This window comes from uncultured Reyranella sp. (assembly GCF_945957355.1).
Lineage (GTDB): Bacteria > Pseudomonadota > Alphaproteobacteria > Reyranellales > Reyranellaceae > Reyranella.
In genome coordinates, this window is record NZ_CAMFKM010000019.1 from 1 (window position 1) to 54,433 (window position 54,433).

The following is a 54,433-nucleotide window of genomic DNA, read 5'->3' on the forward strand; positions in this document are numbered from 1 at the left end:
CCTACCGCCAGATGTCGCTGCTGCTGCGCCGCCCGCCGGGCCGCGAAGCCTATCCCGGCGACGTGTTCTATCTCCACTCGCGCCTGCTCGAGCGCGCGGCCAAGCTGAACGACAAGAACGGCGCGGGCTCTCTGACGGCGCTGCCGGTCATCGAGACGCAGGCCGGCGACGTGTCGGCCTACATTCCGACGAACGTCATCTCGATCACCGACGGCCAGATCTTCCTCGAGACCGAGCTCTTCTATCAGGGCATCCGTCCCGCCATTAACGTCGGCCTGTCGGTCAGCCGCGTCGGCTCGGCCGCGCAGATCAAGGCGATGAAGCAGGTCGCCGGCACCATCAAGCTGGAGCTGGCGCAGTATCGCGAGATGGCGGCCTTCGCCCAGTTCGCCTCGGACCTCGACGCCTCGACCCAGCGCCTGCTGGCGCGCGGCCAGCGCCTCACCGAGCTGCTGAAGCAGGGCCAGTTCTCGCCGATGCCGGTCGAGGAGCAGGTCGTGTCGCTGTACGCCGGCACCCGCGGCTTCCTCGACTCGCTGCCGGTGAACAAGGTGAACGACTTCGAGCATCAGCTGCTCGATGCCGTTCGCGCCGAGGGCTCGATCCTCGCCTCGATCCGCGAGAAGCGCGAGATCGTCAAGGAGACCGACGACAAGCTGAAGGCGTTCCTCGGCGATTTCGTCAAGAAGTTCGCCTAAGGCGCCCGCAGGTTTAGATGCCCAGTCTCAAGACCTACCGGCTGCGGATCCGAAGCGTCCAGTCGACGCAGAAGATCACGAAGGCCATGAAGATGGTGGCGGCCGCCAAGCTGCGGCGCGCCCAGGAGCAGGCCACGGCGGCCCGTCCCTATGCGGAAGCCATGGACAAGATCCTGGCTTCGCTGGGCGCGAGCTTCAAGGGCGCAACCGGCGGGCCGCGTCTGCTGGCGGGCACCGGCTCCGATCAGGTCCACCTGGTCATCGTCGCCACCGGCGACCGCGGCCTCTGCGGCGGCTTCAACAGCACCATCGTGCGCGAGGCGCGGCGACAGATCCGCGCCCTGCTGAACGAAGGCAAGACGGTCAAGATCTTCTGCGTCGGCCGCAAGGGTCGCGACCAGCTGCGGCGCGACTTCAGTTCGCTGATCGTCGAGACGATGACCGACCTGGGCCGTCCGCGCCTGTCCTTCGGCGACGCCCAGAAGGTCGCCGCGCGGGTCATGGAGATGTACGACGCGGGCGAATTCGACGTCGCCAAGGTGATCTTCAACCAGTTCAAGTCGGCGATGACGCAGGTCGTCACCGTCCAGCAGCTGATCCCGCCGCCGATGCCTGAAGCCTCGGCCGCGCCGGCCGCGGCCGGCGGCGCGATCTACGAGTTCGAGCCGGACGAGGGCGAGATCCTCGCCGACCTGCTGCCGCGCAACCTCACCGTCCAGATCTTCCGCGTCCTGCTGGAGAATGCGGCGAGCTTCTACGGCTCGCAGATGACGGCCATGGACAATGCCTCGCGCAACGCGGGCGACGTGATCAAGAAGCTGACGTTGCAGATGAACCGCTCGCGCCAGGCGTCGATCACCAAGGAACTCATCGAGATCATCTCGGGCGCCGAGGCCATCTAGGCCGGCTGCCAGGCAATCGAAGGAAAGGGATCCGTAATGGCTACCAACAACATCGGCACGATCACCCAGATCACGGGCGCGGTCGTCGACGTTCGCTTCGAAGGCGAACTGCCGAACATCCTGAACGCGCTGCACGTGAACGCCGACGGACGCCTGGTCGTGCTGGAAGTCGCCCAGCATCTCGGCGAATCCGAGGTCCGCACCATCGCGATGGACACGACCGACGGCCTGGTCCGCGGCGAGAAGGCGGTCGACACCGGCGCCCCGATCGCCATGCCGGTCGGCCCCGAGACGCTGGGCCGCATCCTGAACGTCATCGGCGAGCCGGTCGACGAGCGCGGTCCGGTCGGCAACAAGCAGACCCTGCCGATCCATCGCAGCGCGCCCGAGTTCGTCGAGCAGTCGACGGAAGCGCAGATCCTGGTCACGGGCATCAAGGTCATCGACCTGCTGGCGCCCTACGCCAAGGGCGGCAAGATCGGCCTGTTCGGCGGCGCCGGCGTCGGCAAGACCGTGACGATCATGGAGCTGATCAACAACGTCGCGAAGGCGCACGGCGGCGTGTCGGTGTTCGCCGGCGTCGGCGAGCGTACCCGTGAGGGCAACGACCTCTATCACGAGATGATCGAGGGCGGCGTCATCAAGCTCGACGGTCCGGGCTCGAAGGTGGCGCTGGTGTACGGCCAGATGAACGAGCCGCCGGGCGCCCGCGCCCGCGTGGCACTGTCGGGCCTCACCGTCGCCGAGTACTTCCGCGACGCCGAAGGCCAGGACGTGCTGTTCTTCGTCGACAACATCTTCCGCTTCACGCAGGCCGGTTCGGAAGTGTCGGCGCTGCTGGGCCGCATCCCCTCGGCGGTGGGTTATCAGCCGACCCTGTCGACCGACATGGGCGCCCTGCAGGAGCGCATCACCTCGACCAAGAAGGGTTCGATCACCTCGGTGCAGGCCATCTACGTGCCCGCCGACGACTTGACCGACCCGGCGCCGGCGACCTCGTTCGCCCACTTGGACGCCACGACCGTGCTCAGCCGCTCGATCGCCGAGCAGGCGATTTTCCCGGCCGTCGATCCGCTCGACTCGACCTCGCGCATGCTCGACCCGCGCGTCGTCGGCGAAGAGCATTACAACGTCGCCCGTTCGGTGCAGCGCGTGCTGCAGCAGTACAAGTCGCTGCAGGACATCATCGCCATTCTGGGCATGGACGAGCTGTCGGAAGAGGACAAGCTGGTCGTGAGCCGCGCCCGCAAGATCCAGCGCTTCCTCAGCCAGCCGTTCCATGTCGCCGAGGTGTTCACGGGCACCCCGGGCGTGTTCGTGAAGCTCGAGGACACGATCAAGGCCTTCAAGGCGATCGTCGCCGGCGAGTACGACGACCTGCCGGAGCCGGCTTTCTACATGGTCGGCACGATCGAGGAAGCCGTCACCAAGGCCAAGAAGCTCGCGGCCGAGGCGGCCTAAGCACATGGCCAAGGTCTCCTTCCGTCTGGTGATGCCCGAGCGCGAGCTGCTCGCGACCGAGGCCGACATGGTGGTCGTCCCGGGCAGCGAAGGCGACTTCGGTGTCCTCCCGGGTCACGCCCCGCTGGTCTCGACCGTTCGCCCCGGCGTTCTCGAGGTCTATCAGGGCAGCAAGGTCGAGCGCCGTTTCCTGGTGGCCGGCGGCTTCGCCGAAGTCACCCCGGAGCGGTGCACGGTCCTCGCCGATGAGGCTGTGCCCTTCGAACAGGTTACCGTCGCGCAGCTCGACGACCGCGAGCGCGCGGCGCGCAACGATATCACCGACGCCGCTACGCCCGCCGAGAAGGCCGCCGCCGAGAAGAACCTGGGGATCGCCCAGGATCTGAAGCGCGCGCAGGCCTTCTACGCCAGCCGCTGATTTCAGCGCTACTGCGCAATTTTCAGTCGAAAAGTAATCCGGTCTGCCATTGAAAGGCGGGCCGGAGGCGGCTTTATTACGCTGGTAAGACAATGCGCCGGGGGCTCGTTGATGGGTAACTGGACACTCGAGACGATCGCCTGGGATCGCTTCGATGCGTCGAAGGTGGATCCTGAGATCCTCCGCAACATCAAGGCGGCGGCCCTGGTGGAGCGGAACGGCGGCGACTACGGCATCTATCTCGGCCGGGTCTTTGCCGACGACCCCGAGTTCATGGCCGCCGTCGACAACTGGGTGACCGAAGAGGTCCAGCACGGCATGGCGCTCGGTCGCTGGGCACAGCTTGCCGATCCGTCCTGGGATTTCGATGCCGCCTTCGAGCGCTTCCGGACGGGCTACCAGGTGCCGCTCCATGTCAGCGAATCGGTGCGCGGTAGCCAGGCCGGCGAGATGATCGCCCGCTGCATCGTCGAGACCGGCACCAGCTCCTACTACAGCGCCCTCAAGGATGCGACCGAGGAGCCGGTCCTGAAGCAGGTATGCCAGAAGATCGCAGCTGACGAATTCCGTCACTACAAGCTCTTCTACGAACACCTCAATCGCTGCCTGGAACGCGATCGGCTGAACCGGTGGTCCCGCCTGCGTATCGGCTGGGGACGCCTGGCCGAGAGCGAGGACGACGAACTGGCCTATGCCTACTTCGCCGCCAACGGGCGGCCCGACGCTGTCTACGACCGCAAGCGCAACATGCAGGCCTATGCCAGGCGCGCCTATCCGCTCTATCGTCAGACCCATGTCCAGCGCGCCATGGCGATGGTGTTGAAGGCCGTAGGGCTGGAGCCGCAGGGCCGCCTCAACAACCTGATGACCCGCGCGGGCCTGTGGTTCCTTCGCCGCAACGCCGCCAAGCTGGCGTCGCAGGGGGCTTGAAGCGTCTCATTGGAGTGGCGCGCTCCGATGATCGGTCCTGCACTCAGGAAATCAGGTCGGCGAATTCCTGGAACACCGCGTCGTAGACAGCCTTCTTGAACGGCACGATCAGCCCCGACAGTTCGCTGGGCGCAATCCAGCGCCAGGCCGCGAATTCCTGGTCGTGCGCATCGATGTCGATATCGGCATCCGTGCCGGTGAAGGCCAGCGCAAACCACTTCTGCGACTGACCGCGCCAGCGACCCTTCCAGTAGGCGGGCCGCCGCTCCTCCGGCACCTCGTAGGAAATCCAGCCGGCGCTCTCGCGCAGCAGCAGCGCCTTGGTCGTGCCGACCTCCTCGTGCAGTTCGCGGCAGGCGGCCTCCACCGGCGTCTCACCCCTGTCGATGCCGCCCTGGGGCATCTGCCAGGCGTCGGGCTGGTTGGCGCGGCAGCCGACGAAGACACGGCGGTCCGGAGCGATCAGCATCAGGCCGACGTTCCGTCGATATTCTTGCGGGGTAATGGCGGTGGTCATGGACCTCGTCAGGGGCGGAGCTGCGCCGGTTGGGCCCGCAGGCGAGCCATGCAGGCGTCGCGGCACTCGAAATGCCCGATGATCGGCACGAAGGACAAGGTCGATTTTCCTTCCTGCCCCTTGTACCAGGCGGCGATGGCGGTGATGGCCTCGTCGTCCGGCTGCACGACGCCGAAGGCATGGCGTGGCGCGCGGTCGGCCGATGTCTCGCCAACCCAGGCGCCCAGCCGGTCGAGATTGCCGCCGACGCCGTCGCCCGCGAGCTTGTAGTCCAGCACATCGGTGCTGCGGGCATAGCCCACGCCCAGCTCCTCGGTCAGGCGCTGGATCGGCGATGTTCCGGGGGCCGGATTGACCTCGATCACCGCGAGGCCTCGCTCGGCGATCTCCATGACCAGCGGCCGCATCACCGTCTCAGACTGAGCTGCGCGGCCGGGTGGCGAGATCACCAGGCCGACATAGCCTTCGCCGCGCGCCAGGGTGGCGCGCAGGCGACGCAGGTTCTCCGGCCCATCGGCGGTGGCTTCGATCGGCCGCACGCCGCGCTCGGCGACGGCGGGATCGTCCATGGGCAGCATCAGGTAGCTCTCGTGGCCGAACGTACGGGCCTGCGCCAGCCAGCGCGGCAGGTCGGGCGTACCGGGCAGGAATGCCAGGCTGACCTCGGGTGGGAGGTCCTCGATGGCACGACGCATCGCGGCCTCGTTGACGCCGATATTGATCACGAGCAGGCCGAGGCGCGCCGGCGGGCCCGCCGGATCGAAGCGCCTCGCATTGGCGATCCATGGCATCCAGCCGGAGGGTGCTACGCGCGGCAGGCGAAGCCCGTCGGCGGTCGTCTCGGTCATCGCCGCGAGATCTTCGGCGGGCAGGCTGCGGAATCCCGACGGCTTCGGCGGGCGACGCGGCAGCGGCAGCGACAGTATTCCAGCCGCCGGTGGTGCCAGGGCGACGGGCTCCCCGGTTACGGGCGGCGGTACCGAGGCCGCCACGGCGCTATCGACGAGCTGCGGAGTCCTTTCACCGAAGTCGCCGAAGGCGACGCCGGCCGAGGCCGCGATCAGTCCGATCACCAGGAGATAGGCCGCGACCAGACCCCTGGGGTCTGGCCGTTTCTTTGCGATTATCGCGACGCGCCGGCCGGGACTGGCCATGGCGTCATCCTCGGAGTGCGGTCAGTTGGCCTTTCCGGTGTAGAGCGAGATGCCGCGGATCAGGTCGGCCGCGCGCAGAAGCTGGTAGTCGGCAGCCTGCTCCTTCGGCGGCTCGTCCGGGTCGCCGGCCGGCGCTGCCTGCGGCGCCGCCTGCGGGGCGGTCTGGCCGGCCGCCTTGTCGTCGGTCTTGTCGCCCGGCTTGCCGGCTTCGGGCTTCGCGGGCGCCGCCGGCTTCTCGTTCGGGTTGGTGATCGAGCGGCGCAGGTTCTCCTCGCGGAAGCTCGAGCGCTGCTGGATGTTCTCGATCTTCGCGGGCTCGACCTCGATGTCCGGCTTGATGCCTTCCTTCTGGATCGAACGGCCCGAGGGCGTGAAATAAAGCGCCGTGGTCAGTCGGATCGCACCGCCGCCGGTGACCTGCATGATGGTCTGGACCGAGCCCTTGCCGAACGAGCGCGTGCCGAGAACGATGGCGCGGCGGTGATCCTGCAGCGCACCGGCCACGATTTCGGAGGCCGAGGCCGAGCCGCCGTTCATCAGCACCACGATCGGCAGGCCGTTGGCGACGTCGCCGGGCTTGGCGTTCCAGCGCTGCACGTCGTCGTTCTTGCGCGCCTTGACCGAGACGATCTCGCCCTTGTCGAGGAAGGCGTCCGACATCGCGATGGCCTGGTCGAGCAGGCCGCCCGGGTTGTTGCGCAGGTCGATGATGTAGCCCTTGAGCTTGTTGCCGGCTTCCTTCTTGAGCTTCTCGACCGCGTCGAGCACGCCGGGCGTGGTCTGCTCGGTGAAGGAGGTGACGCGGATGTAGCCGATGTCGCCGCCCTCGAGGCGGAACTTGACCGGCTTCACCTTGATGGTCTCGCGGGTCAGCGAGACGTCGAACGGATCCTTGGTGCCGCGGCGGATCGAGACCTTGATCGGCGTGCCGACCTTGCCGCGCATCTTCTCGACGGCTTCCTGCAGGGTGAGGCCTTGCACCGGCTCGCCGTCCAGCGCGAAGATCAGGTCGCCGGGCAGGATGCCGGCCTTCGAGGCGGGCGTGTCGTCGATCGGAGACACGACCTTGATGACGCCATTGTCCATCGTGACCTCGATGCCGAGGCCGCCGAACTCACCCTTCGTCTGGACCTGCATGTCCTTGTAGGACTTGGGGTTCATGTAGCTCGAATGCGGATCGAGCGCGCTCAGCATGCCGTTGATGGCATTCTCGATGAGCTGCTTCTCCTCGACCGGCTCGACATAGTCGCGGCGGATTCGCTCCAGCACGTCACCGAACAGATTGAGCTGCTGGTAGAGTTCGCTCTTGTCGCCGCCGGCGGCCTTCGGATCGGGGGCTTTGGTCTGCGCGAGGGCGGGTGTGGCCAGGAAAGCCACGGCCGTGGCGAGGGAGGCGAAGCGCAGAAAGGTCATTTGGGTGCCTTCAGGAGGGAGTCGCCAGGGGCTTTGGGAGCCCGGCGATCCGGTGTTTCAGCGTGGGTTGGAAGATACAGGGGCGTCTTTGGCAGGATCAAGGCGCCGGGGCCCGGCGCCGCTTCACAAATCAGGCAGAGGCTGCGGCCGCTGGGCGCGGTACCGCCAGGACAGCAGGTCGAGAGGCGTTCGAGAGCATTGATCTACCGGTCATTTCCACGGGTTGCGGAACGCCCATCAGGGCCAGCATCGTGGGGGCCACGTCGGCCAGCTTGCCGTCGGTCAGCGAATGGACCGAGGCGGGGGCGTTGAACAGCAGCGCGGGCACCCGGTTCAACGTGTGCTGGGTGTGTTTCTGATGCGACTGCTCGTCGTACATCTGCTCGGCATTGCCATGGTCGGCGGTGACGAACATGACGCCGCCGGCCGCCTGGATCGCCTGCATCAGCCGTCCGAGGCAGCCATCGACCGCCTCGACCGCCCTGGTCGCCGCCGAGAGGTCGCCGGTATGGCCGACCATGTCGGTGTTGGCGTAGTTGACCACGATCAGGTCGAACTTGCCCGATCCGATGGCCTCGACGAGCTTTTCGGTGACTTCCGGCGCGCTCATCTCCGGCTTCATGTCGTAGGTCTTCACCTTGGGCGATGGTACGAGGATGCGCTCCTCGCCCTCGAACACGCGCTCCTCGCCGCCGTTGAAGAAGAAGGTGACGTGGGCATATTTCTCGGTCTCGGCGATGCGCAGCTGCTTCAGGCCCGCGCGCGACACCGTCTCGCCGAGACCCATCTTGATGATCTCGGGTGGGAACAGCGTCTTCAGGAAGGGATTGAGCGCGGCCGAATACTCGGCCATGCCGACGGCCGTACCGAAAGCCACGACGCGATTGCGGTTGAAACCGTCGAACCGCGGATCGAGCAGTGCCGTCAGAATTTCCCGCGCCCGGTCGGAGCGGTAGTTGAACATCAGCAGGCCATCGCCGTCCTTCATGCCGGCATAGCCGTCGATCACCGTCGGCAGGACGAACTCGTCGTCGAGCTTGGCCGCATAGGCCTTGTCGACGGCCTCCTTCGGCGCCATGGCCCTTTCACCGTTGGCATCGACCATGGCGTCGTACGCCAGGGTCACGCGCTCCCATCGCTTGTCGCGGTCCATGGCATAGAAGCGGCCGGTCACGGTGGCGAAGCGGATCGGCAGGCCGGGCTTCAGTCCGGCCTCGATATGGTCGAGGCATTCCAGCGCGCTGCGCGGCGGCATGTCCCGTCCGTCGAGGAATGCATGGATCCAGACCGGCACGCCCTGGCCCGCGACGAGGTTGGCGAGGAAGACCAGATGGTCCTGGTGGGCATGCACGCCGCCCGGCGAGGCGAGGCCCATCAGATGCAGCGCCGCACCGCTCTGCTTCAGCCGCTCGATCGTCCCGGCGAGGGTCGGGCTCCTGGCGAGCGAGCCGTCCTCGATCGCATTGTCGATGCGCGGCAGGTCCGGCACGGCGACCCGGCCGGCGCCGAGATTCATGTGGCCGACCTCGGAATTGCCCATCTGGCCCTTGGGCAGGCCGACGAAGGTCTCGGAGGCGTCGATCAGCCCCTGCGGGCAGGTCGCGACCAGCCGGTCGAAGTTCGGCGTGCGGGCGCCCAGGATCGCGTTGTTCGAGAGATCGGTGCGATGACCCCATCCGTCGAGGATGCAGAGCAGGACGGGACGCGGAGCAGGAGACGCCATTACGAAGCCTTCCGGATCTGGGGCTGGGCGCGTTCGACGGCATTGAACTTGTTGGGACAGCTCAACTCGCGCGGATCGGTGTTGGGATTCTGGTCCGGCACCTCGATGGCGCAGAACACGAACTCGCCGCGCGGTTCGCCGTCGATGCTGACATCGTAGGTGTAGGTGCCGGGCGGATCGCCAGGGATGATGCACCAGGAGCGCTGCAGCACGCCGTCCTGCACCGTCTCGAGCATGCGCGTCGTGGCCTTGGTCTTGTCGGCGCTGACCTCGGTCTCGGGGCCGGCGATCACCTGCTCTGCCGGTTGCGAGGTCGTGAGGACCTCCTTCAGCGAGACGACCCGGTTGGGGCCGCCGAGATACATGCGCCACCCGAAGCAGGCGCGGTGGAACAGGAGCGGGATGGCGTTGGTCTCGTAGTGGCGCTGCTTTCCGTCTTCGCCCGTGATCGAGACGTAGGGGATGCTGCGGACGGGCTTCGCGGCCGGCTTCTGGACGGGTGTCGTCGGGCTCGTCGACTGGGCCATTGCGGCGCTCGAAGCGGCTGCCAGGAGAAGGGCGGACGAAGTGGCCACGAGCCACCGGGAGAATGGGTGCATGGTGCCAATGTAGCCCCGGTTTTTCGTCAGAACAGAGGCAAAATCGCCTTTTCAGGCCCGATGATAGGGATGGCCGGCGAGGAGTTGCTGGGCGCGGTAGATCTGCTCGGCCAGCATCCCGCGTGCGAGGAGATGGGGCCAGGTCATGGCGCCAAATGACAGGACGAGCGTGGCTTTTTTCAGCATCGCTTCCGTGTGGCCATCGGCGCCGCCGATCAGGAAGGCTACATCGGAGACCGACGTGTCGCGCCAGCCACCCAGGCGGGCGGCGAAGGTTTCGCTGTCCAGCACCTTGCCGCGGCGGTCCAGCATCACCAGCGTCGCGCCGGCCGGGGCGGCTTCGAGCAGCAGCTCACCTTCGCGCTGCATGAGCTGGGGCGCCGGCAACTTCCGCTTCTCCTCGATCTCGCGCAACACGAGCGGCCAGCGGATGCGGCCGGCATAGTGGTCGTAAAGGTCCCGCTCCGGCCCGCGCGAGGCGCGGCCGATGGCGGCAATCGTGATCTTCAATCGAAGCTCACGCCGCCGGCATCACGAGGCGCGCTTGCGTCGGGCCGCGGGCTTGGCCGCCGCCTTCTTCACGGCCGTCTTGCGGACGGCGGTCTTCTTGACCGGCTTGGCGGCGGCCTCGTCCTCGAGCGCCCACATCTTTTCGAGCGCATAGAAGGCGCGCGCTTCGGGGCGGAAGACGTGCACGATCACGTCGCCGGCATCGACCAGCACCCAGTCGCCGGTCTGCTTGCCTTCCACGGGCGTGTAGCCGTGGCCGGTCTGCTTCAGCTTGTCGGCGAGATGCTCGGCGATGGCCACGACCTGGCGGGTCGAGCGGCCGGAGGCGATCACCATGTAATCGGCGAAGGCCGACTTGCCCTTGAGGTCGATGACGACGATGTCCTCGGCCTTGTTGTCGTCCAGCGACTGGCGCACCAGTTCGAGGAGCGCGTCGGAGGCTTTGCTTCGATCGGGAAGCGTGCGGGTCTGGGCGGGGATGGTCTTTCCTTTCGATCTGGTCCGTCGGGGCCGCCCGGCGCGGATGGCCGTCGCGGAATGTTCATCCAACCTGCTCGGGATAAAGCACCAGGCCGGCGGCTCGCAAGTGGCCAGCTGCCGGGCCTGGTCCGCTCCCAGGCGGAATCGCGCGAAGGTTCGCGGCGCCGGCGAGGCCAGCGCGGCAAGGCCCCAGCCCGGCCGCGCGAAGGCTGCGATGGCAACGGTTGCGAACAGCTCGCGCCAGTTCGCCCAGTCGACGAGCTGGGGCAGGATGTCGGCCCCCATCAGCCAGACGAACTTCGCGTCACGGTAGACGCGCTTCAGCGCCCGCACCGTGTCGAGCGTGTAGCGCGTGCCCAGCACCAGCTCGGGCGCGGCGACGCGGATGCGCGGATGGCGGGCGAGCTGGCGGGCGCGGGCCACACGGGTCGAGAGCGGCTCCATGCCGTCGCCGCTCTTCAGCGGGTTCTGCGGCGAGACCACCCACCAGACCTCGTCGAGGCCGAGCCGCTTCAGCGCCTCCAGGCTGATGTGCCGATGGCCGTCATGCGCCGGGTTGAACGAACCGCCCAGCAGGCCGATGCGCCGCGTCGTGGCCCGCGATACGCCCGGCATCGGGTGCAGGCTCATGACGCGATGTTCACGGGCGAAGCGTGCCCGTGCCGCGCACGATGTTCTTGTAGGTCGTGAGCTCGACCAGCCCGACCGGGCCGCGCGCATGCATGCGGTTGGTCGAGATGCCGATCTCCGCGCCCAGGCCGAACTCGCCGCCGTCGGCGAACTGCGTGCTGGCATTGTGCATCACGATGGCGCTGTCGACCTCGCTCAGGAAGCGCTGTGCCGTCGCGTCGTTGTCGGTGACGATCGATTCGGTGTGCTGGCTGCCGTAGCGCGCGATGTGCCGGATGGCGCCGTCGACGCCGTCGACCGTGGCGACCGAGATGATCGGTTCGAGATATTCCGTGCGCCAGTCCTTCTCGGTGGCGGCCAGCGCCTTGGGATCGCGCTTGCGGACCTCGTCGTCGCCGCGCACTTCGCAGCCCAGCTCGTGCAGCCTGTCGAGCACCGGCTTCAGGTGCGTGTCGAGCGCAGCGCGGTCGACCAACAGGGTCTCGGCGGCGCCGCAGACGCTGACCCGGCGCATCTTGGCGTTGGCCACGAGGTCGCGCGCCATGGCGACGTCGGCGTCACGATCGACATAGACGTGGCAGATGCCGTCATAGTGGCGCAGCACCGGCACGCGGCTTTCCTGCGTCACGCGGTCGATCAGCGAGCGCCCGCCGCGCGGCACGATGAGGTCGAGCCAGTCCATGGCGCGCAGCATCTCGCCCACGGCGGCGCGATCCGTCGTCGGCACCAGCGCCACGCAATCCTCCGGCAGGCCGGCACTGGCCAGCGCGCGGCGCAGCAGCTCGACGATGGTGCGCGAGGAATGGAAGCTGTCGGAGCCGCCGCGCAGGACCACGACATTGCCCGATTTGATGCACAGCGCACCGGCATCGGCGGTAACGTTGGGCCGCGCCTCGTAGATCACGCCGATGATGCCGATCGGCACCCTCACGCGGCTGAGGGCGAGACCGTTGGGCCGTTTCCACTCCTCGATGATCGCGCCGACCGGATCGGGCAGGGCGGCGATGTCGTCGAGGCCCTTGGCCATCGCCTCGATGCGCGCGTCGTTCAGCAGCAGCCGGTCCTGCAGGGCGCTGGTCATGCCGGCGGCCCTGGCCGCCTCGATGTCGCGCGCATTGGCGGTCAGGATCGCGCTCTTTTCCGCGCGGATCAGGCGGGCGGCTTCGAGGAGCGCCCTGTTCTTGGCGTCGGTCGGAGCGTTGCGCAGGAAGGCGGCGGCGGCTTTCGCGCGGCGGCCGAGCTCGGCCACGATGACCGTGGCGTCTTCGGCGGGCTTGGTCTGGACGTTCATGGACTGCTCCGTCTGTTCACTCGACCACGAGGTCGTCGCGATGGACGATCTCGTCGCGGCCGCGGAAGCCCAGCAGCCGCTCGATGTCGACGCTCTTGCGGCCGGCGATGCGGCGCGCATCCTCGGCGGCATAGGCGACCAGCCCGCGCGCGAGAACCCTGCCGCCGCGATCCTTCACGTCGACCACATCCCCGCGCCGGAATTCGCCGGCGACCGCGGTCACGCCGGCCGGCAGCAGGCTCTTGCCGGAGGACAGCGCGCGCACCGCACCATCGTCGACGACGAGCGTGCCGGCAGTCTTGAGCGAGCCCTTGATCCACTTCTTGCGCGCCGACAGGGGCGAGCCCTCGGGCAGGAACCAGCTGCAGCGCGCGGTGCCGTCGATCAGCGCGCCCAGCGCGCCCACCTTGCGGCCGTCGGCAATGGCCATGCGGCAGCCCGCGGCCATGGCGATACGGCCGGCCATCAGCTTGGTCACCATGCCGCCGTTGGACATCTCCGAGGCCGCAACACCTGCCATCGCCTCGATCTCGGGCGTGATCTCGCGGATCTCGGGAATGAACGTCGCCGAGGTATCGCTGCGCGGGTCGCCCGTATAGAGACCGTCGATGTCGGACAGCAGGACCAGCGTGTCGGCCGAGATCATCTCGGCGACGCGAGCGCCGAGGCGGTCGTTGTCGCCGAAGCGGATCTCGTCGGTGGCGACCGTGTCGTTCTCGTTGATCACCGGGATGGCGCCGAGGCCGAGCAGGGTGGCCATGGTCTGCCGCGCATTGAGGTAGCGGCGGCGCTCCTCCGAATCGTTCAGGGTCAGCAGGATCTGCGCCACGGTGATGCCGTGCCGTGCCAACGCCTCCTGGTAGGCCTGGGCGAGCCGGATCTGGCCGGTGGCCGCGGCGGCCTGGCTCTCCTCGAGGCGCAGCGGCCCCGACGCCAGCTTGAGATGGGTACGGCCCAGGCGAATGGCGCCGGACGAGACCAGCACGACCTCGCAGCCGCCTTTGTGCAGGCGCGCCACATCGTTGGTCAGGGCCTCGAGCCAGTCGCGCCGGACCTCGCCCTTCGTCTCGTCCACCAGGATCGAGGAGCCGATCTTGACGACCAGCCGCCTGGCGCGGGCGAGGGGAGTCATGCCGCGTCCTCGGCGGGTGCGCGCTGCTTGTCGACCAGCTTCATCAGCTCGTGCAGCAGCGGTTGGACGCCCTGGCCCGAGACGGCCGAAATCACATGCACGGTCTTGCGGCTCACCTTCGCGAGCTGCGCGCGCTTGGTTTCGATGTCTTCGGGCGTCATGGCATCGGTCTTGTTGAGGGCCAGGATTTCCTTCTTGCGCGCGAGGTTGCCGCCATAGGCCTTCAGCTCGCGACGCACCGTGCGATAGGCATCGGCCACGTCGTCCTGCGTGCCGTCGACCAGGTGCAGCAGCGCGCGGCAGCGCTCGACATGGCCGAGGAAGCGCGTGCCGAGGCCCGCACCTTCATGCGCGCCCTCGATGAGGCCCGGAATGTCGGCCATCACGAACTCGCGCTCGCCCACCTTCACCACACCGAGGCCGGGGTGCAGCGTCGTGAATGGATAGTCGGCGATCTTGGGCTTGGCGTTGGTGTTGGTGGAGAGGAACGTCGACTTGCCGGCATTGGGCAGGCCGACCAGGCCGATATCGGCGATCAGCTTGAGCCTGAGCCACAGCGCCATCTCCTCGCCGGGCCAGCCCTTGTCGGCGCGGCGCGGCGCGCGGTTGGTCGAGGTCTTGTAGTGCAGGTTGCCATAGCCGCCGTCGCCGCCCTTGGCGATGACGATCCTCTGGCCGATCTCGGTCATGTCGGCCAGCAGCGTCTCGTTGTCCTCGGCGAAGACCTGCGTGCCGCGCGGCAGGCGCAGCACGATGTCCTTGCCCTTGGCGCCGGTGCGCTGGCTGCCCATGCCGTGATGGCCGGTCTCGGCCTTGAAGTGCTGGGCGTAGCGGTAGTCGATCAGCGTGTTGAGGCCGTCGACGCATTCGAGGATGACGTCGCCGCCGCGGCCGCCGTCGCCGCCGTCCGGACCGCCGAACTCGATGAACTTCTCACGGCGAAAGCCCGCGCATCCCGCGCCGCCATTGCCGGAGCGGATGTAGATCTTGGCCTGGTCGAGGAACTTCATGGGTAGGGTCCAGAAACGAAAAGGGGGAACGGCGAGCCGCTCCCCCTTCACAAATCCAATGGGATGAACGGCTCTATTCGGCAGCCAGTGCCGGCGCCGGGAGCACGTTCACCTCGACCTTGCCACCCGACCGGGTGCGGAAGGACACGACGCCGTCCGCGACGGCGAAGAGGGTGTGGTCGCGGCCGACGCCGACATTCTCGCCGGCGCTCATCTTGGTGCCGCGCTGGCGGACCAGGATGTTGCCCGAGACGACCTTCTGGCCGCCGAAGCGCTTCACGCCCAGGCGCTTGCCGTCGGAATCGCGGCCGTTACGCGAGGAGCCGCCTGCTTTCTTATGTGCCATCGTACTACTCCGGTCGCTTCAGTTAGGCGACGATCTGTTCGATCTTGACCACCGTCAGGTCCTGACGGTGACCGTTCTTGCGCCGCGAGTTCTGGCGACGGCGCTTCTTGAAGACGATCAGGTGCTCGCCGCGGGCCTGCTTCACGATCGAGCCCACGACCTTGGCGCCGGCAACGGTCGGCGCGCCGACCTTGTCGCCGACCATCAGCACGTCGGTGAATTCGACCTTGGCGCCGGCCTCACCGTCGATCTTCTCGACCGTGAGCTGGTCGTCGGCGGCGACCGTGTATTGCTTTCCACCCGTGCGGATTACGGCGATCATGATGACACCTGGCTTGAGGTTCTCCGGCTCGAATTGCCGAAAAACACGAAAGAACGCGGCGGACCCGCAGGGCCCGCCGAAGAAGCGCGGAATATACGCATGCCGGTTCTTGAGTCAATGTCGGAGAAGCGCCGGGCGATGCCTCGTCGATGGGGCGGTTCGGGCCCGGAAAATCCAATGATTTCAGGGGGCGACGCGCGGGACAGCGCTCGCTGGAAACATCAAACGGCCTCCGGGTGTGCGATCTGGGGGTCCTTAAGAGCTTGAATTGATGCGCTTATTCGGATTTCCGCCTCCCTGTGCCGGAACCTGTTGCTCCCCCAAGGACGCCCGCCTATAAACCCGCGCTCGGAGAGGTGCCGGAGTGGTCGATCGGGACGGTCTCGAAAACCGTTGTGCGTGCAAGCGTACCGTGGGTTCGAATCCCACCCTCTCCGCCATTTGTCCGTGAACTGACAGTCTCTCCGTCCCCGCGACGGCCACAGAAAGCCCAATAGCCGCGGGCATTCCGATTTGGACCTGTTGACCGGCCTCGGCGCCGGAAGGGCCGAATGTCTCTCTCCCAGGCCCTTTCTCTCCAAAGCTGATGACTGCGGGATTTAGTACGCTTCTTGTAAGTCTCTGATCTAATTGACGAATTCGGGGCGTGGTTCTGCGTGTTTCGATGGTCCGGGCGGTCAGAGAGCGGAGCCGGGATCCGAAGTTCGGGTAGGCGCGGCCGCAATAGCTGGACCTTCGTCGTTATGCACTCGTATCAGCACGTGGCGGCGCTTGCGGTGGCGCCGCACCCTGATGGTAAGTCGCATCGAATACCGTGTCCGTTAGCCAGCGCTTGAAGCCGGGGTTGTCGCTGAACTGTTTGAACAGCTCGGTATGATCGGACAGCAGCTCTAGCACCACGCGATTGAGCGCTTTGTCATGCTCCAGCTTGGCGTTTTGCTTGTCGGAGTGCGCTTGTGCGTTCTGGTATGCCTTGTCCTGCGCCACCCGCGCGGGGATCTCCTCGGCGATAACCTTGCGGATCTTATCCTCGTCTTTCCACTCGATGTTCCCGAAAAGGTCATTAAAAGTTCTGACGATCGCTGAGAGCCTATCGATCTCTGCCTCGGCCCTGCCTCCACCACCTGCCGGCGGTACTGGCTCAACCGTGGCGTCCGCGTCGGCCATCACCATCTTCAAAGCAGCTTTGGCCTCCACTCGGTAGCTGTCCATGTCGATGGTCTCCAGCACCCCTCTTGAGAGGTCCTCTTCCTTGGGAGCGGGCAACTTGGGGATTAGGAAGTTCAGGAAGATCGACAGCTTTTCCCACGCCGGGTGGCCATAGCTCAGGATCGCGGCAAGGAAGCCGTAACTGCGCACGAAGGCTTTGGCTTTTCCCTTGAAGTTGACCTGATCGGCTTCGCCGAGCTTATCGTTGTATTCGGCCACGCAAGCATCGAGGACGGGGTCGAGTTTGTCCCGGTCTGCGCCGCTCAGGTACAGCGCCACCAAATCTTCCACCTGCGGCCAGCTATATACCTGCTGCCCGTCGAGTTCAGCCTTCAGGTCGTGCAGCTTGTTGGCGTCTGTCTCGCCGGTCTGGATGGTGGCGCGGTAGTAGTCCTGGAACGCAGACTTGACCGCCTCGGCGTTGTCGGCGAAGTCGAGCACAAAGGTGTCGTGCTTCTGCGGATGCGCGCGGTTCAAGCGCGATAGAGTCTGAACCGCCAGAACACCTGCTAACGGCTTGTCCACGTACATCGTGTGCAGCAGGGGTTCATCGAAGCCGGTGACGAACTTGTTGGCAACGACCAGGAACCGATACGGGTCTTGCTTGAGATTGGCCGGAATGTCCTTGCTCGGAAACCCGTTCAGATCGGCTTCGGTCTTCTTATGGCCCCCAATCGCAAAGTCACCTGAGTACGCCACGATGGCCTTATACGGGCTCTTGATCATCGTGAGGTAGTCCGACACCTCGCGCCAGTAGTCGATGGCCCTCGCAATGCCGTTGCACACAATCATCGCCCGCGCCTTGCCGCCGATTTTCTGCTTGCCCGCGACCTGTGCGATGAAGTGGTCGACCATGATCTCGGCCTTGCTGCGGATGGCCTTATCGTTTGATTCGACGTAGTGGCGGATCTTTTTGAGCGCTTTAACCTTGTCGAATTCCGGGTCGTCCGCCACCGTCTTGGCCACCTGGTAGAAGCTGTTGTAGGTGGTGTAGTTCTCTACTACGTCGAGGATAAACCTTTCCTGGATGGCCTGCTTGGTGGTGTAGGTGAGTTCCCCAGGTGAACGGAACTGGACCTCGTCGCCAACGAGGATCTTCTCGCCGAACAACTCTAGCGTCTTGTTCTTGGGGGTGGCGGTGAAGGCGAAGTAGCTGGCGTTGGCCAGCAGCTTGCGCGAGGCGATGCGCTTTTCGATTTCCGTGTTGACCGCATCCTGTGTGCTGTCTTCCTCGAACTCCTCCTCCGTAACCTTGCCACCGAGAGCTTCGTGCATCCGCGCCGTGGTCTTGCCGCCTTGGCTGGAATGCGCCTCGTCAATCAACAGCGCGAAGCTTTTGCTGGAGAGGTCACCCAGTTCATCAAGGATGAACGGAAATTTCTGCACCGTGGTGACGATGATTTTCTTACCGCGACGTAAGTACTCCCGTAATTCCTGCGCGTTATCGGAGTGGCCGAAGATCGCTGCCACGTGGTCGTAACCCTTAATGGTACGAGCGATCTGTGTATCCAGCGCGCGCCGGTCGGTGATGACGATGATGGAATCGAACTGCGCTGTCAGCGGGTCGTCCTTGCGACGAAGCTCCACCAACTGGTGCGCCAGCCAAGCAATGGTGTTGCTCTTGCCACTGCCTGCCGAATGTTGAACTAGGTAACGCCTGCCGACCCCATCGCCGTGTGCCCGACGCAGTAGGGCGCGAACCGTGCGCAACTGATGGAAGCGCGGAAAGACCTGCTTACGCTTCTTGCGCTTCTTGCTGCTGGCGCCCGCTTCTTCCTCTTCCACTACCTGCGCATAACTCTCGATGATGTTGGCCAGCGACTCGCGAGTCAAAACCTGCTTCCACAGGTAGTCGGTCTTCAGACCATCCGGGTTAGGCGGATTGCCTGCGCCGCTGTTCCAACCCTGGTTGAATGGCAAGAACCAAGACGCTTTGCCCTTCAATTCGGTGCAGAACGCGGCCTCCGCGTCATCGATCGCAAAGTGCGCAACGCATCGACCCAATTGAAACAGTAGCTCCTGGGGGTTGCGCGTGGTCTCATATTGGACAATGGCATCCGCTAACGTCTGCTTGGTCAGCGAGTTCTTCAATTCGAACGTTAGTATCGGCAGACCGTTGATGAAAATAACCAAATCCAGTTCGTTGCCGGAGTCGTTGCTGTAACGCACCTGCCTGGTAACGCTGAAGATGTTTCTGCCAAAGGCGTCCGCTGCGACGGCGTTGCCTGGCGTGGGCAGCAGTTTGTAGAGATCGACGTGTACCGGCCCATGGCTCACGCCCTTACGCAGCACATCCACCACGCCGCGCTTGGTAATCTCACCTTGCAGCCGGTGCAAGAACTGAGTGCGTTTGATACCGTCCGCCGATAGTTCCAGCGTATCTAACGCCTTGGGCTGGGTGGCTTGCAAAAAGGCTAGCAGTTGCACCACATCCAGCGCTACGTCGCGGTTGTAGTCGGTAGGTTTGCCCTGTTTGTAACCGTTGTGGGTTGCGGCGAAGTCGGTGGGAGCCAGGGCATGGCTGTACTCGGGCTGCGGCACGCCGGTCAGGCCGCGCACCACGCGCGCCTCGAACCAGCGCTCGCTGGTGTCAGTCTTAGCCATCGCCGTCCTCCGCGTCCGTCACATTCCCTTGGCCATCGCCGAGCGCGGCTAAGGCCGTGTCGTCCGCCATGTCCTCCGGGCCAGGCTGCCAGTCACGCACGTCGACTTGGCCTGTGACCGCGTCGGCAATCAGGCGGTCCCGGTATTCGCGGATCAGCTTGATTTCTTCTTCGGTGCGGGCGATGGCGTCATCAACTGGAGCCGTTTCAGCTTCAACGTGCCCCACGATCTGCATCTGCTCGATTTTGCCAGGAACGGGAAAACGAAGGCGCTTCACGTCACCGGACGAAAGGTGTTTCACCGTCGTCGATAGCGTAAGATCATTGACGAACTTGAGGGCTTTCGTGATGACTAGCGCCAAGTACTCCGTGGTGATCTGCTTACGCGGGCGTAAACAGCACATCCGCTGGTTTAGCAAGGCGCGCCCGCCACGCCAACGTGCTGCATTGAAGTCGCCATCCATTCCGACGATGAGATCGCCAGTGTTGATCACTGCTTCACGAACTTCCGGACCATTGAAGTGGACTTCCGTGTGGGTTCGATTTAGGTCGCGAATACGAACTAACGGATGCCCAATGGTCGCGTCAAAGAATCCACTGTCGAACGGATAGCCGTTGACGATCTGCACTGCGGAGCCGATGTGAACGACTTGCCAATGCTCCGGCACCTCGCCTAGCCATTCGATGCCGGACGGCTTGAGCGTGACCGCCGCGTCGAGACCACGTGTGACCGCTTGGTCGATGATGCGCAGCTTCTGCTCGGTGAGCAACTTGATGAGATCGCGCTTGGCCTTGATGAAGCGGGCGATGTGTACGTCCTGCGCGTGCAGGTAGGCGACGATCTGGTCTTGCTCAGGGCGCGGTGGCTGGATCAGCGTAATGTCGAGGAACTGGTTTGGATACAGTCGTAGGCGCGAGGATTGGATGCCAGTCGAGCGACCGATGTATTCAGCCACGTAAGCGCGGGTGCGCAACAGGTAGTCTAGGTAGGCCGGGTTGAAGCTGTCGGCGCGGTGCGGCCGGTACACTCCGTAGGCGGGACTGACGATGCCCACGTGTCTGCTCGCACCAAGCGCCGCCATCCATGCCCACAGCGTGTTGATGACGATGTCGCCTGGACGGCACAGCTTCGAGCCAACATAGCTCGCTGCCTTGAACATCGTGACATTCTTTTGGCTGCGCGGTGTGACGCCGGTTAGGTGCGATACCGACAGCAGTTCCTCCTGCCCGGTGCGCGAGCGTTCGTCTACCTCGCGGAAGAAGGTCTTGGCGCGTTGCTCGTTCCAGTGTTCTGGTACGGTAGGCAACCAACGCATCTTTGGCAGCCGGTAGCTTGGATATATGCTCCTTATCACTATCGCGCGCCCCCAACGATCTTGTGTAGCAGTCCTTCGCTCTGTTGCTCGAGCGCGAGGATGTCAGCGCGAATTTCCGCCAGCGTGCGGAGCGGTGCGGGTTTGTAGAAGTAGCGGGCGAACGAAATCTCGTAGCCGATCTGGGTCTTGTCTCTGGCAATCCACGCATCCGGCGCGTGCGGCAGTACCTCGCGGGCAAAGAAGGCGTCGATGCCGCCCGGTTCCTTCAACGGCACCTGCTCGGTATCGCGCAACTCGCTGTCAGGTTCGTACTCAACTGTGAAGCGATCCTTGCCTACAGCCTCCAGGTGCACGCCATCAAGTCCGGGCTCAAAGTTCTCGCCCGCTTTGAGCTTGCTTCGCTTGGTGACGACCGGTGGCGCGGTCTCGTCGCGCCAGCTCACTACCTTGTAGATGGCTTTCTTCTCGGGCGCTCCGAGCTTGTCGCCCTGCGCCTTGAGTGCGGCATCGAAGCGGGAGCGGAACTCGTTGTGGTCGTCGAACACGGCGCTACCCATCGCCCTTTGCGTTCGTAGTGCCACCTCCATTAGCGCCTTGTCGCGGTACCACGTAGAGGCGTCGAGGAGCTTCTTGCGGCGCTTGGCGGGCACGGCCTTACGGGCGGTGGAGCCTTCGCCGTCATCGCCAATGTCGCTGTCTTCACTATCGTCTTCTTCGTCCTCATTCTCGCCTTTCAACCACGCTTCGATGATCGGTTTGCGCTTGGCGAACTCAGTATAAAGCGCCTCGCCGTGCGTGGCGTAGATCTCGGCGCGCAGTGCCTCTTCGCCGGTGGCAAAACGCAGGGGCTCGATTCTTTCGTCGGAGAGTTGGCTTTTCAGCCGCAGCGGACGTTCGACAGTGATCTTCCAGTAGCCAAAGTCCTGTGTGTCGAACCACTTGGACTCAGCGGTTTCTCCTGCATTGCCGAGGTAAAGATCCAGGATGCGGGCTACATCGGCATCACTCAGTTCGCAATTCTTCTTACCAAGGTTGCGGCGCAGCGGCTGGAACCACCGAGATGCATCGATCAGCTGCACTTTGCCACGGCGCTCTTCGGTCTTCTTGTTGGCTAGCACCCAGACGTAGGTAGCGATTCCCGTATTGTAGAAGATGTTGAGCGGCAGGGCGATGATGGCTTCGAGCCAGTCGTTCTCCAGTACCCAGCGGCGGATGTTGCTTTCGCCCTGGCCCGCGTCGCCGGTGAACAGCGCCGAGCCGTTGTGCACGAGTGCGATGCGGCTCCCCAGCGGCGTGTTGTGCTTCATCTTTTGCAGCTTATTCACCTGGAACATGAGCTGCCCGTCGCTGGATCGGGTGAGGAGCTTGAATTCGGCGTTGCCCGCATGGCTGACGATGAAGCGTGGGTCGCTGAATTCCTTCTTGCCGCCCATGCGCTCGAGATCGGTCTTCCAGCTCTTGCCGTAGGGCGGATTGGAGATCATGAAGTCGAATTCGCGACTGCGGAATTGGTCGGCAGACAGAGTGGATTTGTCCGCGCCGCCAAAGATGTTCTCGGCCTCCGCGCCTTCGCCTTTCAAGAGCAGGTCGGCTTTGCAGATGGCGTAGGTTTCGTCGCTGATTTCCTGTCCGAACAGATGGATGGATACTTCCTTGCCGTGTTCGCCGGCCAGTTCGTGCAAGGCTTCTTCGGCAACGGTCAGCATCCCGCCAGTTCCGCAGGAACCGTCGTAGAGCGAATAAGTGCTAGATTCGATGCGGTCGGCCACCGGCAGAAACAGCAGCTTCGCCATGAGCTGCACCACGTCGCGCGGGGTGAAGTGCTCGCCGGCCTCTTCATTGTTTTCTTCGTTGAAGCGCCGGATAAGCTCCTCGAACACCGTGCCCATGCCGTGGTTGTCCAGCGCGGGCAGCTTGATGCGGCCGTCGACATCCCTAACCGGCAGCGGCGCGAGATTGATCTCGGGGTCGAGGAAGTCTTCGATTAGGTAGCCTAGGACGTGGGAATCCACGAGCTTCTGGATCTGGTTGCGGAAATTGAACTTGTTGAGAATTTCCTGCACGTTGGGCGAGAAGCCATCAAGATAGGCAATGAAATCGTCTCGAAGGCGCTGCCCTGACGCGCTGGCTTTCAGCTTGGTAAGGGTGAATTCTGACACGTTGTAGAAAGCTTGGCCTGCTGCCATACGCAGCGCGCCGTCTTGTTCGGCTACCTTGTGGGTATCGAGAAACCTCTTGCGCTCAAGCACCTCGTTCTTAGTGGCCTCAAGCACGGCGTCGAGCCGACGTAGCACAGTGAATGGAAGGATCACGTCGCGGTACTTGCCGCGCACATAGACGTCGCGCAGGCGATCGTCGGCGATGTTCCAGATGAAGTCGGAAATCCACTTTATCTGGCTTTTGTCTTGCTGTTGCTTCTTCTGCATCGCTATTTTCCCTAGCTCACCGCCGTGCCTGTCACGACGCTGAGATGCCAATGGTCTTCGAGGACACCCACAAGTCGTTTCTGACGCTCTGCCAGAAGCGCGGGAGTCCACTCGCTTTCTGCTCTGACTTCCTGCGTCAGCACAAAAGGTGAGGCCTTGCCTTTACCCTTGAAATATGTGTCCTTTTTCCTGGAAAACTCGTAGTTGCTGGCTGATGAGTTCTTGTGCTTATCCAGCGGAACCAGATTGGCTAAACGGTGCGTCCAGGCATTGCGCTCGCTTTCATCCGGGAACCACTTTATCCAGGCGGAATCGTCGGGCGGTGTTTGCGGCAGGACATGCTCGAGTGAAACAGCATCTTGAAGCTGCACACCAGGGGCGCGCACCAAGGATTCAAGACGCAAGACCAACGCCATCCTTGCCTTCGGCAGATCGACGTACACGTCTCCATCAAGCGCCGAGACGAACTTGCGCTTTTGGGCGTCTGTTAGGGCCAGCGTGGTGAGCTCGTCTAGATCCCCCTTGAAGGTATCCGGCTCGACTTCCTTGGTAAGTGCAGCATAGGTTTCGATGCGCTCGTTGATGCCCACCTTGGTGGCCAGCAGGAAATAGGTCAGGCGTTCCAGCGACTCGAAGAATTCCGCCAGCAGCTTGGGCTTTTGCCGGAAGCGCTTGAAATACACCAGCGCCGGAGGCACCCAGTCCTTGAAGTCTACGCGGTTGAGCCAAGATAGGTGCTCATTGATCGTCTCGGCGTGCTCGGTGGCCTCGAAGTCGGCGTCACGCACGAAGTCCCACACTTCGGCATAAGGCTTTACGACCTTGTCAACGAGATCGATGGGAGTTTTGTACTCAGTGACGTGCTCCTGGAATTCCTTGACCAGAGTGGCCCGTTGCTTCTGCTTGGCGTAGATGGTGCGGATGTGGCCGAATAAGTCGCCGAAGGCGTCTCGACCTAGCGCGCTTTCAATCCGGCTCCATTCTTTAGCGTAGGCGCGGCTCTTGACTTCGCCTGCCGTGGTTCGGATTAGTCCCAGAACCTGTGCCTTGATGATGTCGATAGGCGCAAGGTCGAGCCCGCGGTTGTTGAGCACGGAGAAGATTCGGTAAGCGGCCTCAAGATCGGGTGTGGAGATGACGACCAGCGAGCAGTCGTTGGCCAAGAACTGCCAAAGCGCACTCAGGTCAGCAGGCGGTAGTGCCTTGGCTTTGGTAAGCAGTAGCGTGGCGTTTTCGCGGTAGCGCAAGCGGCTGTCTTCAAGTTTGTCGGTATTTGTGACCAATTGTGCGATGCCGCCCGGCTCTTGAATGTTGGTGCGGAAGAAGTCGGCATCTTCCTCGCGGGCGGTTAGGCGGTATTCGTTCTTTTCGCCAAGGCTGACCTTGCCCCTCTTGTATAGGAAGTCGGTGATATCGTCTGCTGCGTACGGCATGGCTTCGCGCAGCACCGCGAACAGCATCGTCAGCGTGGACAGGCGCTGCTGACCATCCACCACCGACGATTTCGGCTCGCGGTCGTTTTTGATGAGAACGATGCTGCCGAGGAAGTATTGGCTGGTCACGCCGGAGACGCGCGCGTCCTGCATGGCGGAGATAAGATCATCGAACAACTCGCCTGCTTGTTCGGTCGTCCAGGCGTAGGGGCGCTGGTAGTCTGGAATCTCGAACTGGTAACTGCCCTCGAAAATCTCCCGAATCAGCTTGTCGTGCGCTTCAAGTGTCTTGGCCATTGTTGGCTGTATTCTCCGTGAATGTCCGTCTACGGCGGGTGGCAAGACTAGCAGTTTTTTAGTCTCGCACTCATACGAACGAGTGTCGGCTGGTGCGGAAGTCGGCGCAGCGGGCTCGCTTGCGCACGGCGAGTGGGGGCTTGATGGAGGCGACGGCCGGGGCATGCCTAGACATGAGGAAGTCGCTCATCCAGGATCGCCTCCACCGTCGCCGGCGCGCGAGCAACGTCAGGCGGAGCACGCGTGAGACGTAGGACGGATTGATATTCTGGGCCTTAGCGATCTCGCTGATGGTCGTGTAGCGACCCGTCTCCAGCATCTTCTCTCGCCGCAAGCCGGAGACGGTTGAGGCGCGCTAAGACCTGACTGACTGCAACAACACAGCGTTCCTGTGGAAGTCGAGAAACTGCTTTTGGCCGCTGGTAAACCCACCCACATTGACGGCGGCGGTCGTGTCGATGCCCATTCGCTGCAGGGAGGGCCGGTGAGCGACCGGCGAGATTATAAGCCTGCCGTTGTCCTCGAAGCCAATGAAGCCCCGATCGAAGAGATGATCGATGCTCGGGGTTAGGAGGAGTCCATTCTCGCCGTTGAGCCGTTCCTCGTTGGTCGCATCGCGCCACGGCTTGCAGTGACTGGCGATCAGGTGGACGGAATTCTCGACGCCGGTGACACGACAGCGGGTTTCGATTTTGGCCACCCGTTCCTTAAATAGGCCTTGTCCAATCCGGGCACGAATGATCGCCTGCCGTTCAGTATCTGGAACTGTGGCATCCTCGGCGAGTTGCCGCTCGAGCCTCCGCTCCCAGAGATCGAGATCGTCGGCTGCGATAGGTTTCACGGCGCTTGCCGCTGCCACGAGGGGCACGACCTCATGCCCGATCAGGCCAACGAGCACCTCCGCCAGCCCGATGGGCACTTCAGTGAGGTAGACCGATTGAAGACCATTCCCGTTGGGTTGCAGTGGCGAATATTTTTCCGGGAGAAGGGGGCGAAGGATCTCTATGTAGTCCTTGGGGCGCACCTTGTTGGCAAGCTCGGTGAAGCTGACCTTTACCTTCCAACCTATATTCTCCCAGTTTTGGCCAGCTGTGCCGAACTCCAGCGGCTTCGGGCTTTCCCAGCAATATGACTGTGCAATCCCAACCGCGAGGATACGGGTGTCCATGAATGAGAAGATCAAGTCGCCCGGCGCGACCTCGCGCATTGACTCATAGAAAGGGTTTCTCGCGCCGTTGGCGTTGCGTTTGGGCGACCAGAGGTAACCACCCTGAACTTCGTGGTGGTAGGTCTGGTTCTGATTGACCCACCAATAGCGCATCTGCCTGCCGCTGGCTTTCTCAGCTACGCACTGATCGCGGACCCGCGGATCAGCCACGGAACGAAACAATGATAGTGGATCGTTGGACTTCGGAACAGCGACAGCATGGTCTTCGGCGTTGACCTGCTAAGGACGGCGGAATCCTGCGTTGATCTGCTCATGCCACTCCACCGGAAACACCCCCATCGCCTCCGCGAGCGTCGGCGCTTGTTCAGCGCGTCCACCCAGAATCGCCTCCACCGTCGCCGGCGCGAGCAGCGTTAGCCGGAGCACGCGGGATACGTAGGACGGGTTGATCTTCTCCGCCTTGGCGATCTCCCTGATGGTCGCGTACCGACCCGTCTCCAGCATCTTTTGCCATCGGAACGCCCGGGCGATGGCCTTCACGAGCGTGCTGTCGTTTTGGGGCGCGGCAGGGGGCACCGGCGCGCCGTCTGGCGCCAGGACCAGCTTCCGGCCACCCCGCTTGCGCACGGCAAAGGGCACCTTGATGGTCACGACGGCGGGTTCTTGCCGCGGCATCAGGCAGCCCTCCGGAGATCGCCCAGTTGCTGGACCACGTGGCCGAGCCCCTGTGTCCGGAGCTGGAGCTCGAGCCCATCTGCCTTGAGGTCGATGCGCTGGACCAGCAGCTGGATGATGCGAGTCTGCTCAGCGGGGAAGAGCTCCTCCCAGAGCGGATCGAGACGCTCCAGGGCCTCCCGCACCAGTCCTTCCGACAGTCCGTCGCCTTGGGGCCCGGCAGCCCGCCATGTCGCCACCACGACTTCAGGGGACCTCAGCAGGGTGCGCAGCTGGTCGATGACCGCAGCCTCGATGGCAGCCGCCGAGACCCGTCGGATGGGTGACGGCTCTGTCTCGCCTTTCAGGGCTGCCTGACACACGTAGTAGCGATAGAGCTTGCCATGCTTGCGGGTGTGCGTTGGGCTCATGGCGCGGCCTGTAGGGCCAAACAGCAGCCCCTTGAGCAGCGCGGGAGTAGCGGCCCGAGCCCGGCACCCCCGGACCCGGGGACTCTGCTGCAGGATCGACTGCACCTTGTCCCAAAGGGCCTGGCTGATGATCGCGGCGTGCTCGCCGGGATAGGCCGCGCCCTTGTGCACTGCGAGCCCGACATACACCCGGTTCCGGAGGATCCGGTACAGGGCTCCCTTGTCGACGACCCGACCTCGATGGCTGCGGACATCCTCGGCCCGAAGCTGGCGTGCCAGAAGCGTCGCCGAGCCGACCTTCAGGAAGCGCTCGAAGATCCGGCGGATGATAGCAGCCTCGGGCTCGTGGACGACCAGCTTCCGGTTCTCGACCCGGTATCCCATGGGCACGAACCCGCCCATCCACATGCCGCGCCGGCGCGAGGCAGCGACCTTGTCGCGGATGCGCTCGCCAATCACTTCGCGCTCGAACTGGGCGAATGAGAGCAGCACGTTCAGGGTCAACCTGCCCATGCTGGTGGTCGTATTGAAGGACTGGGTGACGGAGACAAAGGTGACGCCGCACCGGTCGAACACCTCGACCAGCCGGGCGAAGTCCATCAGCGCGCGGCTGAGGCGATCGATCTTGTAGACGACCACCACATCGACACGGCCCGCCTCGATATCGGCCATCAACCGCTGCAGCGCCGGCCGCTCCAGCGTACCGCCCGAGAAGCCGCCGTCATCGTACGGATCGGCCAGTTCGACCCAGCCCTCCGAGCGCTGGCTCGCAATGTACGCGCTACAAGCCTCGCGCTGGGCATCGAGGCTGTTGAACTCCATGTCGAGCCCTTCCTCGGTCGACTTCCGGGTGTAGATGGCGCATCGGAGCTTGCGGACGACCGGCTTCTTCATGCCGCCCTCCGCCGATTCTTGAGCCCGAAGAAGAGCAGCCCGTTCCACCGAGTGCCGGTGATGGCCCGGGCGATGGCCGAAAGCGACTTGTATGGGCGGCCCTGCCACTCGTAGCCGTCAGTCATCACCGTTACGGTGTGCTCGACACCTTGGTACTCCCGGATCAGCCGAGTGCCGGCGATGGGGATGTCGCTGCCTCGCACCCGGCGCACGGCGATGTTGCCGCCGTCGAGCTGCTCGCCGAGCTGTTCCAGCCGGCGCACCGTCTCGGGCTTCAGGCCGCCGAAGGCCAGCTCCTGGATCCGGTAAGCCAACCGGCTCTCCAGGAAGCGTCGGTTATAGGGCGGTGGCGGAGTGTTGAAGAGCGCCGTCCACTGCTCCTTCAGCTTCGTGGTTGGCGTCGTCTTCAAGGCCGCGATGCGGGCCAATACACTGTCGTTTTGCTTCATGCCGTTCTCCGTTTGGGGGCGGCAGCATGACCGCTTCGGTCGAGCGGGAAGTCGACCGAACTGTCTCCGCGGTCGGCAGATAGTGGACTGGACTTCCGGGCATGGAGGCGCATCAGGCCGGCGGCCAGGATCTGGCCGAGTTCGGCCAGGCGTTCGGTGGGTTTCAATCGATCAGCGTGAAGGGGGCTCGGGTGGTCCATGCTCGGTACCAACCAAAAGCCATTCTGGGACAGGCAGTGGGACAGGCTGATCTGCCCTATGCCGCCCGTAGGTTGTGAACAAGTTGTCCCGAGCCGGGCTGGTTGCGGGACGCCCACGAGCCGTGATTATCATGGCGTACGCGGCAGCCTGTGCAGGTGAGAACGTGCGACGCAAAAATTCTGTCGGCCCATCTACTTTGAGTGTCATCGACGACGCGCGCGTGGACCTGGCGCTTGCTGTACTCTCCCTCCGGGAGGGCGACACTGAACCTAATATCGCGTTGCCTGAGCTTCTGGCCGAGCTAGATGAGCAGGACAGGATAACCGCATTTCGACGGTCGTTGACGGAAGCGTTATTGCCTTTCGGTCATGACGAGCTTCAGCCACTCGAACACCGTTGTCGCAGGGTTCGCCGTTTGGCGGACGGCAAGGGGCCATCTTCGCTTGAGATGATTGCTGGCCGGCAGTTTGATGATGGTCGGCGCCAGGAGTTCATGAGCCAACCGGATCGGCTGTGCCGGAGCATTTGGGCTTTTTTGAACGAGCGCGACGCGTTTGAGGACGCCGAAAGCTTCTATTTTGCGAGGCAGTTTCGGGACTACGGGAGGCTGTATGACGCGTTCGAAGTAGACCTAGGGAGCCCGCAAATACTCGATGCAGCGTCGATCGATGCTGCCGCATTGGCCGCCAAGATCACCAAGAATCTTGATCTCAAGACTGCTTGCACGGTGAAGGCGATTGATCTGCCTGAAACGTCCACGCATCCCGCTTCGGTCATGCTTATCGTGCGCCATGGTGGGCCGCTATCCAGCGTGCATGATCACAGAGACGATGGGCACAGAAGGACGATCTACTATCGGCCGCCCAACGAGGCGACGCTCATCTACACGCCGTCATTGCTTCAAATCGAGGTTTGCGCAGACAGTCCGGTAGTTCGCCAGGTGGCGAGTGAAGCATTTGCGGAGGTCGTGCTCGGCCATGATGTCTCACAGAAGCCGCTTACCTGGAAGCAGTATAATCTTTCGCGCTTTCGCTCGTCCCTGCGCCTGGAGTCTCCCAGGGTCGACGGATACGAGATCGAGTTCGCCCGCGTGCTGGAGGCGGAGGTTCGGCTTGGAGTGTGGCGGCGGAAGCTTCTTCTGAAGGTTACGATCGACGACGATATCGAGGAAGTGGCCGATAGGTATCTTGGACCCGGCAACGTTATGCGGCGCGCCGATGCCTTCAGCCGCATTGGCATCGCGGTCGCCTACAATCGAGTAGGCGACGCGACCAAGCGTACGCTCAACATCACCATCTCCGGTGCGAAGAGCAATCTGCAGAGCAACAAGGATCCGGAGGAGCGCAGCCTTGGCTTTGCTCTGCTCCAGCAATGGGGAATCTTGAGCGCATTCAGGCAGATCGATCCCGCCGACGTGCACGCGATGTTTGGCCAGCTGCTCCGTCTACACGACAGAGGCGAGGAGGAGGTGAGCGGGGGCCACCTCCGTGAACTCGGTTTGGACCCCGATTGCCTCGTTCAAGGCGGCCTGCTCGAGCGTCGCCATCGGCAGGCTGTCGTGCTGATTGAAGATGGCGATATCGATGGCGAGGCCGACGTTGCCCCGTCGGCCAAGAAGGGGATGGTGCGAGAAGTCGGCCCGTTTGGTGAGGTGGCAGGAGAGCGGCCGGCGCTACATCTCGAAATGTATGGGATCAATGCTCAGTGGCTGCATGAAACGCTTCTGAAGCAAATGCAGCCGCTACTTGGAAAGCGTGCATCGCAAGTACTGGACCCAGACCTGACGTTGCTCGGCGAGATGAAGATCGGCGATACTAGGGTACCGGTGTATTTCGCGAGACGACTGGATCACATGCAGACCCTTCGGCGGCTGGATCTGCTGTTGCGTGCGAGGAGCAGTACGGGCGCCGGCATCGTGCTGGCGGCCAGTGCGGAGATGCCGGGGTGTCTTGGGCCGAACGTGGTCGTGCCGCTGCTTTCGAACATGTCATCGAAGGACGAGGAGTTCGTCCTGTCGCGAGACGGTCTCGAACTCGCCTACCGGAACAGCTTCTTGCTCGCGAGCGGAGGCTCGACGCCCCAAGTGGTCCGGTCGGGCAAGCAATCCGGCACCCTGTACGTTCCAGGCAAAGACCCGCTGCACTTGGGGGGCAATGACCAGCTTACGATATTCGAGCGCCTCGTAGCGGCGCGCAGGAAAGGCAGTCCAGACGTTCAGGTCAAGGACCTTATGGAAGGCTTCGCCTCAGGAAGCCCCCAGCAGATATTCGAGAAGGTGGTGTGGAAAAGCATCCTGGACGTCTACATCAGTAAGGGGGCCAAGCGCGGCTACTGGCGTCTGGTCGTCGCCAGGTCATCAACGGTAGCCCCCATCTAATGACGATCTAATATGTCGTAGGGGACGATCTAACATAGTGCTGATTATTGGAAGGACTCCAGAGCAGAGGAGCCTTCCATGCCGACTCCCATACAGTCCAGCCAGCCCGGCCCGTTGAGCCGGAGCAGCGCCGAGAAAACCAAGTCCACGGCCACCGCGAACAGGGAATGGCGCTGTACGCGCTGTCAAAAGTTGCTGGGGGTCCGCCAGGACACCGGCATGCACCTGCGGTTTGCGCGGGCGCACGAATACTTCGTGGGCTTTCCGGTCGTGGCGACCTGCCGCGGTTGCGGAACGTTGAACCAGGCGGCCAGCACGGCGCGCTGACGCGCGCATCTACGCCACTCCCTCCAAAATCGCAGAGACGCACGACGTCCTGACCCGGCCAAGACAAGGCGCTGGACGCCTGGCCGCAAGGCAGGCGTCCGATGTCCTCCGCGTGGCACGAGATCCGCGACCACCTCATCAGATCCGCTTCGACCCTTGGCTTCCAGCGCAGCTTCGACACGATCCGGAGCACGCAGGGCCTCCTCGCGCAGTTCCGGGATCCGGCGGCCCTGCTCGACGGGCTGCATCGCTGTTCCGACGCTCCGGAGCGGAAGAATCTCATCCTGTCGGCGTTGGTCGTGACGGCGCAGGGCAAGGGACGCGTGTCGGACTGCGCCCTGACACTACTGTTGTTGGCGCTATGGCCTGGGCTCGACGCGGTCCGGCGCCGCTTGGCGTGGCGCAGGATCGGCACTGCCGACGAGATCACCTCCGACATCCTCGCTCGGACGACCGAGGCTGTTCGTGCGCTCGAGCTGCGGCGGGTCAACTGGATCGCTGCAACCGTCCTCAGGAACGTCGAACGTGACGCGCTGCGTGCGCATCGGCGTGAAGCGGATCGGCAGGGCGTCGTCGTCGAAGCCGACCCCGATGAGGTCGTGGGAGACTGTGCCACGCCTGCGACAGAGCACAGTCATGCCCGGCTGCATCGCGACATCCGCCGGCTGATCGGGGCCGATGCGACGCTTGTGATGCGGGCCGCCGTCGAGGGCTTCTCGCATGCCGAAGTCGCCGCCGAACTCGGCTTGTCCGAAGGCGCCGCTCGCAAGCGCTACCAGCGCGCTACTCGCAAGTTACGCGAAGCCCTCCACGAAATCGTCTGAGCGGCTGTCCCGAACCCAGGGCGGATACGGCTTTTCATTGGTGATCGGCCACCCCGGCCAACTGCATGAGCAAGACCAAGCATGTTCAAGAATCGCCCAGTTCTGGAAGCCGAGATGGTCAAGATCCCAGGTCTGTTCCGACGCTGGGAGCTTCCTCAGGTCCTGACCAACCATCTCGCATTCCGAATCGAAGATGCCGGCGCGCACGAGGACGGCACGCCCTTGCTGGCGATCTACACCGCTGGTGATCGCGATCGGGAAAGTGAAATCGGCAACGTGTCGCTCGGCAACTTCCTCAGCGAGAGCAAGAGATCCTGCAGACGCGTGCCGTCGCAGTTCTCGGCGCTTCCTTCTTCACCGCACGCACACGCAGCGCTGCGTCGAGCGTAGTTGTGCGTAGCTCTGCGTAGTCGTGCGGAGCTGTTTTTCCCGCAATGGCTGTTATCAACGTTGGTGAGACGGATCGCGAAAGCGATGAGTAGGAGCAAGGTGTGAGCAGGCAATTCTCCAATCCATCGCTGGTCCGTCAACTCTCCGACGCCGCCTTCTGTGCGTGGATTGCACAGGCCCAACCGGGTGCCCGGATCGAGTACCACCGTGGTGTGCTTGCGCTGGATGCCAGCGTTGACAGCAATGAATCCGCAACCAGTCAGCGCCGCCAGCTGAACCGTGTCGCTCATCGTGCCCGTTGGGCAGCCCAGCAGGGGCTGGTTCACCTGCTCCAGCGCCGTCTGGGTCCCGACAGCTTCAGCTACCTCGCGGTCATACGACCGCGCAGCAGCGAAGCGGTCGTCTCCATGTCGAAGCTCCTGCTGAAGGAGGCCGCATGACCAACGTGCCCGCCATCTCAACCGCCATCAACCACTTGCCGACGCTGGTCGCCGACGCGGCGGCGACGCTTGTGAAGGCGCGGGACGCTGCAGAGGTGCTGGAAGCTCGTGATCTGGCAACCTTGGCCTACGACGCGGCCAAGCGGGCCGCGCGGCTGGCAAAGGCCAAGCAGGCGCACGACGAGTTGATCGTCGCGGCCCATCGTGCCCAGGCGCACGCGCTGCAGATCGAGGCGCAGGCGAAGATCCGGCTGGCCGACGAATACGACGCAGCCCAGGAGCGGGGCGAGGTGTCTGGCGGTGGCCGGCCCGCAAAAACCGTTCCGGAGCAGAACGGTTTTTCGACGCCCACAGCTGCCGACCTTGGCCTCTCCCGAAAGGACGTGCACGAGGCGCGCCTGGTGCGCGATGCGGAGCAGGCTGAGCCCGGCATCATCCACCGTACACTCGAGCAACAGATGGAACGTGGCGACGAGCCGACCAAGGCGGCGCTGCGCAAGATGGTCGTGGACGCCGCGATGCGGGGCCTGCGAGGCGGCCGCTCGAAGAAGCGAGCCCGCAACCCCCTCTACGAGCCCAATCCCGCCTTCGACGCCAGCGCCGGCATCGACGGCTGCTGCACCCGCATCGCCGATTACCTCGATGCGCACGGCGCTGAGTTCATTCTGTCGGGTTGCCTCGACGCCCCCATGCTCGAACGCAGCGTCGCGAAGATGACGCGCGGTCGAGACGCCCTCAACACCATCCTGGAGACTGCACGTGCACAATCGAACACCTGACTTTGCGCATCATGTCTGGGAGGCCGTCGACCACGTGGGCCGCAGCGCGCCGCGCATCGTCGATCACATCCTGAAGTCGCTCTTCCCCAACACCACCGATGCTGCCGAGTCAGAGGGCGCGTCGCGGATGCTGCGCAACGGCTGCATCTCGGAGGTGAAGCGTGTCCTGCACAAGCGCGGCAACGCTGATGACCAGGTCGACTTCCGCGAGATCAACTCGACATTCCTTCCGCTCGTCCGGTCGCTGCAGCGGCCTTCGTACTTCGTGCCCGAACGCGACGAAGAAGTGCCCGTCAGGGAGCTGATTGCTGATCCCGCTCAGCTCGATGCCGCGCGCCGCTTCATGCGGCTTAAAGGCATGGAGTGCCTGGACGAGGCCGACCGGCTCGACCGCCTGTACGAGGCCGTGATGGGCGAGGGCGACGCCGCTGTAGTTCTGCCAGTTGGCGTAGTCAGCTACGCGGAACAAGGGGAGCTGCCGCGATGATCTCCCCCACCGCCTTCCGCATCATCACCGCCGACCAGCGCCTGGCCGAGCAGCGCGGCATCAAGGGCGTGCTGACCGGCATCTCGGGCATCGGCAAGACCTCGCAGCTGTGGACGCTGGACGCGCCCCGCACGCTGTTCCTGAACCTGGAGGCGGGCGAGCTGGCCGTGCAGGGCTGGCCCGGCGACGAGGTTCGCATCCGCGACTGGGAGCTGGCACGCGACCTGGCCTGCTGGGTGGGCGGCCCGAACCCGGCGATGCGCGCCGACCAGACCTACAGCAGCTCGCACCACGAGCGGGTCTGCGCCGCGTTCGGCGATCCGTCGGTTCTGGCGAGGTACGACACGTTGTTCGTCGACTCGATCACGGTCGCCTCGCGGCTCTGCCTGCAGTGGTGCAAGGGCCAGCCGCAGGCGACCTCGGACCGCAGCGGCAAGCCCGACATGCGCGGCGCCTACGGCCTGCTCGGCCAGGAGATGATCGCCTGGTTGACCCACCTGCAGCACACGCCGGGCAAGAACGTCTGGCTGGTCGGCATCCTCGACAAGCGGCTCGACGACTTCAGCCGGCCGTACTTCTCGCTGCAGGTCGAGGGCGCCAAGACCGGTCTGGAACTGCCCGGCATCGTCGACGAGGTCGTGACGATGGCGGAACTGAAGACCGAGGACGGCCAGCCGTACCGCGCCTTCGTCTGCACGACGCTGAACCCATTCGGGTACCCGGCGAAGGACCGCAGCGGCCGCCTCGACACGATCGAGGAGCCACACCTCGGCCGGCTGATGGAGAAGATCCGCCGCCCCGCGGGCGCGCCGCCGCCGCAGCTCGACTACAGCCGCCCGGCCGACGCCACCACGCCCAACACCGACACCGCCAAGGGAGCCTGATCATGTCCATGGGCAACTCGTTCGACTTCAACGGCGCGGAGACCCAGTCCTCGGCCTTTGCGCTCATCCCGGCCAACACGCTGGTGAAGGTGCGGCTCTCCATTCGTCCCGGCGGTGCCGGTCCGGAGGGTTGGATGACGCAGAGCAAGTCCTCAGAGGCGATGTACCTCAATACCGAGGCCGTGATCCTCGACGGGCCCTACGCCCGGCGGCGGCTGTTCACCCGCATCGGCATCAAGGGCCGGTCAGCCAACGAGCGCGGCGAGGATGTCTACGCCAATCGGGGCCGGTCGCTGATCCGCGGCATCCTTGAGTCGGCACGCGCGGTGCGATCGGAGGACACGTCCGAGACCGCACGGGCGGCGCGCACCATCCGCACGCTGGGCGATCTGAATGGTCTGGAGTTCGTGGCAAAGGTCGGCATCGACCGCGACCGCAAGAACCCCGAGGACGACGGGCGGAACGTCATCGCGGCGGCGATCACGGCCGAGCACGCCGACTACATGAAGCTGATGGGCGGGATGCCTGCCACCGTGGTGGGGGCTCCCGCAGGGACTTCCGCGGCTCCGTCGAGCCCGACGCCGTCCTGGGCGGGCAACCAGCCCGGCAGTGCGCCGCCCGCGGCCACAGCGCCGTTCTGGGCACGCTGAGGTTCTGCCCATGATCCCCCGGGACTACCAGCAGGCGGCCGTCGCGGCCGCCCGAACCAAGACCGCCGAGCACGGCAACACGATCCTCGTGTTGCCAACCGGAGCGGGGAAGACAGCCATCGCCGGCTTCTACATCGGCGAGGAAGCGGCCGAGGCGCCGGGCAGCCGGTTTCTCATGCTGCAGCACACCGACGAGCTGATCGAGCAGAACCGGGCCACCGTCAGCGCCGTCGCCGGCGTGGCCGGAAGCGTCGTAAAGGCCGAGCAGGACGACTGGTCGGGCCGGGTGGTGTTCGGCAGCGTGCAGACGCTGGCGCGGACCAACCGGCGCACCCGGATGCCGGCAGTGTCGCATCTGGTGATCGACGAGTGCCATCGGGCAGCATCTGATAGCTACCAGAGCATCGTCGCCCACGTCCGATCGCTCAATCCGCAGATCAAGCTGCTCGGGCTGTCGGCGACTCCGGGGCGTGGTGACGGCCGCAGCCTGCGCAAGACCTTCAGCAACGTCGGCTACCAGCTGCCGATCGGCACCCTGATCGAGCAGGGCATCCTGGTTCCGCCCAGGACCTTCACCATCGACCTGGGCGTGGACGCGGAGCTGTCCGGCGTGGAAGCGACCGCCGGCGACTTCGACATGGGCCAGGCGGCCCAGGTGCTGAACCACTCGGTGTTGAACGAGGCGGTGGTGGCTCACTGGAAGGAGAAGGCGGGCGGTCGCCGGACCATCGCCTTCTGCGCCACCGTCGAGCACGCCCAGTCGGTGGCCGCAGCGTTCCGGTCAGCGGGTATCACCGCTGAGACTGTAACGGGTGAGATGAAGGCCCGCGACCGCGTCGACGCCCTTGCCCGGTTCGACCGCGGGGAGGTGCAGGTGCTCACCAACTGCATGGTGCTGACCGAGGGCTTCGACAGCCAGCCGGTGGGGTGCATCACGATCCTGCGGCCGATGCTGCACAAGGGCACGTTCATCCAGGCGGTCGGGCGGGGGCTGCGCAAGGTCGATCCCGAGCGCTACCCCGGCATCGTGAAGACCGACTGCATCGTGCTCGACTTCGCGGGGGCGGCCCAGCGGCACGGTTCGATCGAGCAGGAAGTGCAGCTCGACGGCGAGGAAGCAACGGGCGAGGCACCGTACAAGACGTGCCCGGACTGCGCGGCGGAGTTGCCGCTCGGCACGACCACCTGTCCGTTCTGCGGCCACGTCTGGCTCAGGCAGTCGGGCGAGAAGCGGGTCATCGAACAGTTCGCTCTGACCGAGATCGACCTGCTGGCCCGTTCGCCGTTTCGCTGGTGCGACCTGTTCGGCGACGACCAGGCGCTGATCGCCAGTGGCTTCGACGCCTGGGGCGGCGCGTTCTTCGACGGCACCCACTGGCACGCCGTCGGCCAGCCGCGTCGAGGGCGGTTGCGGCATCTCGCGGTCGGCGAGCGATCGCAGGTGCTCGCGGCGGCCGACGACTTCCTCCGACAGGTCGAGACCACCGATGCGGCCAGCAAAAGCAGGGGTTGGCTGTCGCAGCCGGCGAGCCTCAAGCAGCAGGACCTGCTGCGCCGTGCGGGGTACGCCAATGCCAGCCTCGACTTCGGTCTCTCGAAGTATGCCGCCAACTGCCACCTGAACTTCCTGTGGAACCGGCCAGCGATCCGGGCGGCGGTGCTCGCGTCGGCGCCGAGGAGGGCCGCGTGACCGATGCCTTCCGCGTTCTCCTTGCGACTGCGGTGCTGGCACCCGCGCGGCGTGCTCTGCGCGGTCTGCCGTCGACCGGCCAGTGGCTTTGGCTGGTTCGACCCGGTGCGCTCGAAGCGGCCGCGGCCATCGGTCTGGTTCTGCTCGATGGCATGCCAAGGGTTCTGGTCGCGCTTGGCTGGGAGGTCCTTCGCCGTGGTTGACCTCACCGAGCAGGAGAAGGCGGCCATCGCCGCCGCCCTGAAGCCGGTCGCCGAGATCATGGCCGAGATCGGCTGGCCGACGCGGCTCAACGAGCTTTCCGAGCAGCAGGTGCTGACCCTGATCGAGGCCGCCGTCGGTGGTTTCCAGGACGCCATGCACACCACCGCCCGCAACGACATCCCGGAGATCCCCTTCTGATGGACACCCTCGACTTCAACCACCGGCCCAGGGAGCCGAACTTTGCCGACGGGCTGAACGCGCTGATCGATCGTGCCCTGGAGGCCGAGAACGAGACCCGGCCCGGCCGGGACTATCTCGGCGGCTCGCGGCTCGGTGACTCCTGCGTTCGGCGCCTGCAATTCGAGTACCTGAACGTGCCGCGCGATCCCGGGGCCGGCTTCCCCGGACGGACGCTCCGGACCTTTGCCCTGGGACACAGTCTGGAGGATCTCGCCGTCGAGTGGCTGCGCAAGGCCGGGCTGGACCTGCGCACGCGCAATCGAAGCGGCGAGCAGTTCGGGTTCTCGGTCGCCGGCGGTCGCGTGAAGGGGCACATCGACGGTGTGATCGTGGCGGCCGAGGGGTTCGCCGTGCCGGCGCTCTGGGAGTGCAAGACGGCCAACGCGAAGAACTGGCGCGACATGGCCCGGCGCGGCGTCACCGTGGCCAAGCCGGTCTACGCCGCGCAGATCGCCCTTTATCAGGCCTACATGGGCCTGACCGAGGCGCCGGCGCTGTTCACGGCGATCAACAAGGACACGAGCGAGCTCTGGCATGAGCTGGTGCCCTTCGATGGCGGTCTCGCACAGTCGGTCAGCGACAAGGCCGTTCGCATCCTGCAGACCTGCGACGCCGGCGAGTGGCTGCCGAGGGTCGCCTCCGAGCCCGGCTTCTTCGAGTGCACGACCTGTGCCTTCAAGCAGCGGTGCTGGGCATGATGGTGGCCAGCACCGATCCCGTGCCGGTTGCGCCGGACGCCGTCGCCATCGCCACCTTCGCTGAGATCGTGTTCGGCTACTGCGAAGGCTTCGTGCCGGTGCGCGCCCTGGCCGAGAAGGGCGCCGCCGACCGACCGCCGCACACGCCGTTCCTGGTGGCGGATGCCGACCTCGCGTCCCGGCTCGCGATCCAGGCGGATTGGGCCACCGAGACCGGCATGGCGCTCTACGTAGTGCCGGGCACGGTGGCATCGCCCGGCGAGGCGCGCGCCGAACACATCGTACAGACGCAGGTCGTGCTGGTGGACCTCGACCACGGCGACATCGCCACCAAGCGCGACCACCTGGTCCAGCATCTGGGGGCGCCGACGCTCGACATCGCCTCGGGTGGCGTGACGCCCGAGGGGCAGCGCAAGCGGCATCTCTACTGGCAGCTGACCGAGCCGGCTATTGGCGAGGACATCGCGAAGGTCTGCCGGCTGCGGCACGCCATCGCCGCCAAGGTCGGCGGCGATCCGGCCTTCCGGTCCGCCCACCAGCCGATCCGGGTGGCAGGCTCCGTGCACGCCAAGGGTGGGGTGCGGCGCCCTGTCGAGATCCTGCAGCGCAATGCAGTCGAGTTCGACTTGCGTGAGTTCGCCGAGGCCGTGCTCGCCATGCCGCCGCTGGACGGCGAGGCGCCTTCCGACCTCGACTTCAACGACGCCACCGCGATCCGGGGAACCGTTACCGAGCTATTCGGCCAGCAGGTCCGCGAAGGTGGTGTCGACGGCACGACCCGGTTCGACGCGCTGTCCCGGGTGATCGGCTACTGGATCCGCCGCTGCCGCGAGGGCCATGTCGAGGCGAGCCAGGCCTGGGCCGAGATCGTGGCTTACAACGAGGCTCGCATCGACCCACCCTGGCCGCTCGATCGGCTGCAGCACGAGGCCGAGCGCCTGTGGCGGCGGGATTCCGACCGGAACAGCGATCATAGCGGCGGGCCTGGCCAGCCGCCGCATGATGGCGGGCCCGAGGACGAGGCGCCGCCGCCGCAATACACCGAGGATGCGTTGGCGCTCGAGTTCACGCGCCGCAACGGTGACGACTGGCGCTTCGTGGCTGCGTGGGGGCAATGGCTGGTCTGGACCGGCAGCCAGTGGCAGCACGAGACGACGCTCAGGGGCCTCCACCTGTCGCGCCTGGTCTGTCGCGAGGCTGCGGCGCAGTGCGGCCGGGCCAAGCTCGCGGCGAGGCTGGCCAGCGCCTCCACGGTGTCGGCGGTGGAGCGTCTGGCCCGCGCGGACCGGCGGCACGCTGCAACGGTCGAGGAATGGGACCGCGATCCGTGGGCGCTCAACACGCCCGGCGGGGTCGTGAACCTCAAAACCGGCAACCGGCGCGCCCATGATCGTGCCGACCGCATGACGCGTCTCGCCGGCGCCACGCCGCAGGGCGACTGCCCGACGTGGAAGACGTTCCTCGCCACTATCACCGACAACGACGCCGAGCTGCAGGCCTACCTGCAGCGCATGGTGGGCTACAGCCTGACCGGCCTGACCAGCGAGCACGCGCTCTTCTTCCTCTACGGCACGGGTGCCAACGGCAAGTCGGTGTTCTGCAACGTCGTGGCCGCCATTCTCGGCGACTACGCCACCACCGCGCCGATGGACATGTTCATGGCCACGACCGGCGATCGGCATCCGACTGATCTCGCCGGTCTGCGCGGGGCGCGCTTCGTGTCGGCGGCCGAGACCGAGCAGGGCCGCCGGTGGGCCGAGAGCAAGCTCAAGCTCATGACCGGCAGCGACCCGATCAAGGCCCGCTTCATGCGCCAGGACTTCTTCGAGTTCCTGCCGCAGTTCAAGCTGGTGATCGCCGGCAACCACAAGCCCGCGATCCGCAACATCGACGAGGCCATGCGGCGGCGCTTCCACATGGTGCCGTTCACGGTGACCATCCCCAAGCCGCGGCGCGACAAGACCCTCGCCGACCGCCTGCTCTCCGAGCGCGATGGCATCCTCGCCTGGGCCGTCCAGGGATGCCTGGACTGGCAGCGACAGGGTCTGATGCCGCCCACCGCTGTGCAGGCCGCGACCCAGGAATACTTCGACGACGAGGATGCTCTAGGCCGCTGGATGGCCGAGGTGTGCGACGTCGGGCCCGCCCGGACCGAGCTCACCGCGACCCTGTACGGCGCCTGGAAGATCTGGACCGAAGCCGCCGGCGAGTACGCCGGCTCGATCCGTCGGTTCTCCGAGAGCCTTGCCGCCCGGGGCTTCGAGAAGTGGCGCGAACCCACGAGCACCCGGATGGGGTTCCGCGGGATCGCACTCAAGCCCGCAACCATGTCCACCGCCCCTCTGGAGTTCTGAACGTCATGCACCTCGAAAAACCCCGTAAAATGGGCATCCTGAAGGTTCTGAAGGATCAAACCGTTAACGGCCCCACGCGCGCGCGTGCGCGCGTAGAGGGAGTAACCGATGGAACCTTCAGAAGCTTCAGAACCCGACCGAAACAGTCGGTTATTCTGGCCCTCGACCTCGGCACCACGACCGGCTGGGCCATGGCGCTGCCCGACGGCGGTATCGTGAGCGGCACGGTGTCGTTCCGCCCGAGCCGCTACGACGGCGGTGGCATGCGGTACCTGCGGTTCCGCGCCTGGCTGGAGGGCATCGCCCAGGACACGCCCGGCATTGCGGCCATCCACTTCGAGGAGGTTCGCCGGCATCTCAGCACGGATGCCGCGCACGTTCACGGCGGTCTGCTGGCCATGCTGACGGCGTGGTGCGAGGAGCAGGCCGTCGCCTACCAGGGCGTGCCGGTCGGCACGATCAAGCGGTTCATCGCGGGGCGTGGCAACGCCGACAAGGCGGCGGTCATGAACGCCGTCCGCGAGCGCGGCTACAGCCCGGCCGACGACAACGAGGCCGATGCCATCGCCATCCTGCTGTGGGCCCTGCAGACCCAGGGAGGCGTTCGATGAGCGCGGAAACGATCCTCGCGCGCGCGGCCGACGTCTTGGCCGACCGCAGCAAGACCTACGGCGAGCCGCGCCAAAACATGGCCGCCATTGCCGCCCGCTGGTCTGTCACGCTTGGTCACCCCGTGACCCCGGCGCAGGTCGTGCTGTGCATGCTGGACCTCAAGCTGGCCCGGCTGCGGCGCGATCCCGGCCACCAGGACAGCATGGTCGACGTCATCGGCTACGCCGCGCTGCTGAACGAGGTGACGCGATGAGGTGGGCACCACGAGGCTTCGGCGGCGAGCGCCAGCCGCCCGAGGACATCAAGCGACAGGGTTGGCAGGCGCAGCGCGTGCTGGTCGTCGATGCCGACGACGAACGTCTGACCTGGCCCGAGCGCGAGCTGATCCGCCAGCTCGGCGAGAAGCTCTACGGCAACAGGCCGAAGCGACAGGAGACGCGGCATGGCTGACTGGACGCCGGAGATGGTCGAGGAGCGGTTGATCGAGGCGGCTGCAGTCCTGCGGCGGCTGCCGGCACCCCGCAAGCAGGGCTACTTCAGCACCTGGCCGAAGATGATGGTCGAGTTTTCGGACCTGGTCGGGCAGACGCCCGAGCCGATGCGGCTGCCACCCCCGACCGCGGCCGCCATCAGCCGGATGGAGGAAGCACTGGTGTGGTGGGCCTGGCTGGAGCCGATAGACTCGAAGATCGCCTGGCTTAGGGCCAGCGGCATGCGGTGGAAGTCGATCTGCTGGTCGGTCGGACTGGCCCGCGCTGCGGCCCACGAGCACTGGATCTACGCGCTGTGCGTCATCGCGTGGCGGCTGAATGGCAATCAACTGCAGCGGCATGTTAGCAAACGTAACCTGATTGCCCGATGTCGGGCTTCACACGATCATTGTTCAGGCGCTAGCCTTGTCCGGTTTCCTCGTGCTGAGCCTGGGTGAGCGCGGGGTTGTCAGATGGCGGCTTGGAGCTTCTGTTTGTGCCAGGTCAGGCGTCCCACGACGGAGGCTTCCGTGGACGATCGAAAAGATCATTGGGAGACGGTCTATACGACCAAGTCGGCCACTGCCGTCAGCTGGTACCAGGCGGACCCCGGACGATCATTGGAGTTGATCCGTGGTGCGTCCCCGGATCGTCGTGCGTCAGTCATCGATGTTGGCGGAGGAGCGTCCGTTCTGGTCGACAGATTATTGGCTGATGGTTTCCAGGATCTCTCCGTCCTCGACATTTCAGGGGCGGCGCTGGAGAGCGCCAGTCATCGCCTGGGCGGAGATGCCGCGAGGGTTTCGTGGATCGTCACGGACATCACGCAGTGGACGCCCACCAGAACCTGGAACATCTGGCATGACCGCGCGGTGTTTCATTTCCTGACCGACCCTGAGCAACAGAAGAAATACATTGCCGCGCTCGAAGCGGCGATCCCATCGGGTGGCACGGTGATCATGGCCACCTTCGCTCTTGATGGACCCGAGAAATGCAGTGGACTGCCGGTTCAACGATACAGCCCAGCTTCATTGGCGCAGCGGCTTGGCCCGAACTTTTCCCTGATTGACGAAAGCAGTGAGTCGCATGTCACGCCATGGGGATCGGAGCAGAAGTTTTCCTACGCGGTCTTGAGCAAGGTTTCATAGGGGTGGCTAGGGGGGGCCTGGAGAAGTCGTCCTTGCAGACACTTTTCGCTCAGACAGATTCAGCCAGATAGGCTAGATTTCTTGTCATGCTCGCGGGACGCGTGCGTGGCGGGCATCACCAGCACCATGAACGACAAACCGGCGACCGCGCCGTGACGCAGCCGCCGGTTCGGTGATCGCTCGGTTTACCCGGCTATCCGGTAGACGCGGCCTCGGCCATCTACCTTCTGGGATTCGATCGTAAACCCGAGCTTCTTCTTCAGCGCGCCGGACATTGAGCCTCTCACCGTGTGAGCCTGCCAGTCGAGGGTCTTCACGATCTCGTCGATGGTGACGCCCTCTGGCTGGCGTAGCATCTCGATCAGCCGGGCCTGTTTGCTGGCGGGTTGTATAGCCTTGGCTTCGGCGGGCGCGGCCTTCGTTGTGGTGCGCTTGGCGGTCTTGGTGGTGGTCTGTTTGCGCTTGGTCTCGGACATGGCGGTTGCTCCTGATAGCGAGCCGCGACCGTCGCGGCTCCTACTGACCAGAGCCCCGCCAGCTTGAGCCGGTCGGGGCTGGGGAGCGTGGTCCGCTGCTATTCGGCGTGCTCGCCTTCCCTGAAGGCGCTGTCGGTGATGCGCTTCAGTAGCTCGGCGTAGTGGGCGAGGGTGCCGACGTGGCCCCAGTTGATCTCGTCGGGGGCGGTGTTGAAGTGGTCCTCGCTCAGTGCCGTGAGACGCGCGAGCATCGTGTCGATCTCGCTTTTCTTGGCGATGTAGGCGTCGAGAGCGGTGCGGCGCATGTCGGTCTCCGTTGTTGGTGACCGCATAAGCGCTTCGTTCGCGGCGCGAGCCAAGCGAACAACCCGATCATCGAATTGCTTTCTGCGGAGCATCACGATCATGGGATTACAGGTGCTGCGACAGCGCGTGCCGACGCTCAGCCTGCAGACGGCGGCGTTACCGCCGAAGGTCGCGGACCCGTTCTACTCGTCTGCCGCGTGGATCGCGCTGCGTGATCGTGTGCGCCGTGAGGCACGAGGGCGATGCCAGGTGCAGGGCTGCACGCAACGCGGCGCCATCGTCGACCACATCGTGGAGCTGAAGGATGGCGGCGCGCCGCTGGAGCGGAGCAACACGATGTTGATGTGCACGTCACATCATGCAGCAAAGACTGCCGTCGAGCGCGCGAAGCGAACGGCCTGGAGGCCGGGGGGCCTCTGATCCTTGGGACCTTTGGGGCCGTCTGCCGGCGTGGGGCTCACGCGGAGAATTTTTCCCGCCCGCCAATACCGCCAGGAATTCGCCCGTACAGGGCCTCGACCTGAAAGGGGATAATGACCGCCAAGAGGGCGACAAGCCGCCGTGCCGGCAAAGAAACCGGCGCGGTCACCGCGACGGAGGCCAGGTGGCCAGCCGACGCGGTCGAACGCCGGCCGGTGGCGACACTGGTGCCGTTTGCGCGGAACGCCAGGACTCATTCCGACGAGCAGGTCGCCCAGATCGCGGCGTCGATCCGGGAATGGGGGTGGACGGTACCGGTCCTGATCGACGAGGCGGGCACTATCATCGCCGGCCATGGCCGGGTGCTGGCGGCCCAGCGGTTGGGCTTCACCGAGATCCCGGTGATGGTTGCGGCTGGGTGGTCTGAGACCAAGCGCCGGGCGTATGTCATCGCCGACAACAAGCTGGCGCTGAATGCCGGTTGGGACGAGGAGTTGCTGCGGCTCGAACTGGGTGAGCTGAAGGGTCTGGGCGTCGACCTCGGTTTGACCGGCTTCGGCGAACTCGAGCTGGAGAAGTTGCTGCTCGGCACCGACGACGACGACGGCGACCCGGACGAGGCGCCAGCGCCGCCGGCCGAGCCAATCAGCCGTCCGGGCGATCTCTGGATCTGCGGTGAGCACCGAGTGCTGTGCGGCGATGCGACGGTCCGTGCCGATGTCGAGAAGCTGCTGGACGGCGAACTGGCCGACATGGCCTTCACCGATCCGCCCTACAACGTGAACTACGCCAACTCGGCCAAGGACAAGCTGCGTGGCAAGAACCGGGCGATCCTGAATGACGCCTTGGGCTCGGAGTTCGGGACGTTCCTCCAGGCCGCAAGCGCCAACATGCTCGCCGTTACCAAGGGGGCGATCTACATCTGCATGTCGTCGTCAGAGCTGGACACGCTGCAAAAGGCATTCCGCGAGGCCGGCGGCAAGTGGTCGACCTTCGTGATCTGGGCAAAGAACACGTTCACCCTCGGCCGCGCCGACTACCAGCGGCAATACGAGCCGATCCTGTACGGCTGGAAGCACGGCGCCGACCACTACTGGTGCGGTGCGCGCGATCAGGGCGACGTCTGGTTCTTCGACAAGCCGGTGAAGAACGACCTGCATCCGACGATGAAGCCCGTGGCGCTGGTTGAGCGTGCCATCAGGAACTCATCGAAGAGCCGGGACATTGTGCTCGACCCGTTCGGCGGGTCAGGCACGACGATGATTGCGGCGGAGCGCACGAGCAGGCGGGCACGGTTGCTGGAACTCGATCCGAGGTACGTCGATGTGATCGTGCACCGGTGGCAAGGGACGACTGGTGGTCGTGCCCGTCACGCCCTGACGGGTGACCAATTTCCAATGACTTAAGCAGCCTTCCGCTTGCGTTCCACGGTCTTCCTGGCCCGCCTAGCTGGTGGTTGGACGGCAAGGGAGAAGCCAAGCGACCGGATGACGCCCAGCAGCGTCGTCAGCTTGGGATCGCCGGTCGGGCTCAAGGTCTTGTAAAGAGCCTCGCGCGTTACGCCCGCGCCCCGGGCGACCTCCGCCATACCCCGCGCTCTTGCGATGACGCCAAGTGCATTGGCGATGTATCCGGCGTCGCCCGACTCCAGAGCGTCAGTCAAGAGTTCGGCCTGAGCCTCGGCGGAGTCAATGTAGCGTGCCGCATCGAAGGGAACCGTCTTCGTAGCCATCTTCAATCCTCCAGGTCGGCCGCTAGGGCTCTTGCCTTCCCGATGTCGCGGGCTTGCGTACGCTTGTCGCCGCCGCACAAGAGAACAATCAGGATCTTGCCTCGTTGCACGAAGTACACGCGATAGCCGGGCCCGTAGTCGACTCGCAACTCGGAGATACCTTCACCGACTGGCTTGACGTCTCCGAAAAGACCCGACTGCAATCGCACGATGCGCTGCGCAATGCGGGCAGCCGCACGCTGGTCGGCGAGCCCCTCCAGCCAACGGCTGAACACAACAGTCTGCCGTACTTCAAGCACATGTAACCTGTAGGTTACAAAGCTCGGACCGTCAACTGCAGATTACAAGTGCAACGGTTCGCCGCATGGCGCCCCAACCATAGGAATCAAAAAGTGACCCGCCCTGGCCGTGGCCGGCCTCCACACGTGCCGACCGACGAAACCCGCAACCTGGTCGAATCCCTTTCTGGCTTCGGCATCCCCCAAGACGAGATCGCCCGGCTGGTGGGCATCGACCCGAAGACGCTCAGATTCCACTACGCCGACCAGATCGAGCTGGGGACCATCAAGGCCACGGCCAAGGTCGCACAGAACTTGTTCACCATGGCCTGCAAGCCCACGCGCGAGGGGCTGTCGGCGGCGATCTTCTGGCTGAAGGTGCGGGCTGGGTGGTCGGAGTACGCGCCGAAGCGCGTGGAGGAGCCTCTGGGCAAGAAGGAGGCTGCCGAGCGCGATGCGCTGACGGCGGGTGCCGACAGCGAGTGGGGCCGCCTGGTCAACTGAGATGCAGCCGTGGTCGCTTGCCGTACCGGACTGGCGGGAACGTATCCGGACGGGGCGATCTCTATTACCCGATATGCCACACCTCAATCGCGGCCAGGCTAACCGGGCGATAGCGATCTTCAACAAGCTGCGGCTGCCAGATGTGATCGGCACGCCGGCCCTGGCCGAAGCGGGGGCGGACTGGTTCCGCGAGATTGTGGGTGCCCTGCATGGCTCGTTCGATCCGGTAGCCCGGGAGCGGATGATCCGCGAGATCTTCCTGCTGGCGCCGAAGAAGAGTTCGAAGACGTCATACGCCGCGGCGCTGATGGTGACCACGCTGCTGATGAACGAGCGTCCGCGGGCGGAGTTCCTGCTGGTCGCGCCCACGGTGTCGCTGGCCCACATCGCCTTCAGCCAGGCGCTAGGGATGGTCGACAAAGATCCGGACGAGTTTCTCAGGAAGCGCCTGCACGTGCAGGAGCACCTGCGCAAGATCACCGACCGGCGGACCAAGGCGACGCTGGAGATCAAGGCGTTTGATACCACGGTGCTGACCGGGGTGAAGCCGACCGGCGTGCTACTGGACGAGCTGCACGAGATCGCCAAGGTGGCGGCGGCCGAGCGCATCATCGGTCAGCTGCGGGGCGGGCTGCTGCCCAACCCCGAGGGATTCCTGGTGTTCATCACGACGCAGTCGGACGAGCCGCCGCGAGGGGCATTCCGGGCCGAGCTGATGGTGGCGCGCGCCATTCGGGACGGTAAAGCCCAGGGAGCCATGCTGCCGGTGCTGTACGAGTTCCCCGAGGACATCGCCAACGATCCGGCCGATCCGCCGGCGTGGCAGGATCCCAGTAAGTGGTGGATGGTGACGCCGAACCGGGACCGGTCGGTCACGATCAAGCGGCTGGAGGACGACTGGGCGCAGGCGAAGGCAAAAGGCCAGGGCGAGATCATCCGCTGGGCGTCCCAGCACCTGAACATCGAGATCGGGTTGGCCCTGCGGTCCGATCGATGGGTCGGCGCCGACCTCTGGCAACGCGCCGCTGACAAGACCTTGACCCTGGACGCTCTGCTCGAGCGGAGCGAGGTGGTGGTGATCGGCATCGACGGCGGCGGCCTGGACGATCTGCTGGGTCTCGCGGTGCTGGGACGGGACAGGATCACCCGGCACTGGCTGCTCTGGTCAAAGGTATGGGCCCATGGCTCCGTTCTGGAACGGCGCAAGAGCGAGGCCTCGGTGCTGCGCGACTTCGAAACCGCCGGCGACCTGCGGATCGTTGCCAACCTGGGCGACGACATCGCCGAGATTGCGGCGCTGGCCGAGAGGATCGACGAGAGCGGCAAGCTGGGCTCGGTCGGCCTCGATCCATTCGGCGTCGGTGCCATCGTTGACGCCCTGGCTGAGGTCGGGATCGCGGGCAACGACCGAGTGGTTGGTGTCACACAGGGCTGGAAGCTCACCGGTGCGATCAAGACGGCAGAGCGCAAGCTGGCCGACGGCACGCTGATCCATGGCGGGACGGGACTGATGGCCTGGGCGGTGGGCAACGCGAAGGTCGAGCCCAAGGGCAATGCCATCGTCATCACGAAGCAGGCGTCGGGTACGGCCAAGATCGATCCGCTGATGGCGGCCTTCAACGCGATAGCGCTGATGGCGATGAACCCGCAGGCCGCCGGACGGTCATATCTGCGGTCGAGCGAGATGCTCGTTCTTTAGAGGGAAGCATGATGAACCTGCTCGCCACCGCCGTGCGTGCCATAGCGGCGGCTGTACCCGGCATCGTGCGTGACCTTGCTGGCCTCTGCGGTGTCGGCTTCGTTTCCTACGGTGCCTGGATGATCTACCCGCCCGCCGGTTTCATCACCGCGGGCATTCTGCTGATTGTCGGCACCCTGATGATCGCGCTCGGTAACCGCGCGGTCGGTTGATGAGTGGCCTGTTCGGCTCCCTTGCCTCGGGCCTTCGGCGCCGCGGGACTAAGGCGGCCGACGTATCCGGCTTGACCTGGTCGGCCCTGTTCGGCCAGCAGAACTCGCGCGCCGGCGTGTCGGTCAACGTCGACAGTGCGCTGAAGGTCTCGACGGTGTTCGCCTGCCTGCGCGTGTTGGCGGATGGCATCGCGCAGGTGCCGCTGAAGGTCTACCGGGAGAAGGCGGACGGCACGAAGGAGCTGGCGAAGGACCATCCGGCCTACCGGCTGTTGTCGCGCCGGCCGAACGAGTGGATGACGTCGTTCGAGTTCCGCCAGGTGATGATGTTCCATGCTGTTCTGCTCGGGAACGGCTGCGCCTATATCGGCCGGATCAGGGGCGTGCCGCGGGAACTGATCCCACTGATGCCAGGCAGCTTCACGATCGATCAGGCGAACGACTATACGCTTACCTATCGGGTGACCGATCTCGCAGGCCGGACCACGGTGTTGCCCCGGGAGGACGTGTTCCATCTGCGAGGCCCTAGCTGGACCGGCACGGCCGGCCTGGACGCGCTGCAGGTGGCGCGTGAGGCGGTGGGCCTGGCGATTGCCACCGAGCAGACGCACGCGGCGCTTCACGCCAACGGCACCCAGCCTGGCGGCGTGCTGTCGGTGAAGGGCTCGCTGGACGATGCCTCACGCGCCCGTCTCAAGGAGGCCTGGGCGCAGTACCAGGGCGGTCTGCAGAACCGGTTCAAGACGGCTGTCCTGGACATGGATAGCACCTGGACGCCGCTCGCCATGAAGGGCGTCGATTCTGAGCACCTGGACACAAGGCGGTTCCAGATCGAGGAGATTTGCCGGGACCTGAAGGTATTCCCGCAGATGGTGGGCTATGCCGACAAGACGGCGACTTTCGCGTCGGCCGAGGCGTTCTTCCTGGCGCACGTCATCCACACGCTGGCGCCGTGGATCGAGAACTGGGAGCAGTCGCTGGCCCGCGACCTGTTCCCGGACGAGGACGATATCGCAGCCAAGTTCTCGCTGCAGGGGCTGCTGCGCGGCGACAACACGGCGCGCGCCAACTTCTACGCCAGCGGCATCACGAACGGCTGGCTTACCCGCAATGAAGCCCGCCGCTTCGAGGACCTGAACCCGATCGATGGACTGGAGGAGCCATTGCTGCCGTTGAACATGGCAACACAGGCGGAGCGCTCGGCACTGCAGCCTGCTGGAGGCAATAGCTGATGCGACTGACGGCGACCCGGCCGTTCGAGGTGAAGTTCGCCAAGGACGGACCGCCGGGATCCTTCTCCGGCTACGGCGCCGTGTTCGGCAATGTCGATGACGGGGGCGACGTGCTGGTGAAGGGCGCCTTCGCGGCCTCGCTCGCCGGCTGGAAGGCACGGGCCAAGCTGCCGAAGATGCTCTGGCAGCACGGGCTGGGCACGGCGGCCGAGGACAAGATGCCGGTCGGCTACTGGACTGCCATGGAAGAGGATGCCCACGGCCTGAAGGTCGAGGGCCAGCTCGACCCGATCGATACGGAGCGGGGGAGAACGCTGCTCGCGGGCCTCCGCAACGGTTCGATCGACGCCATGTCCATCACCTATTCGGCGGTGGATTTTGCCTATGGCAAGGCCGCCACCGACCCGTTCAGGACCATCACCAAGGTCGAACTCTACGAGGTGGGCCCGGTTCTCTGGGGAATGAACCCCCTCGCCGGGATCGAGGACGCCAAGGCGGCGTCCCGGATCCGCACCATTCGCGACTTCGAGGCCTTCCTGCGGGACGCAGGCGGGTTCTCGCACGCCGCCGCCAAGGCGATCGCCAAAGGCGGCTACAAGGCCAATCCGAATCCTCGGGACGAGGGCGGGATGGACGAGCTCCTGGACCTGCAGCGGCAGGCCGAGAGGCTTTTCAGCACCACCTGATTCCGAGGACAACATGCACGAACACAATCGCCCCGTCGGGCGCACGCACGCGCTCGAGCGCAAGGAAGCCAGCGACCTCCCGGCCGTGCTGGCCGAGGTCAAGAAGATCGTGACGCCGCTGATGACGGGCTTCGAGGAGTACAAGAAGACCAACGACCAGCGGCTCCGCGAGATCGAGACCACGGGCAAGGCCGATCCGCTGACGGAGGAGAAGCTCGCCCGGATCGAGGCGACGCTCGCGGGCTTCGAGACGGTGAACCAGAAGCTGGTCAATGCCGAGGCGATCGAGGCCAAGCGTGCCGAACGCGAGAAGCAGATGCAGGAGCAGCTCGACCGGCTGCAACTGAAGGTCCAGCGACCCGGTCTCGGCTCCGAGGAAGCCCGCGTCGAACGCAAGACCTACTTCAACGACTGGGCGCGCGGGGTGATCGGCGCCTACACGACAGGCGTGCCGAACCTGCCGGAGGCCCAAGCCAAGGCGATCGCCCGGGCGACGGCGGAGTTCAAGTCGCTGTCGGTCAGCAACGACACGACCGGCGGCTACCTGGCGCCGGCGGAATATGTGGCCGACATCATCAAGGGCATTACCCTGGTGAGCCCGGTTCGTTCGCTGGTCTCGGTGAAGCCCACGGCGAACAAGTCCCGGATGCAGCCCAGGCGGACCGGTCAGTTCGCCGCCCAGTGGGTAGCCGAGCAGGGGACCCGGTCCGAGACCACGGGGCTGGCCTACGGCATGGTCGAGATCCCGACGCACGAGATGTTCGCCCTGATCGACATCAGCCACCAGAACCTGGAGGACACGGCGTTCGATCTGGAGGCCGAGATCCGCGGCGAGGCCGAGGAGCAGTTCGCCGTGGCAGAAGGGGCGGCCGTGGTCGGCGGCAATGCCGTGGGCAAGCCCGAGGGCTGGCTGGTCAATACCGACATTGCGTCCAACAACTCGGGCACGGCAGCCACGATCGCGGACGCGAACGGCCAGGCTGACGGGCTGCTCACCCTAAAATACGCGCTGAAGAGCGGCTATGCACGCAACGCCAAGTGGGCCCTGAACCGGACGACCATGGGGTCGGTGCGCAAGCTGAAGGACGCCAACAGGCAGTACATCTGGATGCCGGGCCTGGCGCAGGGCCAACCCAACACCATCGATGGCGACCCGTATGTCGAGGTGCCGGACATGCCGAACGAGGGGGCCAATACTTTCCCGATCGTCTACGGCGACTTCGCCCGCGCCTATACGCTGGTCGACCGCATCGCCATGTCGATGCTGCGGGATCCCTACACCCAGGCGACGAGCGGCAACATCCGCTTCCTGTTCTATCGCCGCATCGGCGGACAGATCGTGCTGGCCGAGGCGATCCGCAAGCTGAAGTGCTCGACCTGACCGGCTGAACCGGCCGGATCGGCGACGGCGGCGCGGCTCCGGTCGCGCCGCTCTCTTCCTCACATTCACAAATCCCCGAAAGGAAAGCGCCATGGCGCGCGATATTCACAACAACCTGCACGTTCGTCGTGGCATCAGCCCTGCGGCGGCAGTCGTCGACAATACGCCCTTCGTCTCCCAGATCGCCGATCTGCTGGGCTACGAGGCCGCCGAGTTCGTCATCCTGACCGGTGCGCTCGCCGATGCGGACGCCACCTTCACCACCTTGGTGGAGCATGGCGACGCGGCCAACCTGTCCGACGCAGCCGCCGTTCCCGATGACCAGCTGATCGGGCTCGAAACCCAGGCGAGCTTTACCTTCGCGGACGACGACAAGGTATTCAAGATCGGCTACCGCGGGCCCAAGCGCTACGCGCGGGTAACCGTCACGCCGGCGGCCAACGCCGGCAACGCCTTCGTCGCAGGCGTTTGGGTGCTTGGCCATCCGCGCAATCGCCCGACTGCCAATCCGCCGGCCTGATCATGAAGGCGAGGGTCATCAAGGCATTCGTGGGGGCGCCCGATGGCGTCCTCCATCCCCGACTGGTCGAGGTTTCGGAGCTGGTCGAGGGAGATCTCGCGAGGGTCGCTGTTGCCGAGGGGTGGGCAGAGGCGCTGGGCGCTGCTCCGACGGAGCAAGAACCTCCGCGGCGGCGATCGCCGAGCCGGTGAACGAGCCCCTGTTCGAGGTCGTCACCCCCGTGGCGAACGCCGCTGCACGGCGGCTGACGACAGCGGATAAGGTCCAGGCGGCTCTCCGGCTGGGCAGTATCGATAGCACGTTGATCGAGAGCATCATCGATGCCGTCAGCGGGGAGTGTGTCCGGTTCGCTCGGCTCGCTCGCGCGGCCTCTGCCGCGATACCAACCTTCGGGCAGGAAGTGCTTCGCGCAACCTGGTTGGCGGCCGACCAAGACCGCAGTCCGGTGATGATCTTGCCCTGGCGGGCGCCTGTCACCGCGATCGGCAGCGTCCTCGAGGCTGGCACAGCGCTGATACAGGGCGCGGACTACCGGCTGACGGCCGGTGGAATGCTCGAACGAACGGCCGATGACAGCGCGATTCCGTGGTCATCGACCAAGATTATGGTCACCTACACGGCGGGATGGCTGCTGCCCGATGGCGTGCCAGCCGAACTCGAGGGGCAGGTGATCGAGCAGGTCAAGATGAGGTACCTGGCCACCGATCGCGATCCGGCACTCAGATCCGAAAACATCCCCGATGTCTGGTCAGGTAGCTACGCTGTTGCCGGCGGCGACAGTATTGGCGAGAGCGGCCTGCTTCGTTCCCTGGAGTTGGCGCTTTCGCCTTATCGCGACTGGAGCGCGGGATGAGCGCGGGCGATGCTGCTCGCAACGCCGCTCGCCTGGTGGCGCGGCACGGCGAGACGATGGTGCTGAAGCGGGCGAGCGAAGCCACGACCATTACGCTGAAGGGCAAACGCCTCGTCGGTTCGACGGTCGACGTCGGCGGTTCGGCCGTCCAACAGGAGTTCCGGGTGAAGATCGGCACGTCGGAACTGTCATCGTCGGCCTGGATGAGTAAAGCCCCGGCTCGCCACGACAGCATCGTCGTCGACGGCCGGGAGCGGTCTATTCTGGACGTCCGTCCCTTGGGCGACGCGGGCACTGTCGCACTCTACGAGCTCCTGGTCGCGGGCTGACATGCCCGTCATTGTCGAGGGCATCACGACCGCGCAGCTCGGCCGCAGCATCGCCGACTGGGTCAAAGCTGCCACCATCGAAACCGCCGAGCGCGCCTTGCGTGAGGAGGTGGCCAGAGGCTTCGACAACGACCCCGTGGTCATTACCGACGGCATGCCGCGGCGGGACTATCTGCAGGTAAGGCCGTTCGGCAGGATCGAATTCGCGGCGCGCACCAGCATGGCGGAGGCGGTTCGCTGGGCGCTGACCGAATTGCAGAAGAAGAGCCCGGTGCTGACAGGGCGCTATGCCAGTTCGCACACCGTGATGATCAACGGTGCCGAGGTAGAGGGCAACATCTGGGTTGCGCTGCGCAACGTTCGGCCGACGGATCGCGTCCAGATCGTCAATCCGCAGCCCTATGCCCGAAAGATCGAGGGCGCGACGGCCAATAGAAGAACGAGGCGCGGCAAGCGGGCAGCCCTCAGTCGGCAGGCCAGGAGCGGCGTCTATCGCGTCGTGCTGCGGGCCCTGGTCAACCGGTTCGGCAAGGCGCTGTTCTTCGACTTCAAGTACGTGAACCTGAACATCGGGATCAAGGTGTGGGGCAAACGGGGCGCCCAGCGCGTCCAAC

Annotated in this window: 57 protein-coding genes, 1 tRNA gene and 2 pseudogenes (1 of these 60 cut by a window edge); 36 read left to right on the forward strand and 24 right to left on the reverse strand. The window is 64.9% G+C overall.

Annotation, left to right across the window (positions count from 1 at the left end; translation table 11 throughout):
- From Q0Q48_RS23935 to Q0Q48_RS23955, 5 genes and pseudogenes are all read left to right on the forward strand, one after another.
- Positions 1-698 (forward strand): annotated as a pseudogene (locus Q0Q48_RS23935) (F0F1 ATP synthase subunit alpha); the annotation flags it as partial.
- A gap of 17 nt (positions 699-715) precedes the next feature.
- On the forward strand, positions 716-1,600 hold the full coding sequence (locus Q0Q48_RS23940) for a F0F1 ATP synthase subunit gamma (RefSeq protein ID WP_295143733.1): 885 nt from the start codon (positions 716-718) through the stop codon (positions 1,598-1,600).
- A gap of 36 nt (positions 1,601-1,636) precedes the next feature.
- Positions 1,637-3,061: a F0F1 ATP synthase subunit beta gene (atpD, locus tag Q0Q48_RS23945; protein WP_295143736.1), complete on the forward strand. Its 1,425-nt coding sequence runs from the start codon at positions 1,637-1,639 to the stop codon at positions 3,059-3,061.
- Between the two features lie 4 nt (positions 3,062-3,065).
- On the forward strand, positions 3,066-3,479 hold the full coding sequence (atpC, locus tag Q0Q48_RS23950; protein WP_295143739.1) for an ATP synthase F1 subunit epsilon: 414 nt from the start codon (positions 3,066-3,068) through the stop codon (positions 3,477-3,479).
- A 111-nt stretch (positions 3,480-3,590) separates the two neighbouring features.
- Positions 3,591-4,409, forward strand: a complete 819-nt coding sequence (locus Q0Q48_RS23955) for a ferritin-like domain-containing protein (protein ID WP_295143742.1) — start codon at positions 3,591-3,593, stop codon at positions 4,407-4,409.
- A gap of 43 nt (positions 4,410-4,452) precedes the next feature.
- On the opposite strand, the gene Q0Q48_RS23960 is transcribed toward Q0Q48_RS23955, so the two are convergent.
- The 12 genes and pseudogenes from Q0Q48_RS23960 to rplU form a co-directional block, all read right to left on the reverse strand.
- Positions 4,453-4,926, reverse strand: a complete 474-nt coding sequence (locus tag Q0Q48_RS23960) for an RNA pyrophosphohydrolase (RefSeq protein WP_295143745.1) — start codon at positions 4,924-4,926, stop codon at positions 4,453-4,455.
- 8 nt (positions 4,927-4,934) lie between these two features.
- The gene (locus tag Q0Q48_RS23965) at positions 4,935-6,080 is read right to left on the reverse strand and encodes a divergent polysaccharide deacetylase family protein (RefSeq protein ID WP_295143748.1); all 1,146 of its coding nucleotides are present in this window, start codon (positions 6,078-6,080) and stop codon (positions 4,935-4,937) included.
- Between the two features lie 21 nt (positions 6,081-6,101).
- A complete protein-coding gene (locus tag Q0Q48_RS23970) occupies positions 6,102-7,493 on the reverse strand; it encodes a S41 family peptidase (protein ID WP_295143750.1) in 1,392 nt (463 codons plus the stop codon).
- A gap of 130 nt (positions 7,494-7,623) precedes the next feature.
- Positions 7,624-9,216, reverse strand: a complete 1,593-nt coding sequence (gene gpmI, locus Q0Q48_RS23975; protein WP_295143753.1) for a 2,3-bisphosphoglycerate-independent phosphoglycerate mutase — start codon at positions 9,214-9,216, stop codon at positions 7,624-7,626.
- A complete protein-coding gene (locus Q0Q48_RS23980; RefSeq protein ID WP_295143756.1) occupies positions 9,216-9,743 on the reverse strand; it encodes a hypothetical protein in 528 nt (175 codons plus the stop codon). The genes gpmI and Q0Q48_RS23980 overlap by 1 nt, the downstream gene beginning before the upstream one ends.
- Before the next feature lie 123 nt (positions 9,744-9,866).
- Positions 9,867-10,325: a 23S rRNA (pseudouridine(1915)-N(3))-methyltransferase RlmH gene (gene rlmH, locus Q0Q48_RS23985; protein ID WP_295143759.1), complete on the reverse strand. Its 459-nt coding sequence runs from the start codon at positions 10,323-10,325 to the stop codon at positions 9,867-9,869.
- A gap of 21 nt (positions 10,326-10,346) precedes the next feature.
- Positions 10,347-11,435, reverse strand: coding sequence for a nicotinate-nucleotide adenylyltransferase (locus Q0Q48_RS23990; RefSeq protein ID WP_295143762.1), 1,089 nt, complete (start codon positions 11,433-11,435; stop codon positions 10,347-10,349).
- 10 nt (positions 11,436-11,445) lie between these two features.
- Entirely contained in the window at positions 11,446-12,726 is a 1,281-nt protein-coding gene (locus tag Q0Q48_RS23995; protein WP_295143765.1) for a glutamate-5-semialdehyde dehydrogenase, read from the reverse strand.
- 16 nt (positions 12,727-12,742) lie between these two features.
- Positions 12,743-13,858, reverse strand: a complete 1,116-nt coding sequence (gene proB, locus Q0Q48_RS24000) for a glutamate 5-kinase (protein WP_295143767.1) — start codon at positions 13,856-13,858, stop codon at positions 12,743-12,745.
- Positions 13,855-14,868 carry a GTPase ObgE gene (obgE, locus tag Q0Q48_RS24005; protein ID WP_295143770.1) on the reverse strand — a complete coding sequence of 338 codons (1,014 nt, stop codon included), beginning with the start codon at positions 14,866-14,868 and terminating at the stop codon, positions 13,855-13,857. The genes proB and obgE overlap by 4 nt, the downstream gene beginning before the upstream one ends.
- Positions 14,869-14,941: 73 nt before the next feature.
- A complete protein-coding gene (gene rpmA, locus Q0Q48_RS24010) occupies positions 14,942-15,214 on the reverse strand; it encodes a 50S ribosomal protein L27 (RefSeq protein ID WP_295143772.1) in 273 nt (90 codons plus the stop codon).
- A 28-nt stretch (positions 15,215-15,242) separates the two neighbouring features.
- Positions 15,243-15,536 (reverse strand): annotated as a pseudogene (gene rplU, locus Q0Q48_RS24015) (50S ribosomal protein L21); the annotation flags it as partial.
- A gap of 350 nt (positions 15,537-15,886) precedes the next feature.
- On the opposite strand from rplU, the gene Q0Q48_RS24020 reads away from it, so the two are divergent.
- A tRNA-Ser gene (locus Q0Q48_RS24020) sits at positions 15,887-15,976 on the forward strand.
- Positions 15,977-16,277: 301 nt separating this feature from the next.
- Here the strand turns inward: Q0Q48_RS24020 and Q0Q48_RS24025 are convergent.
- The 8 genes from Q0Q48_RS24025 to Q0Q48_RS24060 form a co-directional block, all read right to left on the reverse strand.
- Positions 16,278-19,349: a type I restriction endonuclease subunit R gene (locus Q0Q48_RS24025; RefSeq protein ID WP_295143774.1), complete on the reverse strand. Its 3,072-nt coding sequence runs from the start codon at positions 19,347-19,349 to the stop codon at positions 16,278-16,280.
- Complete coding sequence (locus tag Q0Q48_RS24030; protein ID WP_295143776.1) at positions 19,342-20,664, reverse strand: restriction endonuclease subunit S; 1,323 nt, start codon at positions 20,662-20,664, stop codon at positions 19,342-19,344. Before Q0Q48_RS24030 ends, Q0Q48_RS24025 begins: the two co-directional genes overlap by 8 nt.
- 38 nt (positions 20,665-20,702) lie before the next feature.
- Entirely contained in the window at positions 20,703-23,090 is a 2,388-nt protein-coding gene (locus tag Q0Q48_RS24035; RefSeq protein ID WP_295143779.1) for a class I SAM-dependent DNA methyltransferase, read from the reverse strand.
- 11 nt (positions 23,091-23,101) lie between these two features.
- A complete protein-coding gene (locus Q0Q48_RS24040; protein ID WP_295143781.1) occupies positions 23,102-24,820 on the reverse strand; it encodes a DUF262 domain-containing protein in 1,719 nt (572 codons plus the stop codon).
- A 355-nt stretch (positions 24,821-25,175) separates the two neighbouring features.
- A complete protein-coding gene (locus tag Q0Q48_RS24045; protein WP_295143784.1) occupies positions 25,176-26,198 on the reverse strand; it encodes an HNH endonuclease in 1,023 nt (340 codons plus the stop codon).
- Between the two features lie 69 nt (positions 26,199-26,267).
- The gene (locus Q0Q48_RS24050) at positions 26,268-26,639 is read right to left on the reverse strand and encodes a hypothetical protein (RefSeq protein WP_295143787.1); all 372 of its coding nucleotides are present in this window, start codon (positions 26,637-26,639) and stop codon (positions 26,268-26,270) included.
- A 23-nt stretch (positions 26,640-26,662) separates the two neighbouring features.
- Positions 26,663-27,967 (reverse strand): recombinase family protein, encoded by a 1,305-nt coding sequence (locus tag Q0Q48_RS24055; protein WP_295143790.1) that lies wholly within the window; start codon positions 27,965-27,967, stop codon positions 26,663-26,665.
- Positions 27,964-28,416 (reverse strand): DUF2924 domain-containing protein, encoded by a 453-nt coding sequence (locus Q0Q48_RS24060; RefSeq protein ID WP_295143793.1) that lies wholly within the window; start codon positions 28,414-28,416, stop codon positions 27,964-27,966. The genes Q0Q48_RS24055 and Q0Q48_RS24060 overlap by 4 nt, the downstream gene beginning before the upstream one ends.
- Before the next feature lie 331 nt (positions 28,417-28,747).
- Here Q0Q48_RS24060 and Q0Q48_RS24065 point away from each other — a divergent pair, with 331 nt between their 5' ends.
- The 18 genes from Q0Q48_RS24065 (at position 28,748) to Q0Q48_RS24150 (ending at position 43,191) form a co-directional block, all read left to right on the forward strand.
- A complete protein-coding gene (locus Q0Q48_RS24065; protein ID WP_295143796.1) occupies positions 28,748-30,994 on the forward strand; it encodes a hypothetical protein in 2,247 nt (748 codons plus the stop codon).
- A gap of 428 nt (positions 30,995-31,422) precedes the next feature.
- Positions 31,423-32,145: a sigma-70 family RNA polymerase sigma factor gene (locus Q0Q48_RS24070; RefSeq protein WP_295143798.1), complete on the forward strand. Its 723-nt coding sequence runs from the start codon at positions 31,423-31,425 to the stop codon at positions 32,143-32,145.
- 81 nt (positions 32,146-32,226) lie between these two features.
- A complete protein-coding gene (locus tag Q0Q48_RS24075) occupies positions 32,227-32,535 on the forward strand; it encodes a hypothetical protein (protein WP_295143800.1) in 309 nt (102 codons plus the stop codon).
- Between the two features lie 101 nt (positions 32,536-32,636).
- Complete coding sequence (locus Q0Q48_RS24080) at positions 32,637-32,975, forward strand: hypothetical protein (protein WP_295143802.1); 339 nt, start codon at positions 32,637-32,639, stop codon at positions 32,973-32,975.
- Complete coding sequence (locus tag Q0Q48_RS24085) at positions 32,972-33,754, forward strand: hypothetical protein (protein WP_295143804.1); 783 nt, start codon at positions 32,972-32,974, stop codon at positions 33,752-33,754. Before Q0Q48_RS24080 ends, Q0Q48_RS24085 begins: the two co-directional genes overlap by 4 nt.
- Complete coding sequence (locus Q0Q48_RS24090; RefSeq protein WP_295143806.1) at positions 33,735-34,241, forward strand: hypothetical protein; 507 nt, start codon at positions 33,735-33,737, stop codon at positions 34,239-34,241. The genes Q0Q48_RS24085 and Q0Q48_RS24090 overlap by 20 nt, the downstream gene beginning before the upstream one ends.
- On the forward strand, positions 34,238-35,125 hold the full coding sequence (locus Q0Q48_RS24095; RefSeq protein WP_295143809.1) for an ATP-binding protein: 888 nt from the start codon (positions 34,238-34,240) through the stop codon (positions 35,123-35,125). The genes Q0Q48_RS24090 and Q0Q48_RS24095 overlap by 4 nt, the downstream gene beginning before the upstream one ends.
- A 2-nt stretch (positions 35,126-35,127) precedes the next feature.
- Positions 35,128-35,775, forward strand: coding sequence for a hypothetical protein (locus tag Q0Q48_RS24100; protein ID WP_295143811.1), 648 nt, complete (start codon positions 35,128-35,130; stop codon positions 35,773-35,775).
- A gap of 10 nt (positions 35,776-35,785) precedes the next feature.
- Positions 35,786-37,465 (forward strand): DEAD/DEAH box helicase, encoded by a 1,680-nt coding sequence (locus Q0Q48_RS24105; protein ID WP_295143814.1) that lies wholly within the window; start codon positions 35,786-35,788, stop codon positions 37,463-37,465.
- Positions 37,462-37,668, forward strand: a complete 207-nt coding sequence (locus tag Q0Q48_RS24110; protein ID WP_295143816.1) for a hypothetical protein — start codon at positions 37,462-37,464, stop codon at positions 37,666-37,668. Before Q0Q48_RS24105 ends, Q0Q48_RS24110 begins: the two co-directional genes overlap by 4 nt.
- Positions 37,661-37,867, forward strand: a complete 207-nt coding sequence (locus Q0Q48_RS24115; RefSeq protein WP_295143819.1) for a DUF6511 domain-containing protein — start codon at positions 37,661-37,663, stop codon at positions 37,865-37,867. The genes Q0Q48_RS24110 and Q0Q48_RS24115 overlap by 8 nt, the downstream gene beginning before the upstream one ends.
- Complete coding sequence (locus tag Q0Q48_RS24120) at positions 37,867-38,607, forward strand: hypothetical protein (protein ID WP_295143822.1); 741 nt, start codon at positions 37,867-37,869, stop codon at positions 38,605-38,607. Before Q0Q48_RS24115 ends, Q0Q48_RS24120 begins: the two co-directional genes overlap by 1 nt.
- Entirely contained in the window at positions 38,604-40,961 is a 2,358-nt protein-coding gene (locus tag Q0Q48_RS24125) for a phage/plasmid primase, P4 family (RefSeq protein ID WP_295143825.1), read from the forward strand. The genes Q0Q48_RS24120 and Q0Q48_RS24125 overlap by 4 nt, the downstream gene beginning before the upstream one ends.
- Positions 40,962-41,152: 191 nt before the next feature.
- Positions 41,153-41,572: a hypothetical protein gene (locus Q0Q48_RS24130; protein ID WP_295143828.1), complete on the forward strand. Its 420-nt coding sequence runs from the start codon at positions 41,153-41,155 to the stop codon at positions 41,570-41,572.
- Positions 41,569-41,826: a DUF6378 domain-containing protein gene (locus tag Q0Q48_RS24135; RefSeq protein WP_295143831.1), complete on the forward strand. Its 258-nt coding sequence runs from the start codon at positions 41,569-41,571 to the stop codon at positions 41,824-41,826. The genes Q0Q48_RS24130 and Q0Q48_RS24135 overlap by 4 nt, the downstream gene beginning before the upstream one ends.
- Entirely contained in the window at positions 41,823-42,023 is a 201-nt protein-coding gene (locus Q0Q48_RS24140) for a hypothetical protein (protein ID WP_295143833.1), read from the forward strand. The genes Q0Q48_RS24135 and Q0Q48_RS24140 overlap by 4 nt, the downstream gene beginning before the upstream one ends.
- Complete coding sequence (locus Q0Q48_RS24145) at positions 42,016-42,501, forward strand: DUF6362 family protein (RefSeq protein WP_295143835.1); 486 nt, start codon at positions 42,016-42,018, stop codon at positions 42,499-42,501. The genes Q0Q48_RS24140 and Q0Q48_RS24145 overlap by 8 nt, the downstream gene beginning before the upstream one ends.
- A 72-nt stretch (positions 42,502-42,573) precedes the next feature.
- Positions 42,574-43,191 carry a class I SAM-dependent methyltransferase gene (locus Q0Q48_RS24150; RefSeq protein ID WP_295143838.1) on the forward strand — a complete coding sequence of 206 codons (618 nt, stop codon included), beginning with the start codon at positions 42,574-42,576 and terminating at the stop codon, positions 43,189-43,191.
- Between the two features lie 185 nt (positions 43,192-43,376).
- Here Q0Q48_RS24150 and Q0Q48_RS24155 read toward each other — a convergent pair whose 3' ends face one another.
- Positions 43,377-43,667: a DUF3489 domain-containing protein gene (locus tag Q0Q48_RS24155; protein ID WP_295143841.1), complete on the reverse strand. Its 291-nt coding sequence runs from the start codon at positions 43,665-43,667 to the stop codon at positions 43,377-43,379.
- Between the two features lie 98 nt (positions 43,668-43,765).
- The gene (locus Q0Q48_RS24160; protein ID WP_295143844.1) at positions 43,766-43,972 is read right to left on the reverse strand and encodes a hypothetical protein; all 207 of its coding nucleotides are present in this window, start codon (positions 43,970-43,972) and stop codon (positions 43,766-43,768) included.
- Positions 43,973-44,072: 100 nt separating this feature from the next.
- Between Q0Q48_RS24160 and Q0Q48_RS24165 the strand changes: the two genes are divergently transcribed.
- Together Q0Q48_RS24165 and Q0Q48_RS24170 are read left to right on the forward strand one after the other, a co-directional pair.
- Entirely contained in the window at positions 44,073-44,393 is a 321-nt protein-coding gene (locus Q0Q48_RS24165; RefSeq protein ID WP_295143846.1) for an HNH endonuclease signature motif containing protein, read from the forward strand.
- A 113-nt stretch (positions 44,394-44,506) separates the two neighbouring features.
- Entirely contained in the window at positions 44,507-45,799 is a 1,293-nt protein-coding gene (locus Q0Q48_RS24170; RefSeq protein WP_295143848.1) for a site-specific DNA-methyltransferase, read from the forward strand.
- Here Q0Q48_RS24170 and Q0Q48_RS24175 read toward each other — a convergent pair.
- Both Q0Q48_RS24175 and Q0Q48_RS24180 read right to left on the reverse strand, forming a co-directional pair.
- A complete protein-coding gene (locus tag Q0Q48_RS24175; protein WP_295143851.1) occupies positions 45,796-46,125 on the reverse strand; it encodes an addiction module antidote protein in 330 nt (109 codons plus the stop codon). The two genes, Q0Q48_RS24170 and Q0Q48_RS24175, sit on opposite strands and share 4 nt — an antisense overlap.
- Before the next feature lie 2 nt (positions 46,126-46,127).
- Positions 46,128-46,424 carry a type II toxin-antitoxin system RelE/ParE family toxin gene (locus Q0Q48_RS24180; protein WP_295143854.1) on the reverse strand — a complete coding sequence of 99 codons (297 nt, stop codon included), beginning with the start codon at positions 46,422-46,424 and terminating at the stop codon, positions 46,128-46,130.
- Positions 46,425-46,517: 93 nt separating this feature from the next.
- Between Q0Q48_RS24180 and Q0Q48_RS24185 the strand changes: the two genes are divergently transcribed.
- The 10 genes from Q0Q48_RS24185 to Q0Q48_RS24230 form a co-directional block, all read left to right on the forward strand.
- Positions 46,518-46,907 carry a hypothetical protein gene (locus tag Q0Q48_RS24185; RefSeq protein WP_295143857.1) on the forward strand — a complete coding sequence of 130 codons (390 nt, stop codon included), beginning with the start codon at positions 46,518-46,520 and terminating at the stop codon, positions 46,905-46,907.
- Positions 46,908-46,980: 73 nt separating this feature from the next.
- Positions 46,981-48,606 (forward strand): terminase TerL endonuclease subunit, encoded by a 1,626-nt coding sequence (locus Q0Q48_RS24190; protein ID WP_366915307.1) that lies wholly within the window; start codon positions 46,981-46,983, stop codon positions 48,604-48,606.
- 8 nt (positions 48,607-48,614) lie between these two features.
- The gene (locus Q0Q48_RS24195) at positions 48,615-48,818 is read left to right on the forward strand and encodes a hypothetical protein (RefSeq protein WP_295143863.1); all 204 of its coding nucleotides are present in this window, start codon (positions 48,615-48,617) and stop codon (positions 48,816-48,818) included.
- A gap of 71 nt (positions 48,819-48,889) precedes the next feature.
- Positions 48,890-50,050, forward strand: coding sequence for a phage portal protein (locus tag Q0Q48_RS24200; protein WP_295143865.1), 1,161 nt, complete (start codon positions 48,890-48,892; stop codon positions 50,048-50,050).
- The gene (locus Q0Q48_RS24205) at positions 50,050-50,736 is read left to right on the forward strand and encodes an HK97 family phage prohead protease (protein ID WP_295143868.1); all 687 of its coding nucleotides are present in this window, start codon (positions 50,050-50,052) and stop codon (positions 50,734-50,736) included. The genes Q0Q48_RS24200 and Q0Q48_RS24205 overlap by 1 nt, the downstream gene beginning before the upstream one ends.
- Before the next feature lie 13 nt (positions 50,737-50,749).
- Complete coding sequence (locus tag Q0Q48_RS24210; RefSeq protein ID WP_295143871.1) at positions 50,750-52,117, forward strand: phage major capsid protein; 1,368 nt, start codon at positions 50,750-50,752, stop codon at positions 52,115-52,117.
- Positions 52,118-52,208: 91 nt separating this feature from the next.
- Positions 52,209-52,637, forward strand: coding sequence for a hypothetical protein (locus Q0Q48_RS24215; RefSeq protein ID WP_295143874.1), 429 nt, complete (start codon positions 52,209-52,211; stop codon positions 52,635-52,637).
- Positions 52,638-52,824: 187 nt separating this feature from the next.
- Complete coding sequence (locus Q0Q48_RS24220) at positions 52,825-53,490, forward strand: hypothetical protein (RefSeq protein WP_295143877.1); 666 nt, start codon at positions 52,825-52,827, stop codon at positions 53,488-53,490.
- Entirely contained in the window at positions 53,487-53,819 is a 333-nt protein-coding gene (locus Q0Q48_RS24225) for a hypothetical protein (RefSeq protein ID WP_295143880.1), read from the forward strand. The genes Q0Q48_RS24220 and Q0Q48_RS24225 overlap by 4 nt, the downstream gene beginning before the upstream one ends.
- 1 nt (position 53,820) lies before the next feature.
- Positions 53,821-54,433, forward strand: partial view of a hypothetical protein gene (locus Q0Q48_RS24230; RefSeq protein ID WP_295143883.1) — the 5' portion only. It continues 59 nt past the right edge of the window; 613 of the gene's 672 nt are visible here — the first part of the coding sequence; the start codon lies at positions 53,821-53,823; its stop codon lies off the right edge, out of view.

Bases quoted from the DNA above. Each gene is read 5' to 3' on its own strand.
- Q0Q48_RS23940 (WP_295143733.1), top strand. From the start codon at position 716: ATGCCCAGTCTCAAGACCTACCGGCTGCGGATCCGAAGCGTCCAGTCG.
- atpD (WP_295143736.1), top strand. From the start codon at position 1,637: ATGGCTACCAACAACATCGGCACGATCACCCAGATCACGGGCGCGGTC.
- atpC (WP_295143739.1), top strand. From the start codon at position 3,066: ATGGCCAAGGTCTCCTTCCGTCTGGTGATGCCCGAGCGCGAGCTGCTC.
- Q0Q48_RS23955 (WP_295143742.1), top strand. From the start codon at position 3,591: ATGGGTAACTGGACACTCGAGACGATCGCCTGGGATCGCTTCGATGCG.
- Q0Q48_RS23960 (WP_295143745.1), bottom strand. From the start codon at position 4,926: ATGACCACCGCCATTACCCCGCAAGAATATCGACGGAACGTCGGCCTG.
- Q0Q48_RS23965 (WP_295143748.1), bottom strand. From the start codon at position 6,080: ATGGCCAGTCCCGGCCGGCGCGTCGCGATAATCGCAAAGAAACGGCCA.
- Q0Q48_RS23970 (WP_295143750.1), bottom strand. From the start codon at position 7,493: ATGACCTTTCTGCGCTTCGCCTCCCTCGCCACGGCCGTGGCTTTCCTG.
- gpmI (WP_295143753.1), bottom strand. From the start codon at position 9,216: ATGGCGTCTCCTGCTCCGCGTCCCGTCCTGCTCTGCATCCTCGACGGA.
- Q0Q48_RS23980 (WP_295143756.1), bottom strand. From the start codon at position 9,743: ATGGCCCAGTCGACGAGCCCGACGACACCCGTCCAGAAGCCGGCCGCG.
- Q0Q48_RS23990 (WP_295143762.1), bottom strand. From the start codon at position 11,435: ATGAGCCTGCACCCGATGCCGGGCGTATCGCGGGCCACGACGCGGCGC.
- Q0Q48_RS23995 (WP_295143765.1), bottom strand. From the start codon at position 12,726: ATGAACGTCCAGACCAAGCCCGCCGAAGACGCCACGGTCATCGTGGCC.
- proB (WP_295143767.1), bottom strand. From the start codon at position 13,858: ATGACTCCCCTCGCCCGCGCCAGGCGGCTGGTCGTCAAGATCGGCTCC.
- obgE (WP_295143770.1), bottom strand. From the start codon at position 14,868: ATGAAGTTCCTCGACCAGGCCAAGATCTACATCCGCTCCGGCAATGGC.
- rpmA (WP_295143772.1), bottom strand. From the start codon at position 15,214: ATGGCACATAAGAAAGCAGGCGGCTCCTCGCGTAACGGCCGCGATTCC.
- Q0Q48_RS24025 (WP_295143774.1), bottom strand. From the start codon at position 19,349: ATGGCTAAGACTGACACCAGCGAGCGCTGGTTCGAGGCGCGCGTGGTG.
- Q0Q48_RS24030 (WP_295143776.1), bottom strand. From the start codon at position 20,664: ATGCGTTGGTTGCCTACCGTACCAGAACACTGGAACGAGCAACGCGCC.
- Q0Q48_RS24035 (WP_295143779.1), bottom strand. From the start codon at position 23,090: ATGCAGAAGAAGCAACAGCAAGACAAAAGCCAGATAAAGTGGATTTCC.
- Q0Q48_RS24040 (WP_295143781.1), bottom strand. From the start codon at position 24,820: ATGGCCAAGACACTTGAAGCGCACGACAAGCTGATTCGGGAGATTTTC.
- Q0Q48_RS24055 (WP_295143790.1), bottom strand. From the start codon at position 27,967: ATGAAGAAGCCGGTCGTCCGCAAGCTCCGATGCGCCATCTACACCCGG.
- Q0Q48_RS24060 (WP_295143793.1), bottom strand. From the start codon at position 28,416: ATGAAGCAAAACGACAGTGTATTGGCCCGCATCGCGGCCTTGAAGACG.
- Q0Q48_RS24065 (WP_295143796.1), top strand. From the start codon at position 28,748: ATGGCGTACGCGGCAGCCTGTGCAGGTGAGAACGTGCGACGCAAAAAT.
- Q0Q48_RS24070 (WP_295143798.1), top strand. From the start codon at position 31,423: ATGTCCTCCGCGTGGCACGAGATCCGCGACCACCTCATCAGATCCGCT.
- Q0Q48_RS24075 (WP_295143800.1), top strand. From the start codon at position 32,227: ATGTTCAAGAATCGCCCAGTTCTGGAAGCCGAGATGGTCAAGATCCCA.
- Q0Q48_RS24085 (WP_295143804.1), top strand. From the start codon at position 32,972: ATGACCAACGTGCCCGCCATCTCAACCGCCATCAACCACTTGCCGACG.
- Q0Q48_RS24095 (WP_295143809.1), top strand. From the start codon at position 34,238: ATGATCTCCCCCACCGCCTTCCGCATCATCACCGCCGACCAGCGCCTG.
- Q0Q48_RS24100 (WP_295143811.1), top strand. From the start codon at position 35,128: ATGTCCATGGGCAACTCGTTCGACTTCAACGGCGCGGAGACCCAGTCC.
- Q0Q48_RS24105 (WP_295143814.1), top strand. From the start codon at position 35,786: ATGATCCCCCGGGACTACCAGCAGGCGGCCGTCGCGGCCGCCCGAACC.
- Q0Q48_RS24120 (WP_295143822.1), top strand. From the start codon at position 37,867: ATGGACACCCTCGACTTCAACCACCGGCCCAGGGAGCCGAACTTTGCC.
- Q0Q48_RS24125 (WP_295143825.1), top strand. From the start codon at position 38,604: ATGATGGTGGCCAGCACCGATCCCGTGCCGGTTGCGCCGGACGCCGTC.
- Q0Q48_RS24130 (WP_295143828.1), top strand. From the start codon at position 41,153: ATGGCGCTGCCCGACGGCGGTATCGTGAGCGGCACGGTGTCGTTCCGC.
- Q0Q48_RS24135 (WP_295143831.1), top strand. From the start codon at position 41,569: ATGAGCGCGGAAACGATCCTCGCGCGCGCGGCCGACGTCTTGGCCGAC.
- Q0Q48_RS24140 (WP_295143833.1), top strand. From the start codon at position 41,823: ATGAGGTGGGCACCACGAGGCTTCGGCGGCGAGCGCCAGCCGCCCGAG.
- Q0Q48_RS24145 (WP_295143835.1), top strand. From the start codon at position 42,016: ATGGCTGACTGGACGCCGGAGATGGTCGAGGAGCGGTTGATCGAGGCG.
- Q0Q48_RS24155 (WP_295143841.1), bottom strand. From the start codon at position 43,667: ATGTCCGAGACCAAGCGCAAACAGACCACCACCAAGACCGCCAAGCGC.
- Q0Q48_RS24160 (WP_295143844.1), bottom strand. From the start codon at position 43,972: ATGCGCCGCACCGCTCTCGACGCCTACATCGCCAAGAAAAGCGAGATC.
- Q0Q48_RS24165 (WP_295143846.1), top strand. From the start codon at position 44,073: ATGGGATTACAGGTGCTGCGACAGCGCGTGCCGACGCTCAGCCTGCAG.
- Q0Q48_RS24170 (WP_295143848.1), top strand. From the start codon at position 44,507: ATGACCGCCAAGAGGGCGACAAGCCGCCGTGCCGGCAAAGAAACCGGC.
- Q0Q48_RS24175 (WP_295143851.1), bottom strand. From the start codon at position 46,125: ATGGCTACGAAGACGGTTCCCTTCGATGCGGCACGCTACATTGACTCC.
- Q0Q48_RS24190 (WP_366915307.1), top strand. From the start codon at position 46,981: ATGCCACACCTCAATCGCGGCCAGGCTAACCGGGCGATAGCGATCTTC.
- Q0Q48_RS24195 (WP_295143863.1), top strand. From the start codon at position 48,615: ATGATGAACCTGCTCGCCACCGCCGTGCGTGCCATAGCGGCGGCTGTA.
- Q0Q48_RS24205 (WP_295143868.1), top strand. From the start codon at position 50,050: ATGCGACTGACGGCGACCCGGCCGTTCGAGGTGAAGTTCGCCAAGGAC.
- Q0Q48_RS24210 (WP_295143871.1), top strand. From the start codon at position 50,750: ATGCACGAACACAATCGCCCCGTCGGGCGCACGCACGCGCTCGAGCGC.
- Q0Q48_RS24215 (WP_295143874.1), top strand. From the start codon at position 52,209: ATGGCGCGCGATATTCACAACAACCTGCACGTTCGTCGTGGCATCAGC.
- Q0Q48_RS24225 (WP_295143880.1), top strand. From the start codon at position 53,487: ATGAGCGCGGGCGATGCTGCTCGCAACGCCGCTCGCCTGGTGGCGCGG.